The 57,671-nt window shown below is 66.1% G+C and carries 45 protein-coding genes and 1 pseudogene (2 of these 46 only partly in view); 31 read left to right on the top strand and 15 right to left on the bottom strand.

Going from position 1 to position 57,671, the window contains the following annotated elements; translation table 11 throughout:
• The 5 genes from FAS41_RS20675 to FAS41_RS20655 form a co-directional block, all read left to right on the top strand.
• Positions 1–712, top strand: the 3' portion of a protein-coding gene (locus tag FAS41_RS20675) for a BatD family protein (protein ID WP_138525312.1). Its footprint begins 620 nt before the window's first position; 712 of the gene's 1,332 nt are visible here — the last part of the coding sequence; the start codon falls outside the window, past its left edge; its stop codon occupies positions 710–712.
• A 14-nt stretch (positions 713–726) separates the two neighbouring features.
• Positions 727–1,725, top strand: a complete 999-nt coding sequence (locus FAS41_RS20670; protein WP_138525311.1) for an HAD family hydrolase — start codon at positions 727–729, stop codon at positions 1,723–1,725.
• Positions 1,726–1,833: 108 nt separating this feature from the next.
• Positions 1,834–3,411 carry an arylsulfatase gene (locus FAS41_RS20665; protein WP_138525310.1) on the top strand — a complete coding sequence of 526 codons (1,578 nt, stop codon included), beginning with the start codon at positions 1,834–1,836 and terminating at the stop codon, positions 3,409–3,411.
• A gap of 121 nt (positions 3,412–3,532) precedes the next feature.
• Positions 3,533–6,043 carry a fused MFS/spermidine synthase gene (locus FAS41_RS20660; RefSeq protein ID WP_425049015.1) on the top strand — a complete coding sequence of 837 codons (2,511 nt, stop codon included), beginning with the start codon at positions 3,533–3,535 and terminating at the stop codon, positions 6,041–6,043.
• Positions 6,044–6,158: 115 nt separating this feature from the next.
• A complete protein-coding gene (locus tag FAS41_RS20655) occupies positions 6,159–8,132 on the top strand; it encodes a BCCT family transporter (RefSeq protein WP_138525308.1) in 1,974 nt (657 codons plus the stop codon).
• Between the two features lie 11 nt (positions 8,133–8,143).
• Here FAS41_RS20655 and aspT read toward each other — a convergent pair whose 3' ends face one another.
• The 5 genes from aspT to FAS41_RS20630 all read right to left on the bottom strand — a co-directional run bounded on the left by aspT (position 8,144) and on the right by FAS41_RS20630 (position 16,434).
• Complete coding sequence (aspT, locus tag FAS41_RS20650; RefSeq protein ID WP_138525307.1) at positions 8,144–9,832, bottom strand: aspartate-alanine antiporter; 1,689 nt, start codon at positions 9,830–9,832, stop codon at positions 8,144–8,146.
• Positions 9,833–9,991: 159 nt separating this feature from the next.
• A complete protein-coding gene (locus FAS41_RS20645) occupies positions 9,992–10,681 on the bottom strand; it encodes a GNAT family N-acetyltransferase (protein ID WP_138525306.1) in 690 nt (229 codons plus the stop codon).
• A gap of 98 nt (positions 10,682–10,779) precedes the next feature.
• A complete protein-coding gene (locus FAS41_RS20640; RefSeq protein ID WP_138525305.1) occupies positions 10,780–12,162 on the bottom strand; it encodes an efflux transporter outer membrane subunit in 1,383 nt (460 codons plus the stop codon).
• Complete coding sequence (locus FAS41_RS20635) at positions 12,162–15,305, bottom strand: efflux RND transporter permease subunit (RefSeq protein ID WP_138525304.1); 3,144 nt, start codon at positions 15,303–15,305, stop codon at positions 12,162–12,164. The genes FAS41_RS20640 and FAS41_RS20635 overlap by 1 nt, the downstream gene beginning before the upstream one ends.
• A 10-nt stretch (positions 15,306–15,315) precedes the next feature.
• Entirely contained in the window at positions 15,316–16,434 is a 1,119-nt protein-coding gene (locus FAS41_RS20630) for an efflux RND transporter periplasmic adaptor subunit (protein ID WP_138525322.1), read from the bottom strand.
• 242 nt (positions 16,435–16,676) lie between these two features.
• Between FAS41_RS20630 and FAS41_RS20625 the strand changes: the two genes are divergently transcribed.
• From FAS41_RS20625 to FAS41_RS20590, 8 genes are all read left to right on the top strand, one after another.
• Complete coding sequence (locus FAS41_RS20625; protein ID WP_138525303.1) at positions 16,677–18,071, top strand: ATP-binding protein; 1,395 nt, start codon at positions 16,677–16,679, stop codon at positions 18,069–18,071.
• Complete coding sequence (locus FAS41_RS20620; protein WP_138525302.1) at positions 18,068–18,736, top strand: response regulator; 669 nt, start codon at positions 18,068–18,070, stop codon at positions 18,734–18,736. The genes FAS41_RS20625 and FAS41_RS20620 overlap by 4 nt, the downstream gene beginning before the upstream one ends.
• A gap of 226 nt (positions 18,737–18,962) precedes the next feature.
• Positions 18,963–20,057, top strand: coding sequence for an NAD(P)-dependent alcohol dehydrogenase (locus tag FAS41_RS20615; RefSeq protein ID WP_138525301.1), 1,095 nt, complete (start codon positions 18,963–18,965; stop codon positions 20,055–20,057).
• A gap of 126 nt (positions 20,058–20,183) precedes the next feature.
• The gene (locus FAS41_RS20610; RefSeq protein WP_138525300.1) at positions 20,184–20,693 is read left to right on the top strand and encodes a sigma-70 family RNA polymerase sigma factor; all 510 of its coding nucleotides are present in this window, start codon (positions 20,184–20,186) and stop codon (positions 20,691–20,693) included.
• A 5-nt stretch (positions 20,694–20,698) separates the two neighbouring features.
• Positions 20,699–21,685 carry a FecR domain-containing protein gene (locus FAS41_RS20605; protein ID WP_246084908.1) on the top strand — a complete coding sequence of 329 codons (987 nt, stop codon included), beginning with the start codon at positions 20,699–20,701 and terminating at the stop codon, positions 21,683–21,685.
• 203 nt (positions 21,686–21,888) lie between these two features.
• Entirely contained in the window at positions 21,889–24,387 is a 2,499-nt protein-coding gene (locus tag FAS41_RS20600) for a TonB-dependent siderophore receptor (RefSeq protein WP_138525298.1), read from the top strand.
• 147 nt (positions 24,388–24,534) lie between these two features.
• The gene (locus FAS41_RS20595) at positions 24,535–25,020 is read left to right on the top strand and encodes a DUF2165 family protein (protein WP_138525297.1); all 486 of its coding nucleotides are present in this window, start codon (positions 24,535–24,537) and stop codon (positions 25,018–25,020) included.
• Positions 25,021–25,047: 27 nt separating this feature from the next.
• Complete coding sequence (locus FAS41_RS20590; protein WP_138525296.1) at positions 25,048–25,764, top strand: SDR family NAD(P)-dependent oxidoreductase; 717 nt, start codon at positions 25,048–25,050, stop codon at positions 25,762–25,764.
• A gap of 93 nt (positions 25,765–25,857) precedes the next feature.
• Here FAS41_RS20590 and FAS41_RS20585 read toward each other — a convergent pair whose 3' ends face one another.
• Positions 25,858–27,018: a GGDEF domain-containing protein gene (locus tag FAS41_RS20585; RefSeq protein ID WP_138525295.1), complete on the bottom strand. Its 1,161-nt coding sequence runs from the start codon at positions 27,016–27,018 to the stop codon at positions 25,858–25,860.
• Positions 27,019–27,316: 298 nt separating this feature from the next.
• Here FAS41_RS20585 and FAS41_RS20580 point away from each other — a divergent pair.
• Positions 27,317–28,029, top strand: a pseudogene (locus FAS41_RS20580) (DUF2235 domain-containing protein); the annotation flags it as partial.
• A gap of 45 nt (positions 28,030–28,074) precedes the next feature.
• Entirely contained in the window at positions 28,075–28,368 is a 294-nt protein-coding gene (locus FAS41_RS31055) for a hypothetical protein (RefSeq protein ID WP_246084907.1), read from the top strand.
• A gap of 8 nt (positions 28,369–28,376) precedes the next feature.
• Here FAS41_RS31055 and FAS41_RS20575 read toward each other — a convergent pair whose 3' ends face one another.
• From FAS41_RS20575 to qhpR, 5 genes are all read right to left on the bottom strand, one after another.
• Entirely contained in the window at positions 28,377–28,943 is a 567-nt protein-coding gene (locus FAS41_RS20575; protein ID WP_138525294.1) for an HD domain-containing protein, read from the bottom strand.
• Positions 28,944–29,010: 67 nt separating this feature from the next.
• Positions 29,011–29,592 (bottom strand): helix-turn-helix domain-containing protein, encoded by a 582-nt coding sequence (locus tag FAS41_RS20570; protein ID WP_138525293.1) that lies wholly within the window; start codon positions 29,590–29,592, stop codon positions 29,011–29,013.
• 92 nt (positions 29,593–29,684) lie between these two features.
• A complete protein-coding gene (locus tag FAS41_RS20565; RefSeq protein WP_138525292.1) occupies positions 29,685–30,428 on the bottom strand; it encodes a class I SAM-dependent DNA methyltransferase in 744 nt (247 codons plus the stop codon).
• Positions 30,429–30,560: 132 nt separating this feature from the next.
• Complete coding sequence (locus tag FAS41_RS20560; RefSeq protein WP_138525291.1) at positions 30,561–31,925, bottom strand: NAD(P)/FAD-dependent oxidoreductase; 1,365 nt, start codon at positions 31,923–31,925, stop codon at positions 30,561–30,563.
• 189 nt (positions 31,926–32,114) lie between these two features.
• The gene (qhpR, locus tag FAS41_RS20555; protein WP_138525290.1) at positions 32,115–33,110 is read right to left on the bottom strand and encodes an AraC-like transcriptional regulator QhpR; all 996 of its coding nucleotides are present in this window, start codon (positions 33,108–33,110) and stop codon (positions 32,115–32,117) included.
• Positions 33,111–33,386: 276 nt separating this feature from the next.
• Here qhpR and FAS41_RS20550 point away from each other — a divergent pair, with 276 nt between their 5' ends.
• The 12 genes from FAS41_RS20550 to FAS41_RS20495 all read left to right on the top strand — a co-directional run bounded on the left by FAS41_RS20550 (position 33,387) and on the right by FAS41_RS20495 (position 45,693).
• Positions 33,387–34,658, top strand: coding sequence for an amine dehydrogenase large subunit (locus FAS41_RS20550; RefSeq protein ID WP_138525289.1), 1,272 nt, complete (start codon positions 33,387–33,389; stop codon positions 34,656–34,658).
• Positions 34,652–35,188, top strand: coding sequence for a MauE/DoxX family redox-associated membrane protein (locus FAS41_RS20545; protein ID WP_138525288.1), 537 nt, complete (start codon positions 34,652–34,654; stop codon positions 35,186–35,188). The genes FAS41_RS20550 and FAS41_RS20545 overlap by 7 nt, the downstream gene beginning before the upstream one ends.
• Positions 35,188–35,823, top strand: a complete 636-nt coding sequence (gene mauD / locus FAS41_RS20540; RefSeq protein ID WP_246084906.1) for a methylamine dehydrogenase accessory protein MauD — start codon at positions 35,188–35,190, stop codon at positions 35,821–35,823. The genes FAS41_RS20545 and mauD overlap by 1 nt, the downstream gene beginning before the upstream one ends.
• Positions 35,824–35,831: 8 nt before the next feature.
• Complete coding sequence (locus FAS41_RS20535; RefSeq protein WP_425049014.1) at positions 35,832–36,353, top strand: methylamine dehydrogenase light chain; 522 nt, start codon at positions 35,832–35,834, stop codon at positions 36,351–36,353.
• Positions 36,354–36,355: 2 nt separating this feature from the next.
• Complete coding sequence (locus FAS41_RS20530; protein ID WP_138525286.1) at positions 36,356–36,802, top strand: hypothetical protein; 447 nt, start codon at positions 36,356–36,358, stop codon at positions 36,800–36,802.
• Between the two features lie 2 nt (positions 36,803–36,804).
• Positions 36,805–37,443: a c-type cytochrome gene (locus FAS41_RS20525; protein ID WP_138525285.1), complete on the top strand. Its 639-nt coding sequence runs from the start codon at positions 36,805–36,807 to the stop codon at positions 37,441–37,443.
• A 266-nt stretch (positions 37,444–37,709) separates the two neighbouring features.
• Positions 37,710–39,062, top strand: coding sequence for a DUF1329 domain-containing protein (locus FAS41_RS20520; RefSeq protein ID WP_138525284.1), 1,353 nt, complete (start codon positions 37,710–37,712; stop codon positions 39,060–39,062).
• A 20-nt stretch (positions 39,063–39,082) separates the two neighbouring features.
• Positions 39,083–40,930 carry a DUF1302 domain-containing protein gene (locus FAS41_RS20515; protein WP_138525283.1) on the top strand — a complete coding sequence of 616 codons (1,848 nt, stop codon included), beginning with the start codon at positions 39,083–39,085 and terminating at the stop codon, positions 40,928–40,930.
• An 86-nt stretch (positions 40,931–41,016) separates the two neighbouring features.
• A complete protein-coding gene (locus tag FAS41_RS20510; RefSeq protein WP_138525282.1) occupies positions 41,017–43,377 on the top strand; it encodes an efflux RND transporter permease subunit in 2,361 nt (786 codons plus the stop codon).
• Between the two features lie 16 nt (positions 43,378–43,393).
• Positions 43,394–44,335, top strand: a complete 942-nt coding sequence (locus FAS41_RS20505; protein WP_138525281.1) for a WD40/YVTN/BNR-like repeat-containing protein — start codon at positions 43,394–43,396, stop codon at positions 44,333–44,335.
• A gap of 63 nt (positions 44,336–44,398) precedes the next feature.
• Positions 44,399–45,142 carry an NAD(P)H-dependent oxidoreductase gene (locus FAS41_RS20500; RefSeq protein WP_138525280.1) on the top strand — a complete coding sequence of 248 codons (744 nt, stop codon included), beginning with the start codon at positions 44,399–44,401 and terminating at the stop codon, positions 45,140–45,142.
• A 29-nt stretch (positions 45,143–45,171) separates the two neighbouring features.
• Positions 45,172–45,693 (top strand): hypothetical protein, encoded by a 522-nt coding sequence (locus tag FAS41_RS20495; RefSeq protein ID WP_138525279.1) that lies wholly within the window; start codon positions 45,172–45,174, stop codon positions 45,691–45,693.
• Positions 45,694–45,821: 128 nt separating this feature from the next.
• On the opposite strand, the gene FAS41_RS20490 is transcribed toward FAS41_RS20495, so the two are convergent.
• The 3 genes from FAS41_RS20490 to FAS41_RS20480 all read right to left on the bottom strand — a co-directional run bounded on the left by FAS41_RS20490 (position 45,822) and on the right by FAS41_RS20480 (position 48,686).
• Positions 45,822–46,745, bottom strand: a complete 924-nt coding sequence (locus tag FAS41_RS20490; protein ID WP_138525278.1) for an MBL fold metallo-hydrolase — start codon at positions 46,743–46,745, stop codon at positions 45,822–45,824.
• 79 nt (positions 46,746–46,824) lie between these two features.
• Positions 46,825–48,027 (bottom strand): NAD(P)/FAD-dependent oxidoreductase, encoded by a 1,203-nt coding sequence (locus tag FAS41_RS20485; RefSeq protein ID WP_138525277.1) that lies wholly within the window; start codon positions 48,025–48,027, stop codon positions 46,825–46,827.
• Between the two features lie 284 nt (positions 48,028–48,311).
• Positions 48,312–48,686 (bottom strand): response regulator transcription factor, encoded by a 375-nt coding sequence (locus FAS41_RS20480; RefSeq protein ID WP_138525276.1) that lies wholly within the window; start codon positions 48,684–48,686, stop codon positions 48,312–48,314.
• A gap of 341 nt (positions 48,687–49,027) precedes the next feature.
• Here FAS41_RS20480 and FAS41_RS20475 point away from each other — a divergent pair, with 341 nt between their 5' ends.
• Positions 49,028–49,963 (top strand): LysR family transcriptional regulator, encoded by a 936-nt coding sequence (locus FAS41_RS20475; protein ID WP_138525275.1) that lies wholly within the window; start codon positions 49,028–49,030, stop codon positions 49,961–49,963.
• Positions 49,964–49,978: 15 nt separating this feature from the next.
• On the opposite strand, the gene FAS41_RS20470 is transcribed toward FAS41_RS20475, so the two are convergent.
• Complete coding sequence (locus FAS41_RS20470; protein ID WP_138525274.1) at positions 49,979–50,950, bottom strand: GlxA family transcriptional regulator; 972 nt, start codon at positions 50,948–50,950, stop codon at positions 49,979–49,981.
• A gap of 324 nt (positions 50,951–51,274) precedes the next feature.
• Between FAS41_RS20470 and FAS41_RS20465 the strand changes: the two genes are divergently transcribed.
• The 3 genes from FAS41_RS20465 to FAS41_RS20455 all read left to right on the top strand — a co-directional run.
• Positions 51,275–51,937 carry a response regulator transcription factor gene (locus tag FAS41_RS20465; protein WP_138525273.1) on the top strand — a complete coding sequence of 221 codons (663 nt, stop codon included), beginning with the start codon at positions 51,275–51,277 and terminating at the stop codon, positions 51,935–51,937.
• Positions 51,938–52,005: 68 nt separating this feature from the next.
• Complete coding sequence (locus FAS41_RS20460) at positions 52,006–57,501, top strand: trifunctional serine/threonine-protein kinase/ATP-binding protein/sensor histidine kinase (RefSeq protein ID WP_138525272.1); 5,496 nt, start codon at positions 52,006–52,008, stop codon at positions 57,499–57,501.
• 67 nt (positions 57,502–57,568) lie between these two features.
• Positions 57,569–57,671: the start of a MerR family transcriptional regulator gene (locus tag FAS41_RS20455; RefSeq protein ID WP_138525271.1), read on the top strand. The gene runs 320 nt beyond the window's last position; 103 of the gene's 423 nt are visible here — the first part of the coding sequence; it begins with the start codon at positions 57,569–57,571; its stop codon lies off the right edge, out of view.

Raw genomic sequence — 57,671 nt, 5'->3', positions numbered from 1 at the left:
GTCGCCCACGGTGAAGCCGCTGAGTGACGGGCGCGGCGGCGTAACCGGCGGAATGCGCGAGGACGCGGTGACTTATGTGGTCACACGCGAGGGCGAGTTCGTGCTGCCCGCCATCGAGCTGCAATGGTGGCAGGCCGGCAGCGGCGCCCAACAGGCGTCCGCTGTTCCACTGCTGAAGGTCAGTGCCAGTGGCAATGCCAGCTACCAGGCGCCGTTCTCGATCAGTGACGACCTGCGCGAACTGGGCCGCCGGACACAGGTGCGCATCGCCGGTCACTGGCTGGCGCTGGCCGCCACGCTGGTGCTGCTGGCGGCCCTTGCCTACGCCGTCTATGCCTGGGGCGGCCCGTTGCGCGCTGCAGCCAGGGCGGCTTTCGAACGCCGCCGCCAGGCCTGGCGGGATTCGCCGGCTTTCGCCTGGCGACAGGTGCGCCAGCAGCTCAAGGGCGAACCGCCACAGGTGGGGGCGCTGTACCTCTGGCTCCGTCGGACGAACGGTTGTCGTGAAATGAGTGCGGCAATTCCTGAGCACGCCGTCAAAGCTGTCAATCCTTTGCTAGCGTTTCTCAAGGCCCGCTACGGGCGCCCCGGGGCGCAGCCCGGCACAGGGCCGGGGCCGCTGATCCAGGCCTTGCCGGCTATCCAGCGGGAGCTGGGCCAGGGCAAGCCGACGAGCTTGCCGGCCCATGCCCTCAAACCTTTGAATCCGTGATCCTGGGATGTGACATGCCGTCGAAACCCGCTCAACCGATAGCCCGCTGGATGCTCCTGCTGCTCCTGGGGGTGTCGTTCGTGGCCCGTGCAGCAGACGAACTGCCGTCCTGGAACGACGGGCCCTCCCGGCAAGCCATTGTCGACTTCGTTGGGGCAGTGACCCAGGAGGGCGGCAAGGACTTCGTGCCGCCAGCCGAGCGTATCGCCGTGTTCGACAACGACGGCACGCTGTGGAGTGAGCAGCCGATGTACTTCCAGGTGCTTTTCGCCCTGGACGAAGTGAGGCGGCAGGCGCCGCAGCATCCGGCATGGAAGGAGAAACAGCCGTTCAAGGCGGTGCTCGAGGGCGACCACAAGGCCCTGGCCGACAGCGGCATGCAAGGCATCCTGGCGATCGTCGCCGCCACCCATTCCGGCGTGAGCACCGATGAGTTCATCGCCAATGCGCGCCGCTGGCTGGCCAGCGCCCGGCATCCGCGCAGCCACAAGCCCTACACCGAGATGGTGTTCCAGCCGATGCTGGAACTGCTGGGCTATCTGCGCGCCAACGGCTTCAAGACCTACATCGTCTCTGGCGGTGAGGTGGCCTTCATGCGCGCGTTCGCCGAGGAGGTCTACGGTATCCCGCCCGAGCAGGTGATCGGTACGACACTGGGCAGCCGCTTCGAGGACCGCAATGGCCAGCTGTCGATCCTGCGCCTGCCCAAGCTGGTGCACAACGACGATGGCCCCGGCAAGCCGGAGAGCATCGACAGCATCATCGGCCGCCGGCCGATCCTGGCCTTCGGCAACTCCGACGGTGACCTGCAGATGCTGCAGTGGACCGCTGCGGGTAAAGGCCCTCACTTTGCCGGGCTGGTGCACCACACCGATGGCAAGCGCGAGTGGGCCTATGACCGCCAGAGCAAGGTCGGGCGCCTGGACAAGGCGCTCGACATGGCGAAAAGCAAGGATTGGGTAGTAGTGGACATGGCAACGGAGTGGAAGCGGATCTATCCGTTCGATCAGTGATACCAACAAGCAAAACCGCAGGGGCACGGGGATTTCCAGCCAGGCAGTCGGCATCTCCAGTAAACGCAGTCGTGGCACACGACCAGTAACTGGAATGGAGAGACAGCAATGAAGCGCACGGGAAGATGGATATCGCGGTTCGCCCTCGCGGCGACGGCGATAATGGGGTGCTCGGTCGCCAGTGCGGCGGACAAGCCGAACATCCTGGTGATCTTCGGCGACGATATCGGCCAGACCAATATCAGTGCCTACGCGTTCGGCGTAGTCGGCTACCAGACGCCGAACATCGATCGCATCGCCAAGGAAGGCATGATGTTCACCGACTACTATGCGGAGAACAGCTGTACCGCTGGACGGTCCACCTTTATCACCGGACAGGCGATCCTGCGTACCGGGTTATCCAAGGTGGGCATGCCGGGCGTACCAGTCGGCCTGCAGGACCGCGATGTCACCATCGCCCAGGCGCTCAAGGCGCATGGCTACGCCACCGGCCAGTTCGGCAAGAACCACCTGGGCGACCGCGACGAGTACCTGCCCACCAAGCACGGCTTCGACGAATTCTTCGGCAACCTTTACCACCTCAATGCCGAGGAAGAACCCGAGCGTCCGTACTGGCCCAAGGATGACGAAGCCTTCACCAAGGCCGCGACGCCTCGTGGCGTGCTCAAGGCCACTGCCGACGGCAAGATCGAGGACACCGGCGCGCTGAACAGCAAGCGCATGGAAACCATCGACGATGACACCACCCAGGCCGCGATCAACTTCATGGACAAGCAGGTCAAGGCCGACAAACCGTTCTTCGTCTGGATGAACACCACGCGCATGCATGCCTTCACCCACATCCGCGATTCGATGAAGGGCCAGAGCGGCATGGCGGGCAACGACTATGCCGACGGCATGATCGAGCATGACGGTGATGTCGGCAAACTGCTCAAGGCGGTGGACGACCTGAAGATCGCCGACAACACCATCGTCGTCTACACCACCGACAACGGGCCGAACCAGTGGTCCTGGCCGGACGCGGCGACCACGCCGTTCCGCAACGAGAAGAACTCCAACTGGGAGGGTGCCTACCGCGTGCCAGCGATGGTCCGCTGGCCGAACCACATCAAGCCGGGCAGCGTCTCCACCCAGATGTTCTCCGGGCTGGACTGGTTCCCGACGTTGCTGGCCGCCATCGGCGATACCGACATCAAGGATCGCCTGCTCAAGGGGGCGGACATCGGCGGCAAGAACTTCAAGGTACACCTGGATGGCTACAACCAGCTGGACTACCTGACTGGCAAGACCGACAAGGGTGCCCGTAACGAGTTCTACTACTTCAACGATGACGCCGAACTGGTGGGCATGCGCTTCGGCGACTGGAAGATCGTCTGGTGCGAACAGCGCGCACCGGGTGGCCTGAAGGTCTGGAGCGAGCCGTTCACCTGTCTGCGCGTACCCAAGCTGTTCAACCTGCGCATGGACCCCTACGAGCGGGCGGACGTGGTCTCCGACCAGTACTACGACTGGCTGACCAAGAACGACTACCTGCTCTTCCAGGGAACGCAGAAAGCAGCGAAGTTCCTGCAGACCTTCGTCGACTATCCGCCGAGCCAGCGCCCGGCGAGCTTCAGCATCGACCAGATCCGCAAGGATGTGGACGCGAAGATCGAAGCGAAGATGAAGCAGAGCGGCAAGCAGTGATGTACGCAACGGGCACTGCTTTCGCAGTGTCCACCTCAATCCCCGCGATGGCCGAGCCGTCGCGGGGATTCTTCTGTTCGACAAGGTTGTTCCGATGCCCTCGACTGCCAGTTCCTCGACCATGAGCGCGCGCCCCAGCCGACAGACCGCCGCCGACGCGCAACGCCGGCTTGCCCTGTGGGTGCCTGCGCTGCTGTTGTTCGCCTCGGGCGGCGCGGCGCTGGTGTTCCAGGTGTTGTGGGTCAAGCAGCTGTCGTTGGTGGTGGGGGTGGAGGTCTATGCCGTCACCACGGCAATCAGCGCCTTCTTCGCTGGCCTGGCCCTGGGCGGGCTGGCCTTCGGCCGCCTGGCGGACCGCCTGGAACGGCCGCTGCGGCTGTATGCCGGGCTGGAGCTGCTGGTGGCGTTGCTGGCGGTCGCTGCCACCGTCGCCCTGGCCAATGCCGCCGGCATCTTCGCCTTCCTGGAGGAAGGGCTCGGTGTTCTGGCCTGGACGCTGCCTTTCGTGCTGGTGGGTGTACCGGCATTCTTCATGGGCGGCACGCTGCCGGTGCTGGTGCGTGCCGTGGAACCCGCTGACGGGCAGATGGGGCGAGCGGGGGGAGGCCTGTATGCCGCCAACACCGCCGGCGCCATCGCCGGCACGCTGGTGGCGGCCTTCGTGTTCCTGCCTTTGTTCGGTGTGCTGGGCAGTGCCTGCGCGGCGGCTGTCTTCAACCTGATCGCCGCGGCGGGAGCCTTGCTGCTTCGCCGTGAGGCGATCCGGAAGCCGACCGCGACTGCATCGGTGACCACCTCGCGAAGCAAGGCGGCCCGCCTGGCCATCGCCCTGTACTGCGTGGCTGGTGGTGTCGCGCTGGGCTACGAGGTGGTCTGGACGCAATCCATCGTCCAGTTCATGAGCACCCGCACCTTTGCCTTCGCCGTGGTCCTGGCCACCTACCTCTGCGGCCTGGTGCTGGGCAGCGTCCTGTATGCCCGGCGCGCGGACCGCCTCCGCGATCCCTGGGGCCTGTTCGGCCTGCTCATCGCCGCGGCGGGGCTGCTGGCCATTGCGCAGATTGCCGGTCTCGGCACCTGGCTGATCGGCCTGCAGACCCGTGTCGAATGGCTGGTGCTGCAAGCCGGAGGCAGCGAGCTGGCGGGCATGTGTGCGCGTTTCGCGGTGGCGGCGCTGTGCGTGGTGTTCCTGCCGACGACCCTGCTGGGTGCGGCTTTCCCCATCGCCTTGCGGCTGTCGGTGGATCGCCACCACGTTGGCCGCGATGTTGGCGTGGTGGTAGCGCTCAACACCCTGGGCGGCATTGTTGGCGTCATGCTGACTGGCTTCGTTCTTGTCCCCGGCCTGGGCCTGGTGCGCACGCTGGCCGTGCTGGGGGGGCTGGCCGCCGTCATTGGCCTGCTGGCCGTCTGGCGCGGTGAAGGCGTGAGCAGGAAGCTGCGCATCAGCGTCGTCGCCGTGGCGGTGCTTGCCGTGGCTATTGGTGCCCTGACGCCGTCGCAACACCTGGCCGAGCTGATGCCCGGCGCCCGCAATGGACAGATCAGCTTCTATGCCGAAGGCCGTGGCGGCACCGTAGCGGTTATCGAGCAGGGCCGGGGGGACAACCGCTTCAGCCGCCTTTACATCCAGGGCGTCTCGAACACCGGCGATGCCATGCCGTCGTTGCGCTACATGCGCCTGCAAGCCCTGCTGCCACTGCTGATCCATAACGGCGAGCCACGCTCGGCGCTGGTGATTGGCTTCGGCACCGGTATCACGGCCGGCGCCATGCTGCGCTACCGCGACCTGCAACACCCGGTGGTGGCAGAGTTGCTGCCGGAGGTGCTGGCCGCTGCGCCGAACTTCAAGGGCAATTTCGACGCGATTCACGATCCTCGTCTGGATATCCGCCTACGCGACGGCCGGCGCGAGCTGCTGCGCAGCGCCGAGCGCTACGACATGATCACCCTGGAACCGCCGCCGCCTTCGGCCGCGGGGGTGGTCAACCTGTATTCCCGTGATTTCTACCAGCTCGCCGCCTCGCGCCTGGAGGAGGGCGGCGTGGTTGCCCAGTGGTTGCCGTTGCCGACGCAGAACGACGAGGAAAGCCGCTCGCTGGTGCGCAGCTTCATCGACGTCTTCCCCTACGCCACGCTGTGGACCACGGAGTTCCACGAGATGCTGCTGGTGGGCTCGCTGCAGCCGCTGCGCCTGGACGTGACGACCATTCGCCAGCGCTTCGAACAGCCGGAAGTCGCCGCCGCGCTGGGGGAGGTCGGGATCGACTCGGTCGAGGCCCTGCTGGCCACCTGGGTCACCGACCGGGCAGGGCTGGAGCGTTATGCCGGCGATGCGCTGCCGGTGACTGACGATCACCCACGCATCGAGTACGCGCCCTGGGTCCGCCCGAAGGAAATCGCCCGCGTGCTGCCAACCCTGCTGGCCCTGCGCACGGCGCCGCCGCTGGAAAACGCCTTGCCTTCGGTGCAGGCATCGGTCAACGACGGCTGGCTGAGGCTGCGCCGCTTCTACGACCTCAGCCTGCACGCCTACCGCGGCGACCGTCAGGCCTGGGCTCGCGATGCCCGACAGGTGGCCCTGGAAGATGGCGACAATCCCTATTACCGGTGGTTCCTGGGTGGCCCCTGAGTGACCGCCGGGGCGCACGGCCCGGCGAACCTGTTCGAGGCGAATTCCGGTTACCCTTGGCGTCGCCTGCACCCGTGAAGGGGGCAGGTCGATGCGTTACAGGAGATAACATCTGATGGAGACTTCCTCCCGCCCCCGCAGCACACTCAACCCACCCGTCTTCTATACCAGCGCCTTGCTGATCTTCCTCCTCGTACTCTACGCCGTGGTATTCCAGGCCCAGGCCCAGGCGCAGTTCGATCGCGTTCAGCAATGGATAGTCGCCAACGCCAGCTGGTTCTACATTCTGGCCGTGGCGCTGATCCTGATCAGCGTGGTGTTCCTCGCCATCAGCCGCTATGGCGACATCAAGCTCGGCCCCGACCATAGCGAGCCGGAATACCGCAGCAGCAGTTGGTTCGCCATGCTGTTCTCCGCCGGCATGGGCATCGGCCTGATGTTCTTTGGCGTCGCCGAGCCGGTCATGCACTTCACCAGCCCGCCAGTGGGCGAGGCCGGCACCGTGGCCGCCGCCCGCGAGGCGATGAAGATCACCTTCTTCCATTGGGGGCTGCACGCCTGGGCGATCTACGCCATCGTCGGGCTGATCCTGGCCTACTTCAGCTTCCGCAAGGGCCTGCCGCTGACGTTGCGCTCGGCGCTCTATCCACTGATCGGCGAGCGCATCTACGGGCCGATCGGCCATGCGGTGGATGTCTTCGCGATTATTGGCACGGTATTCGGTGTCGCCACTTCGCTGGGCTATGGCGTGCTGCAGATCAACAGCGGTTTCCATCACCTGTTCGGTCTGCCGGTGAATGCCACCGTGCAGATCGTCCTCATCACCGTCACCTGCGCCCTGGCGACCCTGTCGGTGGCCAGCGGCCTGGACAAGGGCATTCGCATTCTCTCGGAGCTGAACCTGGCGCTGGCCGTGATCCTCATGCTCTTCGTCCTGCTTCTCGGGCCGACCGTGTTCCTGCTGCAGACCTATGTGCAGAACACCGGCTCCTACCTCTCGGACATCGTCAACAAGACCTTCAACCTCTACGCCTACCAGCCGACCGACTGGATCGGCGGCTGGACGCTGCTCTACTGGGGCTGGTGGCTGTCCTGGTCGCCCTTTGTGGGGCTGTTCATCGCACGTATCTCGCGCGGTAGGACGATCCGCGAATTCGTCTGTGGCGTGCTCTTCGTGCCGGCCGGTTTCACCCTGCTGTGGATGACGGTGTTCGGCGATTCGGCGATCCACATGATCCTCAACGAGGGCGTGCGTGACCTGGCTGCCGTGGTCGACCAGGACAGTTCCCTGGCCCTGTTCGCCTTCCTCGAACACTTCCCGCTGTCGAGCGTGGTGTCGATGGTCGCGGTGCTGATGGTGGTGGTGTTCTTCGTGACGTCCGCCGACTCCGGCGCTCTGGTGGTCGACATGCTGGCTTCCTCCGGACACGCGCATTCGCCGCTCTGGCAGCGCATCTTCTGGTCGGTGAGCATCGGTGTGGTAGCGATAGCCCTGCTCCTGGCCAACGGCCTCAAGGCGTTGCAGACGGCGACTATCGCCAGTGCGCTGCCGTTCTCGGTAATCCTGCTGGCTTCGATCTGGGGCCTGTTCCGTGCCCTGCACCTGGACGCGACACGCCGCGGTCTGCGTAACCAGTCCATGCCGACTCCACGGCATGCACCCCACCATGAAGGGGGCTGGCAACGGCGCTTGCGCAGCATCGCCATGAAGCCGCGCCGTGCCCACGTCACCCGCTTCATTGCCGAAGTCGTGCGGCCGGCCTGCGAGGAGGTGGCGGCGGAGCTGCGCAAGCAGGGGCATGACGTGCAGGTCCTGGAGCGCGAGGATGGGCGCGTGGTGCTGGAACTGGCACAGCCGGGGGAGGGCCACTTCCTCTATGAAGTCCGCCCGCGCGCCTTCACCAGTCCCAGCTTCGTCCTGCTCGAAGAGGATGACGGCGCCGAAGCGCGCAAGTACTTCCGGGCGGAGGTTCATCTGCGTGAAGGTGGCCAGGACTACGACATCATGGGCTGGAGCCGGGACGATGTGATTGCCGATATCCTCGACCAGTACGAGCGCCACCTGCACTACCTGCATGTGGTGCGCTGAGGGAAGTGCCTTCAGGCGGCCGTCACCGCGACGATGATTGGCCCGCAGACGGCCAGCAGTACGTTGGAGATCGCATAGCAGACGGTGAAGCCGATCACCGGCGTGTTGCTGCCGGACTGCTCGATGATCTTGTTCATCGAGGCCGCCTCGGTCTGCGCACCGGCCAGGGCGCCGAACAGGATCATCGGGTGCAGTCCCAGCACATAGCGGCCGAAGTACAGCGTCACCAGGGGCGGCAGCAGCGTGACCAGCGCACCCGACAGCAACAGGGCCGCGCCCTGTTCCAGGATGGCGGAGAGCGCCGCCGGCCCGGCGAGCAGGCCGACCACGGCGCCGAAGGCGGTCAGGCCGAACTCGGAGAAGGCCCACTGCGCCGCGCGCGGCAGCGCACCCAGCTCCGGGTGCCGGGAGTTGTACCAGCCGATCAACAGGCCGACCAGGAGAATGCCGCCGCCGACCCCCAGCTCCACGGGAATCATGCCGATGTGGGTGGAGAGCAGGCCCAGCAGCGAGCCGACCACCATGCCCAGCGCGTGGATGGCGATGTCGCTGCGGTAGTCGCTGACGCGGATGCGCCCGATCTGCTCGGCCAGTGCCTCGACGCTGGCGCTGCGGCCGACCAGCGTGATGACGTCGCCGCGACGCAGGACGGTGTCAGGCAGCAAAGGCAGTTCCAGGCCCTGGCGCGTGATGGTGCGGATGAAGCAGCCCATGCGCTCGGACCCGATCAGTTGCTGCTTGATCTGGTGGATGGTCCGGCCGCTCAGGCGCTTGGACGTGAGCACGATGTCGGCGTCGCGAGTGGCGAACGACAGGCTCTCGGGGTTGTCGATCTCCGGACCTATCCACTGGGTGAGTTCCGCCACCGCCTCGCGCAGCGTGTAGACGCCCAGGATATCGTCCTGCCTCAGTACCAGCTCCGGGCTGCGCTCGAGAATCCGATCGCCGCGAATCACCCGCTCGATGCTCATCGAGGCATGCAGGGCCTCTACATCGGCGATGCGCTTGCCGATGGCCGCCGGCGCCGTCAGGCGGTGGGCGCGTACCACGATGCGGGTGTAGGGAATGCTGATGGCGTTCTCTTCGCGCTCGATGCCCAGTTCGCGCTCCAGCTCCCTGGCTGAACTGCGCAGGTCCACTCCCAGCAGCCGCGGCGCGATGCTGCCGACGAAGACGATCAGGCCGATGGTGCCGAACAGGTAGGTGACCGCGTAGGCAACTGCCATGTGGCTGTTGAGTTGGGACTTGCTTGCTTCGTCGACGGCCAGTTGGGCAATGGCGCTGCTGGCGGTGCCCATGATCGCCGTGTCGGTCAGCGCGCCGGCGCCGAGGCCGGCGGTGAAGCCCGCGTCGAAATGGAACAGGCCGTACATGGCGAGGATGGTGCCCAGCGCGGTGGCGCACAGCACGACCGAGAGCAGCACCAGCTTGAGGGTGCCGCGGTTGAGGCTGCCGAAGAACTCCGGGCCGCTCTTGAAACCCACCGCGTAGATGAACAGGGCGAAGAACACCGACTTCAGCTCGTGGGGAATCTGCAAGCCGACCTGGCCGATCAGCAGCCCCATCAACAGCGCGCCAGCCACAGAGCCGAGGTGGAAATCGCCGATCCGCACCCGACCGACCAATACGCCCAGGCCGATGGCCAGAAAGACCGCAATCTCGGGGTTGCTGCGCAAGGCATGCAGCGCAAAGTCGACCATCAACCGTTCTCCCTGTTCGGTGGGCCGCCGATGAACTCGGCCGGGCACAGGGGAGTATGGCCCGCGCGGCAGGCGGCGCCAGCGGCGGCGGACCCGGTTGGCCGACACGCCGCCCCGCAAACCACGGGAGCGCTCGACCACCGGCCGTGGCTGCGAACCTCAGTGAATCGTCGGGAAGCGCTCGCTGATCAGGGTCTGCGCCTGCCAGGCCATCTGGTCGAGCAGGCGATCGCGCTTTTTCTCCGCCTCGCGCATGGCCTTGCTGCCGTTCTGCTTGACCAGGTAGGTGTGGATCTGCCGCACCTCCTTGGACTGGTAGATGGGTGCCAGGTCCTGCACCGCAACCATGCCATTGGAGCGGTGGTCGCGGGTGTTCATCAGCACGTGCGGGCCATGCGCTGCCAGCGGTTTGAAGCCCATCGCCTCGAAGACCGGCACCTTGCTCGCCGCACAGGCCAGTTCGGCATGGGGGCGGTGCTCGAGCATCTTCTGCAGCATGGCACGGGCGATACCGCGCCGGCGGTGGCTGGCCTGGACGGCGAGGTACGCCAGGGTGCAGGCCTCGGCGTCATCCGCGCTCGGCAGGTAGAGGGCGAAGCCCAGCACCTGCGAGGGGTCTTCGTCGTCCAGGGCGAGGATCAGGCGGGCGGGGCTCGTCGCGGAGCCGTCCATGGCCTGCAGGTACAGGTGCACCTCGAAGCCGATCACGTACTGGTACAGCTGGAACAGCGGGTTGCTCGGCGTCAGCGGCACCGGGCTGATGTCGCTGAAGTCGTCCACCACCATTTGCAGCACCTGGCTTTTCAGGGATTCGGGGGGCGAGGTGTCGAGGGTGACGAGGGTGAACATCAGCAGCGGGCTCCGGGCGTGGCCGATCCGGGGGAATCGGGGTGGGCGCCATTGTAACCTCCCTGGGCGCCCACCGATTCATCCCGCGATCCCGGGGCTCAACCCTGCCAGCCGCCGCCAAGGGTCTTGTACAGGGTTACCCGGTTGACCTGCTCGGACAGCTCCAGGCTGATCAGCGACTGCTGTGCGGAGTACAGCGAACGCTGCGCGTCGAGTACCTCGAGGAAGCTCTGCGAGCCCTGCTTGTACAGCGCCAGCGACAGGTCGTAGCTCTGCTCGGTGGCCTGGGTCAGGCTGCGCTGCGCGTCGAGCTGTTCGGCGATGTGGCTGCGCACGGAAAGCGCGTCGGCGACTTCACTGAAAGCGGTCTGCAGTGTCTTCTCGTACTTGGCCACGTCGATGTCGCGGCTGACTTTCGCGGCGTCGAGGCTGGCGCGGTTGCTGCCGGCGTTGAAGATCGGCAGGTTGATCGAGGGTGCGAAGCTCCAGGCGCGGCTGCCGGACTTGAACAGCCCGGACAGCTCGCTGCTGGCACTGCCGCCGCTGGCGGTCAGGGTCACGCTGGGGAAGAAGGCCGCGCGCGCCGCGCCGATATCGGCGTTGGCGGCCTTGAGCGTGTGTTCGGCGGCCAGTACGTCCGGCCGGCGTTGCAGCAGGCTGGAAGGCAGGCCCGCCGGCACGTTCACCAGCAAGGCGGCATCGAGCTTGGCGTCGCCGGGTAGCAGGCTGTCGTCCAGGCGTTCGCCCACCAGCAGTTCCAGGGCATTGCGGTCCTGTTCCACCTGGCTGGCGTAGTTGGCGACGTCGGCACGGGCCGACTCCACGGTGCTGCGCGACTGCGCCAGGCTCAGGCCCGACTGGCCGCCCAGGCCATGGGCCTGCTGCACCAGGTCGTAGGTCTTCTGCTGGCTGGCATAGGTGTCCTTGGCCAGGGTCAGCAGTTGCTGGTCGGCGGCCAGGGTCATCCAGGCGCTGGCGACTTCGGCCACCAGGCTGATCTGCGTGCTGCGGCGGGTCTGTTCGAGCGACAGGTAGTCCTCCAGCGCAGCGTCCTTCAGGTTGCCCAGGCGGCCGAACAGGTCCAGCTCATAGTTGCTCACGCCCAGGCCGACGCTGTACTGACTGCTGACGGCGTTGCTGCTGCCCTCGGCTACGCCACGCTGGCGGGTGCCATCGGCGGTTGCAGAGACCGCCGGGAACAGCGCGGCCCGCTGGATGCGGTACTGCGCCTGCTGGTACTCGACGTTCAGTGCGGCGACGCGCAGGTCGCGGTTGTTGGCCAGGGCGCGGGCCACGGTGTCGCGCAGCCGCGCATCGACGAACAGCTCGCGCCAGGCGATATCGGCGCTGGCCTGGCCGGCCGGGGTCGTGGTGGTCCACTGGCTGGCGACCGGCGCCTCGGGGCGCTGGTAGTCGGGGGCAAGGTTCACGCAGCCACCGAGCATCAGCGCCAGGACAAGGGGAAGGGGGGACAGGCGCATCAGGCTTCTCCTTCAGCGGTGACGTCAGGCGCAACATTGGCGGCGGCGAGGCGCTCGGCCAGACGTTGCACCAGCACGTAGAACAGGGGAATGAAGAACAGGCCCAGCAGCGTGGCGGCGAGCATGCCGCCCAGCACGCCGGTACCGATGGCCTGGCGGCCGCCGGCGCCGGCGCCACTGGACAGGGCCAGCGGCAGCACGCCGAGGATGAACGCCAGGGAGGTCATCAGCACCGGGCGCAGGCGCACCCGCACGGCCTCCAGCGTCGCCGCGATCAGCTCCTGGCCGCGCTCGACGTTCTCCTTGGCGAACTCGACGATGAGGATCGCGTTCTTCGCCGCCAGGCCCACGGTGGTCAGCAGGCCGACCTGGAAGTACACATCGTTGGACAACCCGCGCACGCCGGTCAGCAGCAGCGCGCCGAGGATACCCAGCGGCACCACCAGCATCACCGCGAAGGGCACCGACCAGCTCTCGTACAACGCTGCGAGACACAGGAACACGAAGAGGATGGAGATGGCGTAGAGCAGCGGCGCCTGGTTGCCGGCCATGCGTTCCTGGTAGGACTGCCCGGTCCAGGCGTAGCCGATCCCTTCGGGCAGCTGCGCCATGATTTCCTCCACCGCGGCCATGGCCACGCCGGAGCTGACGCCCGCCGCCGGCTCGCCCACCAGTTCGTAGGAACCAAAGCCGTTGTAGCGTTCCAGAAGCGGCGAGGCGGTGCTCCAGCGAGTGCTGATGAAGGTCGACATCGGCACCATGGCGCTGTCCGAATTGCGCACGTACCAGTCACCGATGTCCTCGGCCTGCATGCGCTTGTCGACGTCGCCCTGCATGTACACCTTCTTCACCCGGCCGGCATCGAGGAAGTCGTTCACGTAGCTGCCGCCCAGGGCAACACTCAGGGTGTCATTGATGTCGCCAGAGGCGACGCCCATGGCACCGGCCTTGCGGTCGTCGATGTCGACGTTGAGCTGCGGGGTGTCTTCCAGGCCCTGGGCGCGCACGGAGGCCAGGCGCGGGTCCTGGTTCGCCAGTGCGAGGAACTGGTTGCGTGCCTTGAGCAGCTCGGCATGGCCGAGGCCGCCCAGGTCCTGCAGCTGCACGTCGAAGCCGGAGCTTTCGCCCAGGCCCATGATGGCCGGCGGCGACATGACGAACACCTGTGCGTCGAGAATCTTCATCAGCGCCATGTTGGCCCGGCGTGCCACCGAGGCGGCGCTGTGCTCCTCGCCCTGACGCTCGCTCCAGTCCTTGAGCTTGACGAAGGCGCGCCCGGAGTTCTGCGCGTTGCCGCCGTTGCCCAGGCCGCGCACGGCCATGATCGAGGCGACTTCCGGCTGCTGCAGCATGTAGTCCTGCACCTGGCGGGTGACTTCCTGCAGGCGCTCATCGGTGCCGCCCACGGGCAGGGTCATCTGCATCATCAGCATGCCCTGGTCCTCATCGGGGAGGAACGAGGTGGGCAGTTTGTGGAACAGCATCGTTACGCCGCCGAGCACCAGCGCATACACCACCAGGGCGCGCACTGGCCGAGCCAGCACCCCGCTGACGCCGCGCTGGTAGTCGTGGGCACCGCGGTCGAAGGTGCGGTTGAACCAGCCGAAGAAGCCGCGGCGGTCTTCACCGTGGCCCTGGCTCGGCTTGAGCAGGGTGGCGCACAGTGCCGGGGTGAGGGTCATGGCCACCAGCACGGAGAGCGCCATGGCGGCGACCATGGTCACCGAGAACTGCCGGTAGATCACCCCGGTGGAGCCGCCGAAGAAGGCCATCGGCACGAATACCGCCGAGAGCACCACGGCGATGCCGATCAGCGCACCGCTGATCTCGCCCATGGATTGGCGCGTGGCTTCACGCGGCGACAGGCCTTTCTCGACGATGATCCGCTCGACGTTCTCCACGACCACGATGGCGTCGTCCACCAGCAGGCCGATGGCCAGGACCATGCCGAACATGGTCAGCGTGTTGATCGAGTAACCCATCAGCGAGAGCACGCCGAAGGTGCCCAGCAGTACCACCGGTACGGCCACGGCGGGGATCAGCGTGGCGCGCCAGTTCTGCAGGAACAGGTACATGATCGCGACGACCAGGGCGATGGCCTCGAACAGCGTCATGACCACTTCCTGGATGGAAATCTTCACGAAGGGCGCGGTGTTGTAGGCCACTTCGGTGCGCAGTTGCAGCTTGCTGGGGAAGAATTTTTCCAGCTCGGCCATCTTGTCCTGTACGCCCTGGGACACGTCCAGCGCATTGGCGCCGGTGGCCAGGCTCACGGCCATGCCGCCGGAGGGCCGGTTGTTGTGCTCGGCGACCACGTCGTAGCTCTCGCTGCCCAGCTCTACGCGGGCCACGTCGGCCAGGGTGACCACGGCGCCGTTGCTGGAGTGCTTGAGCACCAGCTCGCGAAACTGCGCGGCGGTGGTCAGCTTGCTGCGTGCGCTGATGGTGGCGTTGAGCTGCTGACCAGGGCGCGCGGGCAGGGCGCCGAGCTGGCCGGCGGAGGTGTCGACGTTCTGCGCTTCCAGGGCGGTGGTGATGTCCGAGGGCATCAGCGCGTACTGCTTGAGCTTGTCCGGGTCGAGCCAGATGCGCATGGCGTAGCTGGAGCCCAGGGTGGTCACCTGGCCGACGCCATCCACGCGGCTGATCTGGTCGTACAGCGTGCTGGAGATGAAATCGCTGATGTCGGTGGCGCTGACGTTGGGGTTGTCCGAGACCAGCGAGAGGATGATCAGGAAGTCGCTGGACGAGTTGCGGATCTCGATGCCCTGTTGCTGCACAGTCTGCGGCAGTCGCGCCTTGGCCTGTTCGAGCTTGGTCTGCACCAGCATCTGCGCGGTGTTGACGTCAGTGCCAGCCTCGAAGGTCAGCGTGATGCTGGCGCTGCCCGCCGAGCTGCTGCTCGACGACATGTAGACCAGACCGTCGAGGCCGGTCATCTGCTGCTCGATGACCTGGGTCACCGAGTCTTCCATGGTCTTGGCGGAGGCGCCGGTATAAGTGGCGCTGAGGGTGATCTGCGGCGGCGCGATGTTGGGGTACTGCGCCAGCGGCAACTGGGTGATGGCCAGGCCGCCGCCGAGCATCACCAGGATGGCGATGACCCAGGCGAAGATCGGCCGGTCGATGAAGAAGCGTGCCATGGGTTCTGCCTCAGTCGTGGCTGTCGGTTTGCGCGGTCAGGCTGGTGCCGGCGCTGTCTTCGACGGCCTGGACTTCCTGGCCGACGCGCACCTTCTGCAGGCCCTGGACGATCAGTTGATCACCCTCGTTCAGGCCCTTGCTCACCCACCAGCGGTTGCCCACTGCACGGGCCAGGGTCAGCTCGCGCTGCTCGACCTTGCCGTCCACCACCACCAGCGCGGTAGCGTCACCGCGCTCATCGCGGCTCACGCCCTGCTGCGGCACGAGGATGGCGTCCTGTTGCACGCCTTCCTGCAACGTCGCCTTGATGTACATGCCCGGCAGCAGCAGGCCGTCCGGGTTGGGCACCAGGGCGCGCAGGGTGACGCTGCCGGTGCTTTCGTCGACGCTTACGCCGTTGAAGGTGAGGGTGCCTTCATGGCCGTAGGTGCTGCCGTCTTCCAGCTCCAGGCTGATGCGCGTGGCGTCCTTCTGCTCGGCGGGCGCGAGCTTGCCTTCGGCCAGCTCGCGCTTGAGGCGCAGCAGCGTGCTGCTGGGCTGGGTGAAGTCGACGTAGATCGGGTCCAGCTGCTGCACGGTGGTCAGTGCGGTGGTCTGCTCGGCGGTGACCAGGGCGCCCGGGGTGACGGAGGAGGTGGAGGTCTGGCCGTCGATAGGCGCGTTGATCCTGGTGTAGCCGAGGTTGATGCGCGCGGTACGCAGCGCAGCCTGGGCCGACTGCAGGCTGGCGCGGGCTTCGAGCAGGGAGGCCTGGGCGCTTTCGTTGTCCTCGGCGCTGATGGCGTCGATCTTCACCAGTTGCGCATCGCGCTTGGCCTTCAGTTCGGCGGCCTTGAGCGTCGCGCGGGAAGAGGTGACCGTCGCCTCGGCCTGGGCCAGCGCGGCTTCGTAGGGTTGCGGGTCGATCTGGTACAGCGGCTGGCCGGCCTTCACCGTGGCGCCTTCCTCGAACAGGCGCTTGAGCAGGATGCCACCCACCTGCGGGCGGATTTCCGCGACCAGATGCGCGCTGGCGCGGCCGGGCAGGGTCATGCTCAAGGCTTGTGGGCCACTGGTGACGTGATACACGCCGACCTGCTGGACCAGGGCAGGCGGTTGGGCGGGGCCTGAGTCGCGGCAGCCGGCCATGGCGAGCAGGCCGGCGCCCAGCAGCAGGGCGCGGGCCAATGGAGAGAGTGGGGAGAGGTTAAGCGCGAAGGAAGACATCCGTGGGGCTCCGGACCTAATGAATTTCAGGCTTTCAGGCTGCTCGGGAAATGTGCAGGGAATGTGCAGTCATCTGGGAGAAACCGCGGAGATTGCCTGCCCCGCCTTGCTGCGCGCGGGGCGGCGCGCTTCAATGTCGGCAGTTTCGATTGCCCGGCGGTGCCATGAAAATCAGCCTCTCCAGCAAGTTCTTCCTGGCCATGCTCACGGTCTGCGCCTTCGCCGTGCTCGGCATGGTCTTCGCCGCGTACCTGAGCCTGAAGTACGGCTTCCTCGGCTACCTCAACCAGCAGGGCGAGGAGCGCATGGACCTGGTGGTGCCGCGCATCGAACGGGCCTACGCCCAGCACCGCAGCTGGGATTTCATCCGCCAGGACAGGGAGCAGTGGTTTGAACTGCTGCGCCCGGACGACATCACCCCGGACAAGGCCTTCGACGCCAGCCTGCTGACGGTTTCGGACCTCACCGGTGCGTTCGTCCGTTTCGCGCTGCTGGACGAGCAGCGCCGCCCGATCATCGGCTACCAGGCGGCGCCCGAGGACATGCTGCTACGGCCCATTCGCTTCCAGGGGCGCACGGTCGGCTGGATGGCCCTGGCGCCGCTGCAGTCGGTCACCAGCGTCGGTGACCGGCGCTTCCAGCTCAACCAGCTGCGTTCCAGTTTGCTGGTCGGCCTGGCCTGCCTGCTGGGCACGGCGGTGATCGCCTGGTGGCTGAGCCGCGCGCTGCTGCGACCGATCCGCGAGGTGGCGCGCGGCACCCATCGGCTGGCTGCCGGCGACTATGAAATCCAGGTGCCGGTGCGCTCCGACGATGAGGCCGGGCAGTTGGCCGGGGACTTCAACCGCATGGCTTCCACCCTTGCCAGCAACGAACGCATGCGCCGTGATTTCATGGCCGATATCTCTCATGAACTGCGCACTCCGCTGGCGGTGATGCGCGCCGAGCTCGAAGCGCTGGAAGATGGCATCCGCCCGTTGGACGGTGCCGCGATCCGCTCGCTGCAGGCGGAAGTCGGCTCATTGGCCAAGCTGGTGGATGACCTGTTCGACCTGTCCCTGGCCGAAGTCGGCGGGCCGACCTATCGCCGCGAACGCATCGACCTGCGGGTCTTGCTGCCAGTAGTGGCCGAGGCCTTCGGTGCGAGCTTCGCCGAGCGTGGGCTGGCACTGAGTGTGGAATTGCCCGAGGAGCCCCTGTGGGTGCTGGGCGACGAGTCGCGCCTGGGCCAGTTGCTGCACAATCTGCTGGAGAACAGCCGGCGCTACACTGATCGCGGCGGTCGCACCGTGTTGCGCGCCCTGCGCGAAGGGGAGCGCGTGCTGGTGCAATGCGAGGACAGCGCGCCGGGCGTGGACGCGGCCTCGCTGGAGCGCCTGTTCGAGCGTTTCTACCGCGCCGAGCGCTCGCGCAACCGTGCCAGCGGCGGCACCGGCCTGGGCCTGGCGATCTGTCGGGGCATCGCCGAGGTACACGGCGGCAAATTGAGTGCGAAGGCCTCGTCACTGGGCGGCCTGTTGCTGACCCTGGAACTGCCGGTTGCTGGAGGTGAAGCGTGAGCCAGGGACAGATCCTGCTGGTGGAAGACGAACCCAAGCTGGCCGCACTGGTGGGGGATTACCTGCGTGCTGCCGGTTTCGCGGTGGAGCACCTCGCCGATGGCCTGGCAGTGGTTCCGGCGGCCCGCCAGAAGCACTACGACCTCATGCTGCTGGACCTCATGCTGCCCGGCCGCGATGGCCTGGATATCTGCCGCGAGCTGCGTGGTTTCAGCCGCCTGCCGATCATCATGATGACCGCCCGTGTCGACGAGATCGACCGCCTGCTCGGCCTGGAACTGGGTGCGGATGACTACATCTGCAAACCCTTCTCCCCGCGCGAACTGGTGGCGCGGGTGAAAGCCGTGCTGCGGCGCACCGGCACCCAGGCGTCGAGCTTCGGGCTGGAGCTGGACGCCAGCACCTTCCATGCGCGCTACCAGGGCATTGCACTGGACCTCACGCCAGTGGAGTTCCGCATGCTCGCCGCGCTGGCGGCGCGGCCGGGGCAGGTACTGTCGAGGGACCAGCTGATGAACCACATCTACCAGGACCACCGGGTAGTCGCCGACCGCACCGTGGACAGCCACGTGAAGAACCTGCGGCGCAAGCTGACCGCCATCACTCCGGAGGTCGATCCGATCCGCTCGGTGTACGGGGTGGGCTACAGTCTGGAGTGCGAATAGGCACCTGATCGGTCCATGCCTTGTTTTCTGGCGATTCCGATCAATGCTCTATCAGCCCGCCAGCGTTCCCGGCAGGCAGGCCGATGAGCGAGCTTTCCCCGTACTTGATATGCGTCAACGGGATTTCATTCCGGCCAAGCACACTGGGTCCGTTCGGCCTCGGAGCGCTCTGCGCGATCCCCGGCCCTGTGCATCCATGGCGCATTCCAAGCGAGGAGAAACAACGATGGCAATGATGAAAGCGGCGATCTTCGTGGAACCTGGGCGAATCGAACTGGCGGACAAGCCCATCCCCGAGGTCGGCCCCAACGACGCACTGATCCGCATCACCACGACCACCATCTGCGGCACCGACGTTCACATCCTCAAGGGTGAATACCCGGTAGCCAGGGGGCTGACCGTCGGCCACGAACCGGTCGGGATCATCGAGAAGCTCGGCAGTGCCGTCAAAGGCTACCGCGAAGGCCAGCGAGTGATTGCCGGCGCGATCTGCCCGAACTTCAACTCCTATGCCGCGCAGGACGGCGTGCCCTCGCAGGATGGCAGCTACCTGGTCGAGAGCGGCCGCTGCGCCTGCCATGGCTACAAGGCCACCGCCGGCTGGCGCTTCGGCAACCTGATCGATGGCACCCAGGCCGAATATGTGCTGGTGCCGGACGCCGAAGGCAACCTCGCACCGATCCCCGACAGTCTCACCGACGAACAGGTGCTGATGTGCCCCGACATCATGTCGACCGGCTTCAAGGGCGCCGAGAATGCGAACATCCGCATCGGTGACACCGTGGTCGTCTTCGCCCAGGGGCCTATCGGCCTGTGCGCCACGGCTGGCGCGCGCCTGCTGGGCGCCTCGACCATCATCGCGGTGGATGGCAACCAGCACCGACTGGACATCTCCCGCAGCATGGGCGCCGACGTCACCCTGGACTTCACGAAGTGCGACGTGGTGGAAGAGGTGATGAAGCTCACCGGTGGGCGCGGCGCCGATTCGTCGATCGAATGCCTGGGGCTGCCGAGCACGTTCGAGCAGGCGATGAAAGTGCTCAAGCCGGGCGGCACGCTGTCGAGCCTGGGGGTTTACTCCAGCGATGTGCACATCCCGCTCTCGGCCTTCGCCGCCGGCCTGGGCGACCATCGCATCAATACCGCCCTGTGCCCCGGCGGCAAGGAGCGCCTGCGCCGGCTGATGAGCATCATCGAGTCGAACCGGGCTGACTTCGGCTCGCTGGTCACGCACCACTATGCGCTCGACGACATCGTCAACGCCTACGACCTGTTCGCCCATCAGCGCGACGGTGTGCTGAAGATCGCCATCAAACCCTGACGTGGGGAGGGGAATGGCCGCCTCCGGCAGGCGGTCAAACCCAACAGCGTTCAGCTCGATTGCACGGGGCAGGGCAAATCCAGTATTGTTGAGAACGATTATCATGTTTAACAAAACTGGACGTTCATGGACAGCGAGCGGGCATTCGAACGGGATGTTGAGCGGCTCTACATTGCCCACCACGGCTGGCTGAAGGGCTGGCTGCGCCGCCGCCTGGGCGAGTACGCCGATGCCGAGGACCTGGCGCAGGATACCTTCGTGCGGGTGATGCGCTCGCGCAGCGCCATCGCTGATCTGCGCCAGCCACTGGCCTACCTGGCCACCATCGCCAACAGCCTGTTGATCAACCGCTGGCGCCGTCAGGCGGTCGAGCGTGCCTACCTGGAAGCCCTGGCGGCGCGGCCCGAAGCCTTCGCACCCTCCGAGGAAGAGCGCCTGCTGCTGATCGAAGCGCTGGTGGAGATCGACGAACTCCTGCAAGGCCTCGCGCCACGGGTACGGGAAATCTTCCTGCTGTCCCAGCTCGACGGCCTGACCTACCCGCAGATCGCGCTGCGTCTGGAGCTGAGCGTCAACCAGGTGCAGAAGGCGATGAACAAGGCGTTTGCGGCGTGCTACGCGAGCCGGTTCGAGTGACCACCATGTCCCGCGACAACGATTCCCGGCCCATCTCCGCTGTCATCCGCGACCAGGCGATTGCCTGGTTCACCCTGGCCCAGTCGGGCTGCATGAGCGAGGTCGAGCAGCACCAGTTGCTGGTCTGGCGCGAGGCGAGCAGCGAGCATGAGCGCGCCTGGCAGCGCCTGAGCAGCATCCCGCTCGGCCTGCAGCGTCATGCCGGCGCACTGGCCGACCCGATGGCGCGGCAGCTGGCCGGCCGCCGTCATTACAACGAGATGGACCGGCGCAAGGCGCTCAAGGTGCTGGTCGGTTTCGGTCTGCTCGGCGGGCTTGCCTGGCAGGGGCGCGACACGCAGTGGGTTCAGGGCGCCATGGCGGACTATCGCACCGGCACCGGTGAGCGAACGCAGCGCACGCTGCCCGATGGCACGCGCTTGTGGCTCAACACCGCGACTGCGGTCGACCTGCATTACACCGACCGGGTACGCGAACTGCGCCTGCGTTACGGCGAAATCGAGATTCTCACCGCTCATGAGGGCGCCGGGCGGCCGTTCCAGGTTGTCAGCGGCGATGCGGTGCTGCAACCGTTGGGCACGCGCTTCCGCGTCCGCCGCGACGAAGACGGACGCAGCACTCTGCTGGCCGTCACTCAGGGGCGTGTTGCTGCCAGCTCGCTGGCCGGCGGCGAGGCCAGGGTGATCGAGGCGGGTTCCCAGGCTCGTATCAGCATGGCTGGCGTCAGCGCTCCGCAGGCGCTGGAAGCGAATGGCGGCGCCTGGGTCGATGGCTACCTGGTGGCCGAGCGCATGCGCCTGGGCGATTTCCTCGCCGAGCTGGACCGCTATCGTCCCGGCCTGCTGCGCTGCGATTCCGCCGTTGCAGGCATCCGCCTGAGCGGCTCCTATCCGCTGGCCGATACCGACCGGGTGCTGGCCATGCTGCAGGACAGCCTGCCGGTGACGGTCCAGCGGCGCACCCGTTATTGGGTAACAGTGGGGCCGCGCTAAGGAGCCGAGCGCCGCGGAAATAGGCAGGCGAGGACAGCAGAAGAAAGGTTGCTGATCGCGCTGAAACAGGCCGCTGGGCGCTGCAAAAAAACACCAATGAAAATAATTCTCGAAAAGTCGGCAGGTTTTCGTTTCTCGCTTGGCCTAGGGATAAATCCCTGCTCGCTACTGCGGGCCAACAACGAGAAACGGACCCTCTGCCCATGACGCTTCACCCCATCACCCGCGCCCTGCGCCAGTCGCTTGGCCTCGCCCTGCTGTCCTGTTCCGCGCTCACCGTGCTTCCCGCCATGCCGGTGCAGGCAGAAACTGCGGCCACCCGCACCCAGCGGTACGCTATCCCTGCCGGCCCCCTGGACCAGGTGCTCGGCGAATTCGGCCGGCGCGCCGGCATCCCGATCTCGGTCAATGCGGGGCTGACCGAAGGCAAACGTAGTGGCGGGCTGAACGGTGAGTACGGTATCGAGGACGGCTTCGCTCGTATTCTTTCGGGCACCCGCCTCACGGTGCGCCGCCTGGAAAACGGTGGCTACGGCCTGGTGCCGACACCTTCGGATGCGGTGCTGGAAATGGATTCCACCACCGTTTCCAGCCAGCGGCTGGACCCGACTACCGAAGGCACCAACGCCTACAGCGCCCGTGCGGTCACCATCGGCAAGGGCGCGCACAGCCTGCGTGAGACACCCCAATCGGTGACGGTGCTGACCCGTCGCTATATGGACGACCAGAACATCAACACCATCGAGCAGGCGATGGAGAAGACACCGGGTATCGCCGTCTACGAGTCGCCCATGGGCGGCAAGTACTTCTACTCCCGCGGCTTCATGATGCAGGGCCAGTACCAGTACGATGGCGTGCCGCTGGACGTGGGCGGCGAGTATGTGCAGGCCAACAGCTTTTCCGGCGACATGGCGTTCTACGACCGGGTCGAGGTGCTCAAGGGCGCAGCGGGCATGCTCAAGGGCTCGGGTAGCTCAACCGGTGGCGTCAACTTCGTCCGCAAGCGCGGCCAGAGCGTGCCGGAGACCAAGCTGTCGCTCTCCGCGGGCTCCTGGGACAACTACCGTGGCCAGGTGGACACCGGTGGCCCGCTCAACGAGTCCGGCACGCTGCGCGGGCGGACTGTCGTGGCGCTGCAGGATCGTCAGTATTTCTACGATGTCGGCAAGCGCAATGACCAGATTCTCTACGGTGCGCTGGACTACGACGTGACCCCGGACACCACCGTGGGCCTGGGCGTTGCCTACGAGAAGCTGGATGCGACGCCCTGCTGGCATGGCCTGCCGCGCTACAGCAACGGCAAGGACCTGAAACTCAGCCGCTCGACCTGCCTGGGCGCTTCCTGGAACAACTGGGAAAGCGAGCGCACCACGCTGTTCGCCGACCTGTCCCACCAGTTGAACGAGGACTGGGCCTTCAAGTTCGCCGGCGTCTGGACCCACAACGACCAGGACATCAAGTACGCCCTGTCCGAGACGTCGGGTGGCGTTACACCGGGTGCGACCTCGGCGCCTTCCTCGGTGTACTCCGGGCTGTTCGACTACGACCAGACCGACTACGGCTTCGATGCCTACCTGGACGGCAAATTCGAAGCCTTCGGCCTGCAGCACGAGCTGACCGTCGGCGCCAACGCCAGCCGCGCCAAGACCCACGATCACTACGCGCTGATCAACATGACCAGCCTGCTGGGTACCTCGCAGGACCCGTTCCATCCCAACTCGCACATTCCCGAGCCGGCGGATGATTTCTATGCGCCCAACTCCTACCGGGGCGGGCCGCAACCCACCGAGTCGGATACCCGCCAATTCGGCACCTACGCCACCCTTCGCCTGAAGCTGGCCGAGCCATTGACCGCGGTGCTGGGGTCGCGCGTCAGCTGGTACCGCAACAGCCGCGACTCCTACACCCAGGCCTGGGATTACTGGCAGCACGACCGCAGCCAGGAGAACGGCCAGGTCACGCCGTTCGCGGCGCTGATCTACGACCTCAACGATGAGTGGTCCGTCTACACCAGCTACGCGGACATCTTCCAGCCGCAGAGCACCTACACCGACGAGTCCGGCAGCCCGCTGCAACCCAAGACCGGCGCCAGCTACGAGCTGGGCATCAAGGGCGAGCTGCTGGATGGCCGGGTCAACACCGCCTTCAACCTCTTCCGCACCATCGAGGAACACCGCGCCGAAGCCAACTACGACGCCACTTGCCTCGGCTCTTCCGATGGTTACTGCTACACCGACGTGGGCAAGGTCCGCGCCCAGGGCTTCGAGGCGGAAGTCAGTGGCGAAGTCATCGAGCGCCTGCAATTGCTGGCCGGTTACACCTATACCCAGACCAAATACCTCAACAGCGCGGAAGAGAACCCGCAGGAACCCACCTTCACCACCCGCTATTTCCCGCGCCACCTGTTCCGTGCCTGGGCCGACTACCAGTTGGCCGGCGAACTGGACCGCTGGAGCGTGGGGGCGGGCGTGACGGCGCAGAGCGACACCTCCGTACGCAGCGGCAACGTGAAGTCGGTGCAGTCCGACTACGCCATCTACAGCGGCCGCCTGGGCTACCGCCTCGACGATCACTGGACCGTCGCGCTCAACGGCAACAACCTGTTCGACAAGAAGTACTACCAGAGCGTCGGTGCCGTTTCCTGGGGCAACTTCTACGGTGAGCCGCGCAACTTCATGGTCACCCTGCAGGGTTCGTTCTGACGCGAGCACGTGCCGATGCCAGGTTTCGCTCTTGAGGTGTGTTGACCTCAACCTAGGTTGAGGTCCTAGAGTCCGTCCGGGCCTGCCTGCCGCTGTTCGCCAGCGGTGGGCCGGCACCTTCGGAACATGACCGCACAAGGACCCGGTATGGACACCCACGCTTCACTGATGATTTTCCAGGCTACCTGCTTCCTGGGTTTCAGCCTCTGGCTGAGCATCGCGCTGATCAACAACCTGCACGCCTTTTCCAGCTCGGTCGCGGCGGTCGGCGCGACCATGGCGATGGCGCCGCTGCACCAGCCCCCCGCGATTGACTTTCCCCTGCTACGGCGTGCTCTGACGTCACCGGCGCTGCATCGGCTGGCCATGATCGTCGTCGTCCTGCTGCAGACCCTGGCGGTGCTTGCGGCCTGGACGGGCTGCTACCACTGGTTGCTGGGTGGTGAACTCGAAGCCGCCAGGCCCTGGCTGAACCTTGCCCTGAGCGCGGCACTGGCCTTCCTCTTCGCCATGCTGCTGGGCGGGCTGTGGTTCGGCTACTGGATTCGCCAGGAGGCTCTGCAACTGACGCACCTGGTGCTGGTCGTCTGGGTGCTGCTGAACTTCCTCGTCCTCAACCTTCGCTGGAGTTGACGCGCCATGGGGACAGGGAGAATGCCGATGAACATACTGATCGTGGGAGCGGGCAGGGGGCTGGGGCGCGCCTTGCTCGAAGGGATTGCTCAGCCGGGGGATTCGCTGATCGGCGTGTCGCGCCGGCGGCCGGATGCCCTGGCGATGGCGCCGGGCATCGACCTGCAGTGGATCGAAGCGGACCTCGCCATGCCGGCGGAAGCGGTCGCGCAGATCGAGGCGCAGACGCCGGCCGAACTCGACGTGCTGATCTGCAATGTCGGCATCTGGGAGGAGCACGCCTTCAGCGAGCAGTACTCGTTCCTCGGCGACAGCGACGCCTCCATCGGGACGCTGGTCGACGTGAACATCACCGCCACCTTGCTGCTGCTCAAACGCCTGGTGCCGCGGTTGCTCGGTTCCGCCCGGCCGCAACTGATCCTCACCGGCTCGACTTCCGCGCTGCGCCAGAGCGGCCGCCCGGAAGTGGCGTTCGGCGCCACCAAGTTCGCCCTCAACGGCATGGCCGATGCACTGCGCGAGAGCTTCCGCGACCAGCGCCTGGCAGTGACCGTGCTGCAACTGGGCAACCTGAATACCGACGATCCGCTCGCCACGCCGCTGACCGAGGCTGCCACGCGCGGGGAAGGGCAGCTGATACCCGTGCACGATGTGCTCACCCTGGTCGATGCGCTGCTGCGCTTGTCCACTTCCTCGTTCGTGCGCGAGCTGACCTTGCCGGCTATGGGCGACGAGCGTTTCTGACCGTCTCTACAGGGACGCTGATGTCATCCGGATCGTCCCAGCCTGGAGTTCCATGGTGTTCGGCTTGGCTGGGCACGTCTGATTTCGGGACTGCTACGCCAGTGCACTCTCGACGCGATTGCGCCCGGAAGTCTTGCCGCGGTACAGCGCGCTATCAGCCTGCTGCATGTATTCATCGAGCGCCTGCGCGCTGGTGAAGGCTTCCGAGACACCGATGGTGGCCGTGCAACGGATCGGTTGATTGGGCGTCGTGCCCGGCACTTCACTCTGTTCGATCGCCGCGCGGGCGCGCTCTGCCAGTTGCAGGGCGCCGGTCCTGTCCGTGTTGAGGCCCACGAGCACGAATTCCTCACCGCCCAGCCGGCAAGCCAGGTCGCCTTTGCGAGCGGTGGCCTTGAGGACCTGGGCGACATGACACAGCACCAGATCGCCCACCTGGTGGCCATGGCTGTCGTTGATCTGCTTGAAGTGGTCGATGTCCACGATCAGCAGGTAGGCCGGGCCCGCGTTGCGCGAGCGGAAGTGCGCATCCAGCCCTTCGACCAGTCCGCGGCGGTTCAGCAGTTGGGTGAGCGGGTCATGGGCGGCCATGGTGCGCAGTTCATCCGTCAGGCGGCGCAGTACCAGCCAGACGGCACAGGGCGGCAGCACGGTGCCCAGGAACGACATGTAGAGGTAGAAGACTTTCTGGAAGCCGCTGCCCATGTCGAGTGCCGCCAGCCCACCCTGGAGGATCATCACGAACTTCACGGCGTTCAGCGCGCAGATGCCGCCAATCAGGATGGCGAACACGACCATTTCGACGCGCAGATCCCTGGCGACGTTCTGCCGGGCATAGAGCACCCCCACGGCCATGCCCAGGAACAGCAGCGTGCACGAGGCTGCCAGCAGCGCATGGCGCGCTTCACTTCCAAGGGTGAATTGCACCGTAACCTGCAGCGCCGTGTAGAGGACCGCCAGCATGAGCAATGGCCGCCATACGGCGGTCGGTCGATCAAAGAAGCGCAGGGCGCCAAGGACATAGGCGACGGGGGCGCAGAGGGTCATCGTGTGGTTGACGATGCTCATCATCCCCCAGTTCGCCGGGCCGCCGAGCAGTTGCAGGATGTAGGCGAGCCCCAGCAGGAGATTGCCCAGGGCGAAGACTTCCATGCCCATTTTCTTGCCGTTCAGCCGGGTGCTGATCAGCAGGAACATGACGCTGAAACAGAGCAGGTGCACGCAGAGCATGCTGAGGATGACAGTGGTGACCATGGGTTCGCGTCAGTGAAGGCATAGCAAAGGGCGCCGGGTGCCGGAGGTGTGGCGGGTGCGAGCCTGGCGCTGCAGGCCGCATCTGGCGTACTCGGCGGAGTCGCTTAGGGCCACAGCACCTAACCATATGTGCTGCGGGAAGGCAATCTGCCAGCAGGTCGTGCTCCTGGAGGGTTCTCCCGATTCTGTCGGCAGCCCAGGCCTGGGGCTACAGTTCACTGTCGAGGACGATACCGGGGGCGGGGTCAGGGACCGGGACGTTTCGAGCAGTCAGAGCCACTGACGTTGGAGACAGGACATGCCCAAGAAAATCATCATTTCCTTTGACGGGACCTGGAATACGCCGGACGCGAAGTCCGAGATCAAAGGCAGCAAAAGCACCAATGTCTGGAAGCTGCATGCTGCCATTCTCCCTGCCGACAAGAACGGTACGAAGCAGGACAAGTGGTACGACCAGGGCGTCGGCACGGCGTGGTACGACCGTCTGGCCGGCGGTGCCTTCGGCGTGGGGCTCTCGGAGAAGATCCTCGATGGCTATCGGCAGCTGGTCAGCACCTACGAGGTCGGTGACCAGATCTACCTCTTCGGATTCAGCCGTGGGGCGTACACGGCTCGCAGCCTGGTCGGGCTGATCCGCAACGCCGGGCTGCTCAAACCCGAGCACATCGACCTGACGAACGAAGCGTACGGCCTCTATCGCACCCGCAACGAGGGCGCCGATTCCGATAGCGCCAAGCTCTTTCGCGACAGTTTCTCGCGGGAGATCACCATCCACATGCTGGGTATCTGGGACACCGTGGGTGCCCTGGGCGTGCCGCTGGAGTCGTTCGACTGGTTCAACAAGTCCTACTACGAATTCCACGACACCGAACTCAGCTCGATTGTCCACAACGCCTTCCACGCCGTGGCCATCGACGAGTGGCGCAAGAACTACCAGTGCACCCCTGGGACCCGAAAAGCAAGCCCAACCAGCGCGTGGAGCAGGTCTGGTTTTCCGGTGCGCACGCCAACGTTGGTGGTGGCTACGCGAACAACAGTCTGTCGGACATCGCGCTGGTGTGGATGATCAACAAGGCGAGCGAGTGCGGCCTGGCGGTGGATACCGGCAAGACCCCGAGCCTTCCCACCACGACCCCTTCCATCACCAATTCCTACAAGGAGTTCCTGGGGGGCGCCTACAGCCAGCTCACCCCGCCGTATTACCGGGATATCGGCAACACCGCTTTCGGCCAGGAAGCCATCGACCCCAGCGTGGAGGAGCGCCTCAAGCACGATCCCCAGTACAAGCCGAAGAACACGGTGGGAGGCAATCTCACCGGCAATTTCACCCCGGTGGGCAAGATCCGGTAATCGAATCGCTAGCGGGCGGCGCGCTTGCGTGTTTCTTCGTCGAGCACTTCGCGCAGTGAGGCGAGGAAGGGCGTGGCGTCGGTATAGCGGCGGCCGTAGCCGAGATTGAAGGCGTAGTCGAAGTCCGGCGGGTTCAGCCCCTGGGTGTGTTGCAGGATGGTTTCCAGCTTGTCGAGTGCCTTGACTGCCTGAGCTTCGGCGGTCGCAGCGGCATCGTACTCGTCGTACAGGGCCATGAGCTGCGCACGCAGCGGCGGCGCCAGCGTGGAGGTCATGTGCAGCAGGTCCTGCCGTTCGCTGTCGCCCTTGCTGCCGTGGGCCAGCACGTCGACTGCGGGTACGTCGCCGCCCAGTGCTTCGCCCAGGTCGTGGATGATGCACAACTGCAGCACCTTGCCGAGGTCGATCTCGCCCAGGTCCTCGGCGAACACCATCGCCAGCAGGGCCAGGCGCCAGCTGTGCTCGGCGGTGCTTTCGCGGCGACCACTGGAGGTGTGGGCGCTGCGCAGCACGCTCTTGAGTCGTTCGGCCTCGCGGAGGAAGGCGAGTTTGCCCTGGATGTTCTGCTCGCTCATCGGTGATGCCCCCTTGTGAGTCGTCTGGGCAATCATCCTGTCGCCGGGGCCGCCGGCTGTCCACGCATCAAATATGCGCGAAGCTATCTGCCCGGAGCGTTTCGACCAGGCGTGCGGTGGAGCCATCGGACAGCGTGAGGCGCGTCCAGCGGCACTGGCTCTGGCGAATGGGCACCAGCAACGAATCATTGGTGCCGGTGGCGAACTCCAGCGCTGGCGCGGCGATGCCTTCGCGCCAGCCGAGCCCATCCAGCTTCGCTTCCTGGGTGGCGATGGCCTCGGTCACGAACGGCCAGAGCGAGCGACCCAGCAGTTCGGTGTGCGGCACGCTGAACTCCGCTGCTCGCGCGGCGGAGCAGGCAAGCAGGCGGTGGGTCAGGTCGCAGACCAGGTGGACGGGTTGCGAATTGCTGGCGACCAGGCGGGCCAGGGCGTGGTCCGCTGCGCTGTCCAGGCGCGCCCGGAGCAGCGCTTCGATCTGCGCGCGTTGTTCCGGCTCGGCTTCCTGCATGCCGGCTTCCCAGCGCGAGATGGTGGACTGGCTGACGCCGAACATTCCGGCCGCGTGGCTCTGCTTGACGCGATGCAGCAGGCGCCAGCGCCTGAGCATGGGGCCGAGCGGGGCATTGTGCAGCGAAGGTGATGTCATGGCGGGGTATCGGGTCCGGTTCCGCGCCAGCATAGCCCGGATTGCGTGAATATCATTGCCTTGGGTCGATGCTCCCGCGCTTGGTGCTGAGCTCAGCGCTTCACGCAGACGAACAGGGCATTGCCCGAACTGCCGGCCCAGGGCGTGATCCGCTCGTAGTCGTGCTCGAAGACCTGCACCTCGAAGAGCGGCTCCAGCAGGTGTTGCAGCTCAGCGAAGGTCAGCGCGACCATTGCGTGTTCATCCTGCCAGGCCTGGGTCTCACCGGCCGTGGTCTTCTCGATGCTCAGGCGCAACGCCTGGCGCTCGCCCGCGCCGCTGTAGTACCAGCCCGAGCCGAAGGTGAACTGGCTGCCGTCATGCTCCACCGAATGGCGGACGAAGGAGTCGTTGTCGATCAGCGCCTTGTCCACGCTGTTGAAGCAGAACACCCCGCCCTCCGCGAGTGCGTCGTGCACGCTCGCCAGGCACGCCTGCAACTGCTCGACGCCGGGGTTGTAGTGGATCGAGTAGAGGAAGCAGGTAATCAGGTCCAGCGGCTCTTCGATGCGGAAGCTGGCCATGTCCTGCCGGCTGAAATGTGCCTCGGGGCAGCGCTGCCGGGCGATGTCCAGCATCGGCTGGTTGATGTCCAGGCCGGCGCTGCGGTAGCCGAAGTCGAGGAAGTGGCGTACGTGCGGACCGGTCCCGCAGGCGAGGTCCAGGTGCCGGCGCCCCTGGTTGCCGAACAACTGGTGCAGGCGGCGCACGCAGTGGCTCTGCGCCTGATAGTCGATGTCGGCGCACATCAGGTCGTAGTAGGAGGACAGGTCGGTGTACAGCGCGTTGGAGGACATAGGCAGCCAGACAAAGGGTTCGCCGGAGGTTTCGGCGCGGCATGGTACATCAGCCGTGGGCGTTCTCCGCTGAAATCGGACTGGCGCGCCTGCGCTGGCGGCGCTCATCGACCGCCAGTGCAGGCCGGGGCGTCAGCGGCCCCGCAAGTGACGCTCCTCCCACCAGTCCCAGGCCTTGAGCGCCTGGCGGGCGGTCCGGCCAGCCAGGTAGGAGAGGGTATCGCTGGTCATGCCGATGGACTGGCGGTTGACGATCCAGAAGTCGGTCAGCTCGGTCTTGCGGCCGTTGAGCAGGTCGGCGATGGTCCGCCCGTTGAGGTGCGTCAGCGCCACGCCGTGGCCGAAGCAGCCGCCGGAATAGATGATGCGCTCGTCGCCGACGAAACCGATCTCGGGAACCATGTCGGCGTTCACTGAAACCGGCCCTCCCCAGCGGTAGTCGATGCGCACGTCCCTGAGCTGTGGGTAGATCCACTTCAGGTGCGCCTCACAGTGCTCCCAGCTCATCGGCGAGGGTTGCTCGTCCGTTGGCGCTTGGCGATAGACGATGGCATCGCCGCCGCCCATGACGATGCGCCCGTCCACCGTGGGGCGGAAGTAATGCAGCATCTGGCGGTTGTCGCCGAAGGACTGGCGTTCTCTCCAGCCGATGCTCTCCCACTGCGGTTCGCTCAGGCGCTCGGTGACGACCTGATAAGTCCAGAGCGGGAACTGCCGGGTCTGTAACCTGCGGGTATCGGGGACTTGCCGCGAATAGGCATTGGTCGCCACCACGAGCTTGTCGGCGCTGACCTTGCCGGCGGGGGTGGTGAGCAGGAGCGCGGCCGCCGTCCGCTCGATGTGGGTCACCGGCGTCATTTCGAAGATCATCGCCCCGGCCGACTGTGCCAGGCCCTTGAGCGCGCGGACCTGCTTGCACGGGTTGAGGTAGCCGGTGCCGGCCTCATAGATGGCGCTGTTGAAGCGCTCGGAGTGGAAGTCCTGGCGCACCCGCGCGGGTTCCTGCCAACTCATGCCGCTGTCGATGCCCAGGTCCTGGAACAGCTGGTAGGTTTTCTTCAGTCGATTGGCCTGTTGCGCCGAGTAGCTGATGCGGACCAGGCCGTTGTGCCGGTAATCGGCGTCGAGACCGTTGTCCTCGATCAGGCTGCGGGTATGGGCGACGGCCTTTTCCAGGTACTGGTGCGCCTCGATCAGCTTCTGCCGGCCCCAGCGCAGCAGCACCAGCTCCGGCTCCAGGCCGAACATGCGTGTGCTGAATCCGGCGTTGCGGCCACTGGCGCCGAAGCCGACGACATCGGCTTCGAGCACCGCCACGCGGGCACTGGGGTTGTCCTTGAGGAACTGCCAGGCGGTGTTCAGGCCGGTGAAGCCGGCACCGATGATGGCCACGTCCACCTTGAGGTTCTGTGTCAGGGCCGGATTGGGCACGTAGTGCCCGTAGTCGTGCTGCCAGAAGGATTTGCTCCCCGGCAGCGGTGTGCTGTGGCTGGTCATGCTTTCAATCTCTTCTTGTCGGTCTGCTGATTGGCAAAGCAAGGTCGTCGGGGTACCTGGCGCAAGGCACGGCGCCGGGCAGGGCCCCTCGGATTGGTCCAAGGGTAGTGGTCGCGGGGTGGCGCTGGATTGTCAGCGCGCGCCAGCCTTTTGGGCCGCACGCGCCAACTTTCGGCGCCAGGGCAGGGGTCAGGAGCGGGGCAGGGTGGTGGAGCGGTATTGCTGCGGCGAGTGGCCGGTCCAGCGACGGAAGGCGCGGGTGAAGGAGCCGGACTCGGCATAGCCGACCAGCAGGGAAATCTCCGTCATCGAGTAGTCCGAGTCCTTGATGTAGGCCAGGGCCAGCTCCCGGCGCACATCCTCGACCAGCGACGAATACTCGATGCCGTGCTCCTTGAGGCGCCGCTGCAGCGTGCGCCGGCTGAGGTTCAGCTGCTCGCTGATTTCGTCGAGCGAGGGCGCGCCGCTGCTCATCTCGGCGGCGATCATGCGGGTGACCTGGGACAGCAGCTCGTCCGAGACGGCGCGTTGCTGGCGCTCCCGCTCGAGGTAGGGCTCCAGCGCACGGTATAGCCGCTCGTTGCCGCGCACCACCGGCAGCTGCAGGGTTTCCAGCGGGAAGTGGATGCGGTTGCTCGGCTGGTTGAAGTACAGCGGGCACTGGAAAACCTGCTTGTGCACCGAGGTGTCGGCAGGGCGCTCGTGCTCGAAATCCATGCGGGTCGGCCGCAGGTTGCTGCTGGTGATCAGGTTCAGCATGCGCAGCACCGAGGTGATGGCGAATTCCGCGTCCTGCCGGCGCTGCACGACGGTGGGAATGGTGACCTGGTATTCGACGATCAGCTCGCGCCCGTCGAGTTCATAGTCGAACATCGATTCCTGGGCGAAGACCACGATGAACTGCTGCAGGGTCTTCAGCGCCTTCTCCACACTGGGTGCGCAGTACAGGGCATGGCCGAGGGCGCCGAAGTCGTCGGCCTCGGTCTGGATGCCGAGTTCGATCCCGACACTGGGGCTGGATTGCGCTGCCGCCTCCCAGAGCGCGACGTACTGCTCGCCGGGGATTTCCACATCGGCCCGCTCCAGCACCTGCGGATCGATGCCCAGCGGCCCGAGGTAGGGCTCGAAGCAACTCCTGAATCGACGGAAGAAGTTCTCGGACAACACCGTACGTGCCGATCTCATATGTGCCACAGCCTTATCTTTCTTGTCGTTCTTCTGTCCGTTCCCAAACTCCCGCAGCCGAACGAGTCGGCCGGGGCTTCCACGCCCTGTTTACGATAATCGCTTCGGGCACTGGCTGGTAACCCCGCCCTGGGCGAAGAAGCTGCCCGTCGTCGCATCGGCTGGCGTGAGATGCCAAGGACTCTGTCACCTGCTGGCAAGCCGCGGACCATCGCCCTGGCGGATTCTCCTGGTCGCCGAAACGAGCGATTCCGCATCCCAGGAGAACAACAACAGATGCCAATCAGCCTGCCGTGGCGGGGCAAGCCCGAGTCACGCCCATTGCTTCCATCATTCCCTGGCGCCCATCGCCTGATCGGCGGTCTGTTGCTGGCCGCGCTGGCGCTGCCGGCGCTCGCGGAGTTCGTTCCCGAGCAGGCCAGGGTCGAAACCCTGGGCGACCACCGGGGGCGGAACTGGTTCTGGATCTGGGGCAGCAACGCCCCGAACATGGTCGACGGCCGCGCCTACCTGTTCGCTGACGACGGCCGCAACCTTGGCCAGGTAAGCACCGGCATGTGGTCCAACGGCCTGGTGCTGTCGCACAAGCGCGACGAGTTCTACGCCAGCGAGATCTACTTCAGCCGTGGCGTGCGCGGCACCCGTTCGGACGTGGTGACTGTCTATGACGCCCGCACCCTGAGCCCGAAGCGCGAAATCGCCATCCCGCCCAAGCGCATGACCGCGCTGATCTCCACGGGCCTGAGCGTGCTCTCGGACGATGAGCGCTTCCTGCTGGTGCTCAACTTCACCCCGGCGCAGTCCATTTCGGTGGTCGATCTGGAGCACGATCGCTTTGTCGGCGAGGTCGCCGTCCCCGGCTGCGCGTCCCTCTACCCGGCCGGTCCAAGGGACTTCTACTCGATCTGCGGCAACGGCGGATTCTTCCACCTGCGCCTGGACGACAGCGGCCAGGTGGCCCTGCAGGAGCGCACCGCGCCGGCCTTCGATCCGCTCAGGGACGCGCTGCTGACCACCGCTTCGAGGCAGGGCGACACCTGGTATTTCGTTTCCCAGCACAACGAAGCCTATGGCTTGCGCATGACTGCCGACGGCGTCGAAGCGAAACAGCACTGGTCGCTGCTCAGCGACTCCGAGCGCGCTGACGGCTGGGGCGTGGCCGGCAACCACGGCACGGCGTTGCATGAGCGCAGCGGCCGGCTGTTCGTGCTGATGCACCAGGACAAGCCGGAGAACTACCAGAAGCCCGGTACCGAAGTCTGGGTGTTCGATACCCGCAGCCAGAAACGCCTCGCCCGCATCGAGCTGAACGAGCAGAGCACCGCCATCGGCGTCAGCCAGGGTGAGCAGCCGCGTCTCTACAGCCTCGACTGGATGGTGCCGATGCCCGGCCTGTTCACCGCCTGGATCTACCTGACCGAAGGGGAGAAGGGCCTCACACCGCTGTTGCGCCAGGGCATCAATCTCTATGAAGCGGACAGCGGCAAGCACCTGCGCAGCATCGGCGACATTCCCCTGGGCTTCCTCAATGCGGTGGCGCCATGGTGATCGACGAACCTCTGCTGCACCTGGCCAGCGCGGCCGCGCTCGGCCTGCTGCTGGGCAGTGCCGGTCTGCACAAGCGGCGTGATCCACAGGGTTTCGCCCTGATCTTCGCCGACTACCGCGCGGCCCTGGGCGACCTGCTGCCGGTCCGGCTCGCCAGCCTGCTGCCGGGAATGGAACTGCTGGCCGCCGCCGCCGTGTTGGCCAGCCCCTGGCAATCCTTCGCAGCGCTGCCTGCCGTGGCCCTGCTGGCGCTCTACGCGCTGGTGCTGGCCATCGTGGCGTGGCGCGGCACGCCCATCGCCGACTGCGGTTGCCACTTCGGCGGCCGCCCGCAGCCGCCGGGCAGGGCGCTGGTACTGCGCAACCTGTTGTTGCTGCTGCCGGCGCTGACCCTGCTGGTGCCGATGGGCGACCGCGCGCTGGTGTGGTTCGACGCCATCACCCTGGCCTTCGTTCTGGCGGGCAGCTGGGTGCTTTACCGGCTGGGCCACCTGCTGATTTCCAACCGAGTATCCCTGAGGGAGCTGTGATGGACATGACTTACGCACTGATCGTCTCCAGCGGCTTCTCCTGGCTGCTGAACCTTGCCCTGATCCTCACCGTCTTCGCCCTGGCGCGGCAGGTCGGGTTGCTGCACGAGCGCATCCGCCCGGTGGGCGCACTGTCCCTCGGCAAGGCCATCAAGGCCGGCGAGGTGGCGCCTGCATTCACCCTGCCAAGCCTTACCGGCGGCTCGGTCAGTCTCGGTGGTGGCAATGCCCAGGGCCAGTCGACCCTGCTGTTCTTTCTCTCCGAGACCTGTCCGGTCTGCAAGACCCTGCTGCCGGTGCTCAAGGCCATCCGTCAGCAGGAACGCTCGCGCCTGCGGGTGGTGCTGGCCAGTGATGGCGAACCGGCGGCGCACCAGGAGTTCATCCAGGCGCAGCGACTGCAGGAGTTCCCCTACCTGCTGTCGCGGGAGGTGGGCCTGGCTTACCAGATCAGCAAGCTGCCCTACGGCGTGCTGATCGACGCCAGCGGCAGCGTGGTCACCCATGGCCTGATCAATACCCGCGAGCACCTGGAGAGCCTGTTCGAGGCCCGCGACCTGGGTTTCGCCACGATCCAGGCCTTCGAGGCCGTACAGCGCGCAACCGAGCAACCCCTCCACAAGCAGGTGCACTGAGCATGGCCATTCGATGGTTCGATGAAGCTGCCGAACTCCTGACCCGCAAGGTCGCCCGTGGCACTTCGCGACGGGGCTTCCTCGGCGGGCTGGGTACGCTGCTGGCGGGCGCCGGCGCCGCCACGCTGCTGCCGGTGTTGCGCAGCAGCGCTTTTGCGCAACCAGGCTCATCCGCACTGGTGGAGAACGGCGATCCGAGCAGTTGCGACTACTGGCGCTACTGCGCCATCGACGGCTTTCTCTGCAGTTGCTGCGGCGGCACGGTGAACAGCTGCCCGCCGGGCACGGTGCGTTCGGACATCACCTGGATCGGCACTTGCCGCAATCCATCAGACGGCAAGGACTACGTGATCTCGTACAACGACTGCTGCGGCAAGAGCAACTGCGGACGCTGCGTTTGCCAGCGTGACGAAGGTGACCGCCCGCTCTACCGCCCGCAGAGCTCCAACGACCTCAACTGGTGCTCCGGCAGCCAGGCCGATATGCCATACCACTGCTCGCTGTCGGTGGTGATCGGGGTGAAGGAGTAGCCATGGCCGTTCGTGCCTCCCTGCTGGCCGGCACCGTCGCGCTGCTGCTGGGCGCACAGGGCGTCTCGGCGACCGAGCAGCGGCAGCTGGACTACATGCTCAACTGCCAGGGCTGCCACCTGCCCGACGGCAGCGGCAACCAGCAACGCCAGGTGCCGGCGTTTCCCGGCCAGCTCGGCAGGTTCCTCAGCGTGCCGGGCGGGCGCGAGTACCTGGTGCAGGTACCCGGCGCAGCGCTCTCGGGGCTCTCCGACGAAGCGCTGGCCGGTGTCCTCAACTGGATGCTCGAGCGCTTCGACCCAGAGCAGTTGCCCGCCGACTTCAAACCCTACAGCGGGGCTGAGCTGCACCAATGGCGGCAGCATGTCCCGGCCGATGTCGCCCAGGTCCGCCGCGACCTGATCGAACGCATCGTCCAGCCAGCGCAACAGACACGCGAAGGATACTGACCATGAAGCCATGCCTATCAGTCGGCCTGCTCCTGCTGGCCGCCACTTTCCACCTGCGTGCGGAAAACCTGACCGAAACCTGCGCGGCCTGCCACGGCGACCAGGGGCAGGGCAACGCCGCCCTTGGGGCGCCACGCCTGGCCGGCCAGCAGGCGGACTACCTGCTCCGCCAGCTGCAGGCCTTCAAGGCTGGCCAGCGCGGCTACGACCCGCAGGACAGCCAGGGTGCGCAGATGCGCGCCGTGGCGACCGGGCTGGTGGAGACCGATCTCGAACCGCTGGCACGACATTACGCGCAGCAGCCCGCACCTGTTTCCAGCGCCACCCCAGGCGCCGGCAGCGCCCAGGGCGAGGCCCTCTACCAGGGCAGCTGCGCGGCCTGCCACGGGCCGCAGGCGCAAGGCTTCGCCCACCTGAAGACGCCCAGCCTGCGCATCCTCGATGCCCGTTACATCGAACGCCAGCTCACGCATTACACGCGGGGGTTGCGCGGCGGCGAGGCGCACGCAGACGAACTGGGTATCTGGATGCGCGGCATTGCCCTGCAGATCCGCAGCGCAGAGGACCGCCGCGCCATCGTCGACTACCTCGCCGGTCTTTCCACTCCCGCTACGCCCGCCGCGCAACAGGTCGGGCATTGAGCGGCAGTTGCCGGGGCGATTGGCACCAGATGGCAAAGCCCCTGGCATCTGCTGGCAATTCCGCTCACGGCGCATTCGATAGCTTTGCCTGCAGGCGGGCCGAAGGGTTGGAGCCGGCTTTCCACCGGCTCCGGGGCGGTCGCCTGCACGAACAGAAGAACTCGATGAAGAGACGGAGCTGGCCCGGTCCCTTGAGCGGGCGGCTCCACCAGAGACACCTCGAACTGCTTCCCGATAACCACAAAAAGCTCCTCCAGGAGAAGTTCATGAGATACCTCCCGCTTTCGCTGTTGGGTGGTGCGCTGTTTGCGCTCCTTGCTACTGGCCCCGTGCAGGCCGCCTCCGCGGCGGACCTGGGCAACACATTGACCGCGGTGGGCGCCGAGAGGGCGGGCAACGCCGATGGCAGCATCCCCGCCTGGAATGGCGGCCTGATCCAGGCGCCGGCTGGCTGGTCGCCGGGCCATGGCGACCCCTTCGCCGGCGACAAGCCGCTGTACAGCGTCGATGCCGGCAACCTGGCCCGGTACCAGGCGCTGCTGCCGGCAGGGCAGGCAGCGCTGATCAAGACCTATCCGGGCTACCGCCTGGATGTGTACCCGACCCACCGCAGCTGCGCGATCCCGGCGGAAGTGGCCGAGCGCAGCAAGTCCTTCGCCGGGCAGGCGCGCATCGGCAGCGATGGCTGGAGCCTGGAACAGGCTGCCGGCGCGACGGTTCCCTTCCCCGTGCCGAAAAGCGGCGTGGAGGTGATGTGGAACTACAAGCTGCGCTACATGGCCAAGGGGCGTCGGGCGCAGATTTCCTTCCTGTTGAGAGAGAAGGGCGGTGCGCTGAGCGAGGTCAGGCAGTGGGCGTACGAGTGGTATCCGTACAACGACGCGGCGGTGCGTGACCCCAACGACGTGGAGGGCTTCGAGGCCAAGCAGCTGTACGAGGTGCTGTCGCCGTCGTCGCGTGCCGGCGAGATGTACCTGGTGCATTCGTTCCTGGGCAAGGTGCAGAGCTCCTGGATCTACTTCCCCGGCCAGCGCCGTGTGCGTCTCGCGCCTTCTTTCGCCTACGACAACCCCATCGCCGGCTCCGACAACCTGTACTTCGTCGACCAGATCAACATGTTCACCGGTGCGCTGGATCGCTATGACTTCAAGTTGGTGGGCAAGAAGGAAATGCTGGTGCCGTACAACTCCTTCCGCCTGGTCGACAAGTCCAACAAGTACGAGCAGCTGATCGGCAACGACTACCTCAACCGCGACGTGCAGCGCTATGAAAAGCACCGTGTGTGGGTGGTCGACGCCACGGTGAAGGCCGACAAGCGCCATTCCTTCGCCCGGCGCACCTTCTACTTCGACGAGGACAGCTGGAACCTGCTGCACGTCGACATGTATGACGCCAAGGGCAACCTGTGGCGCGTGCAGGAAGGCAGCCTGTGGGCCGACCCGAACATCCAGGCCTGCTCCTGCTCCGAGTACGTCAGCTACGACCTGATCGCCCGCCGCTACATCGCCGACGGCTTCACCCAGGAAGGGCAGATCCTCGATGACACCGCCGGCCTGCAGGGGCGGGTCAACGACAAGATGTTCAACTCCAACGAGCTGCGCCGTCGCGGCGAGCGTTGATCAGGCCCGGAGAACAGCACATGCAGATCGACAAACCGTGCGGCGCCCCGGCGCTGCAGGCGGCCCCGTGCCCGCGCAAGACCCTGGCGCTGGCCGTCGCCATCGCCTCCGGCCTGACCTGGGCGCCACCGAGCTTCGCCGTCCTGTTCGGCAGCGCCGACGGCATTTCCGGCAGCTTCGACTCCACGCTGTCCTATGGCTTCGCCTCGCGCTTGCAGTCACCCGACTGCCACCTGCTGGGCAGCGACAATGGCGGCTGCAACACCGGTTCCAATACCGAACTCGGGCGCTACTACAACCCGGCGCGCGGTAATGGCTACGCCAACGCGGACATCAACTACAGCAACTCCGATGACGGCGACCTGAACTACGCCAAGCACGACGTGTTCTCCAGCGTCATCAAGGGCACCCACGAGCTGAGCCTGAAGTTCGGCGATGGCTGGAGCGCCCTCGGCCGCGTTGCCTGGGCCAAGGACTTCAGGATGGACAACACCCGGCGCACCGACCTGGACGATGAGGCCGAACGCGACGCCACCGAACGCTTCGACCTGCTCGATCTCTGGGTGGCGAAAAGCTTCGACCTGGGCGAGATGCCGGCCAAGGTGAAGGTAGGCAACCAGGTCATCAGCTGGGGCGCGGAAATCTTCGTGCCCGGCGGGATCAACCAGATCAACGCCCTCAGCCTGCCGAAGTACCACACACCGGGTACCCAGCTGAAGGAGGTGTTCATTCCGGCGCCGATGGCCTCGTTCAACGTCGGCCTCACCGACACCGTGAGCCTGGAGGCCTACTACCAGTTCAAGTGGAACGCCTATGCCCTGGATCCGGTGGGCACCTACTACTCGACCAGCGATGTAGTGGGCGAGGGCCGGCGGGCGATCTACTACCCCACGAACTACGTCGAGGGCCTGATGCCGGGCACTTGCGCCGCGACCCCGACCGGTCATTGCGGCGACCCGCTGAACACCGGCGTCAGCCACGCCGATCTGGTCGGTGCCGGCCTCGCCGTGCCCTATGCCGGCGAGCGCGAGGCGAAGAACAGCGGCCAGTACGGCGTCGCGCTGCGCTGGAGCGCCGAGAGTATCGGCACCGAGTTCGGCTTCTTCTACCAGCGCTACCACGACAAGGTGCCCTTCGTGGGCTACACGGCGCTGACCGATCCGAACAACCTGGTAGTGGACAACTACTTCATCAACTATGGCGAGGACAAGGATCTCTACGGCCTGTCCATGAGCACCATGGTCGGCCCGGTGGCGGTGGCCGGCGAGCTGTCCTACCGCCCCGAGGACAGCGTCGGCATCGACCCGACCGTCCCCTTCGGCCAAGGCCTGACCGGCGTCTACAACCCATACAGCGTGTTCGATACCGGCGTGAACCGGGGCTTCGTCAACGAGCGCAAGTGGCAGGCGGACCTGAACGCCATCTACACCTTCTCCGGCAACGATCCGCTGGGCTTCATCCCCGAGGCCCTCGGGGCCTCGGATGCCTTCCTGCTGGCCGAAGCAGTGGTCACCCATTACCCCGGCCTGGATACCTCCGGCAAGGTGCCCTATGCCATGCCGGATTATTCGCTGCCGGACAGGACCTCCTGGGGCTACGTCACCGAGATGGGCGTCAACTATCCCAACCTGTTCGGCAGCGGGGTGACGGTCACCCCGCAGCTCGACTTCAGCCACGACGTGAACGGCACCACGCCCAACGCCATGCCGTTCGTGGAAGGGCGCAAGTCGCTGAGCACCTCGCTGCTGTTCAACTACCGCGACCGCTGGAAGGGCGGCCTGCAGTGGGTGCAGTTCTGGGGGGGCGGCGACACCAATCTCATGGCCGACCGTGACTTCATCAGCGGCAATCTCTCCTACTCGTTCTAGTCCAGCCCTGGTTCGTCGGCGGCGGGTCAGCCGCGTTGCTCCCGCGTGACCCGCCGCCTGCGACACCCGCCGTATCGAGGCATTCCATGTTGGCTTTTCTGGTGTCGGCGCTCGAGCGCCTGTTCTTCCGCCACCGGCTGGCGACCCTCGGCCTGCTGGCCGTCATCACCCTGTTCATGGGCGCCTTCGCATCGCGCCTGGAAATGTCCGCCGGCTTCGACAAGCAATTGCCGCAGCAGCACGCGTTCATCAAGACTTTCAACCAGTACCGCGACGTGCTGTTCGGCGCCAATCGCATCATCGTCGTGCTGCACGCGAAACACGGCGACATCTGGAACAGGCAGGCCATGACCCGCCTGTACGACCTGACGCAGACGCTGTTCTTCATGCCCGGCGTCGACCGGCGCAGCGTGACCTCGCTGTGGACGCCCAACACCCGCGCCGTGCAGATCACCGAAGAGGGCATGAAGGCCGAGGACGTGGTTGGCGGCGACGTCACCGTAGGCACGCTGGATGACCGCGCGATATCCGCTATCCGCGAGCGCACGCTGATCGGTGGCTTCGTCGGCAGCCTGGTGGCCAACGACCATTCCGGCGCCATGGTGGTGGCCGAGCTGGCGGACCCGGATCCGCAGACCGGCAAGCCGCTGAACTACCTGGAGTTCAGCCAGCGCCTGGAAAAGGAAGTACGTGCCCAGTATTCCGACGCCGACTATGACGTGCAGATCATCGGTTTCGCCAAGCAGATGGGCGATATCGGCGCCGGGGCGAAGAGCGTGGTGGAGTTCTTCGGCCTGGCCTTCGTGCTCACCGCGCTGGCGGTGTTCTGGTACACCCGCTCGTGGAAGCTGACCTTCCTGCCGCTGTTCTGCTCGCTGGTATCGGTGGTCTGGCAGTTCGGCACCATCACGCTGCTGGGCTACGGGCTCGATCCGCTGGCGATCCTGGTGCCCTTCCTGGTCTTCGCCATCGGCGTTTCCCACGGTGTGCAGCAGGTCAACTTCATCTCCAAGGAGGTCTGCGCCGGCGCCGACGGCATGACGGCGGCGCGGCGCAGTTTCAGCGGGCTGTTCATCCCCGGCACCCTGGCCTTGATCACCGCCTTCGTCGGCTTTGCCACCCTGGCGCTGGTGCCGATCCCGATGATCCACGAGCTGGCTGTCACCGCCTCGGTGGGGGTGGCGTACAAGATCGTTACCAACCTGATCATGCTGCCGGTGCTGGCCAGCTTCTTCCGCTACGACGCCGCGTACGTGGCGCGCATCGAACGGCTGCGGGCCGGGCGCGACGGTCTGATGGTCCGCCTCGGGCGCATCGCCGAGCCGCGCAATGCCACCCTTGGCGCGCTGCTGTGCCTGGGGCTGATGGTGCTGGCGGTCTGGCAGAGCCAGGGCCGTCACGTCGGCCACGTGCTGCCGGGCGCGCCGGAGCTGCATGCGGACTCGCGCTACAACCAGGACGTGCAGAGCGTGGTCAGCCATTTCGCGCTCGGCCTGGACCTGTTCACCGTGGCCGTGGAGACCCCGTCCGGCGGCTGCTACCGGCATGACGTGATGACCTATGTGGACCGCTTGACCTGGTACCTGGGCAACGTGCCGGGCGTGCTGTCGGCGCAGTCGCTGCCGGCGCTGACCAAGCTGTCGGCCTCCGGGGTGAACGAGGGCAACCCGAAGTGGGCGGCGCTGCCGCAGGACGAACTGTCCCTCGGCGAAGCCGTGCGCCAGGTACCCGAAGCCCTGCGGCTGTACAACGCCGACTGCACCTTGCTGCCGGTCAACCTGTACCTGACCGACCACAAGGCGAGCACCCTCAAACGGGTGGTTCTGGCTGTCGAACAGTACCGTGCAGGCCACGCGATGAATGCTGTGAACGTGCGCCTGGCCAGCGGCAATGCCGGTGTGCAGGCGGCCACCAACGAGGTGGTGGAATCCTCCGAGCTGCCAATGATGCTCTACGTCTACCTGACCATCGTCCTGCTGGTGTTCCTCGTCTACCGCGACTGGCGGGCGATGGTCGCCTGCTGCGTACCGCTGACCCTGGCAACCTTCCTCGGTTACTGGTTCATGAAGGCGCTGGACATCGGCCTGACCGTGGCGACCCTGCCGGTGATGGTGCTCGCCGTGGGCATCGGCGTGGACTACGCGTTCTACATCTACAACCGCCTGCAGATGCACCTGGCGCAGGGGCGCGACATCACCGAGGCGTTCCAGCGGGCGCTGCGCGAAGTGGGCGTGGCCACGGTGTTCACTGCACTGACGCTCTCGGTCGGCGTCGCCACCTGGTCCTTCTCCGCGTTGAAATTCCAGGCCGACATGGGGCTGCTGCTGACCTTCATGTTCATGGCCAACATGCTCATGGCCATCACCCTGCTGCCAGCCCTGGCGGTAGTCCTGGAAATCCTGATTCCGCGTCGGGGGCCAGTCCGTGCGCCCCTGATCGCGCACTGAGAGAGGAGGGCAGCCGATGACCCGAATTCGATTCCCCCGCCTGTTCCTGGCCGCCCTGGCCGTGACGGTTTCCTGCGGCCTCAGCGCGGCCGAGGACGAGATGCCCGCCATCGCATTGGCCAGCGCCGAGCACGCGCCCCTGGTGGCGGTCGCCCGAGCCGGGCAACGGTTGGTGGCGGCCGGTGACCAGGGCGTGGTCGTGCTGTCGGAGGATGGCGAGCACTGGCGCCAGGCCCGCAGCGTTCCGGTCGATAGTCTGCTGACAGCGCTGAGCTTCGTCGACGAGCGCCAGGGCTGGGCGGTGGGCCATGGCGGCGTGGTGCTGCATACCGAGGATGGCGGCGAGAGCTGGTCCGTGCTGGCACGGCTGGAAAGCCGACCGGTGCTGCTCTCGGTGCTGTTCGAGAACGCGCAGCATGGCATTGCCGTGGGCGCCTACGGCTACGCTGCGCAAACCCGTGATGGCGGCAGAACCTGGCAGCCGCTGGTGGTCAGCGCCGAAGGCGATGACTTCCACCTCAACCATATCTTTGCCGGGCGCAGTGGCGGCCTCTTCATCGCGGGGGAGGCAGGCCATGCGTACCGCTCCCTCGATCACGGCGAGAGCTGGCAGGCGCTGGACACCGGGGCGAGCGGGTCACTGTGGAGTGGCGCCGGGTTGCGCGACGGGCGCTTGCTGATGGCCGGCATGAGTGGCCGGGTGCTGCTCGGTGATCGCCAGGGAGAACGCTGGCAGAGCCTGGACAGCGGCAGCCACGAGGCGATCACCGCCGTCGCTCAGCTGGCCGACGGGCGTGTCGCGCTGGTTGGCAACGGCGGCCTGCTGGCGCTTTCCGACAGCCGCCTGGAGCGCTTCAGCGCCGTCCAGCGCGAAGACCGCCTGAACCTCTCAGCCCTGGCGCCGCGCACGGACGGACACCTGCTGCTGTTCGGCCCCGCCGGGGTCATTGCCCAATGAATCCGCCGGCCTCGGGGCCGGTTTCCACCCTCCTGATCCAACGTCGAAAGTCTGGAAGCCACCATGAACGTCCTGATTGTGCATGCCCATAACGAGCCCGGCTCATTCACTGCCGCGATGAAGAACCTGGCGGTCGTCGTGCTGAGCGAGGAGGGGCACGAGGTACGGGTGTCCGACCTCTACGCCCAGCGCTTCAACCCCGTCGCCAGCGCCGCGGATTTCGGCAGCCGAGCCAACCAGGAGTACCTGGTGTACGCCCTCGAACAGCGCCACAACCTGCAGAACGCCACGCTGGCCGAGGACATCCAGGCAGAGCTGGAGAAGCTGCAATGGGCCGACCTGGTCATCTTCAGCTTCCCGATCTACTGGTTCGGCATGCCGGCCATTCTCAAGGGCTGGATCGATCGGGTGTTTGTCTCCGGCCTCTGCTACGGCGGGCGGCGCATCTATGACCGCGGCGGCCTGAAGGGCAAGCGCGCGATGCTGGCCTTCACCCTCGGCGGCCAGAGCCACATGTTCGGCAAGGGCTGCGTGCATGGCGAGATCGAAACCCTGCTGAGGCCGATCCAGCAGGGCATGCTGGCCTACGTCGGCCTCGAAGTGCTGCCGCCCTTCATCGCCTATCACGTCCCCTACATCAGCGAGACGGAGCGCTGGGACTACCTCACCTCCTATGGCGAGCACCTGCTGACCCTGGATGCACGCGAGCCGCTGGTGTTCCCCTCGCTGGATGATTTCGACACGGCTCTTCGCCCGCGGAGCGACGGCGCGCGCGGCGCCAGCGAATCCCCCGAGTGCCTGCCCTGACCCTTCACCGTCGATACTGGAGATGCACCATGCCGAGCAAAGCGTTTCTCAAGGGGTTCAGGCACGAGCTGGCCAACCGATCCTTCGCCCTCATCACGGTCCGGCGGATGGCCGGGCGCCTGGAGGGGGATGCGTGGTTCGCCTTCTGGAAAACCTACTGGGACCTGGAGGTCCTCAACGCCCGGCGCTATGAGGCGGCGGCCCTGATCTGGGGGCTGGACCCTGCACCGGGGATCGCCACCCGGCTCAAGGCCCGGCTGGTGTCCTCCGTACCGCGCTTCCTCATGCGGTCGCTGGTGGCTTACGTCCACCGGGAAACCATCGCCTACGCCGGCTGGCTGCGCGATCTGCGGAAGGTCGGACCAACCGGAGCGTCCACGTTCCTGGACTACATGGTGGAGCAGGAAGACCTGCAGATCGAGCTGATGCGCCTGGCCCTGGAAGGGCGGCATGGGGAGATAGCCGCGCGGGCCGAGGACTTCTTCCTCCGATACGGTCGGGCCGTACCCAGGGTTGGCTTTGGCGAACGTGCCGTCGCCAGCGGCAACTGAACGCTCGCCGAAGAGGCCGGTTTCCTGCTCGCTCCAGGGCAGGGGCTGTCGAAGGGACGATGGCAGGCCCCGGATAACGCAAAGACCCCGTCCCACGCGAGCGGAACGGGGTTGTCGGACACTGGCGATCAGTAATCCCAGAAACCGGCGATCCAGCGGAAGGCATCACCATCGATGGCGACGCGGCCAATCGAGGGGAAGGGCAGGTGGGTGGCGACGAACAGCTCGCCGCTGGCCGCCGCTTCGCGCAGCAGGCGCACGCGTACGTGGACCGATTCTTCCGGGTCGTGCTCGAAGCCGTTGTGCCATTCCGGGTGGTCGAAGGCCACCGGGAACAGCGCGTCGCCGGCGAAGGTCAGGCGTTCGCCGGCGGAATCGACATAGACGATGCAATGGCCGGGGGTGTGGCCACCGGTGAGCTTCGCCACCACGCCCGGTGCCACCGGGTACTCGTCTTCGAAGATGTGCAGCCGGCTTTCGTAATGCGCCATGAATTCGTTGGCAGTGCGCCGCAGGACATCCGGTACCGGCTGCGGCATTTCAGTCAGGCTGAAGTCCGGGATTTTCCAGAAGTCGACTTCGGTGGCCGTGACGTGAATGCGCACCTCAGGGCTCAGGCCGTTCTTAACGGTGTCGGTCAGCAGCCCGCCGATATGGTCCATGTGCATGTGAGTGATCACGATATCGGTGATCGACGACAGCTCGATGCCGGCATCCTTCAGGCGCTTGGGGAACTGTCCGGCGCGGGGAAAGCCGGGGAACTGGTTGCCCAGGCCGGCGTCGACCAGGATGGTCTGCTCGCCGCTGCGCACCACCAGCACGTTCAATGCCCAGTCGAACATGTCCGGGCCCAGGTACATTTCCTTGAACCACGCCGCGCGTTCTTCCGGGGTGGCGTTGGTCGACATGGTTTCGGTCGGCAGCGGCAGCACGCCGTCGCTGACCACCAGCACATCGATCTCGCCCACACGCAGCGCGTAGCGCGAAGGCACCAGCTCCTGGGCCGGGGAGCTGGCATCAGGCTGGGCGAAGGTATTCAGGTGCATGGTCATGGTGGTTCTCCTGTTGCTTTTAGGTCGAGTCCATCAGGCAGTAGCACTCCCACGGGGCGAGAGAGTGCAGGTGGGGAGATCAGGCCACGGGGATCAGCGGGTCGGCAGCGGCCAGGGCGGAGCGGCGGTCGGCGGCCGGCGGGTAGATCCAAACAGTGTTGATCTGCGTCTTGAGCTCCTTGGCCTCGGCTTTCACCAGCTTCAGCTGGCGGTCCCAGCCCTCGGTGTACACGGCGCCCCAGGCGCCCAGGTCGAGGCAGGTGACGTACTTGGGCTGGCGGTACTGGGTTGGCGCGACGCCGAGAAGGTCGGCGGCGGCGTTGTTGCCGGCGTGGCGTCCGAGGCTGATGGCGTGCTGGCAGGACATCGCGGCGAAGTTGCCGATGTCGTCGGTGGCGGCGTAGGCAACGTCGCCGGCGGCGAAGACGTTCTGCAGTCCGCGCACCTTGAGGTTGCCGTCTACGTGCAGGCGACCCTGGCCGTCGCGCTGGGCAGTCAGTTGCTCGGTCAGCGCGCTGGCGCGGAAGCCCACGGTCCAGATCACCGTTTTGCTCTCGATGTGGCGGCCGTCGGCGAGGGTGACGCCGTTGGCGTCCACGGCGGAGACCGTGGCGCCGGTGATCCATTCGATCCCCAGGCTGTCGGAGGCCTCGATAATCGATGGACGGATGCCGTCGCCCATCACCGCACCGATACGCTCTCCACGATCGACGATGACCACGCGTACGTCCTGGTCTTCACCCAGCACGGCACGCAAGCGCGCCGGCATTTCGGTGGCGGTCTCGATGCCGGTGAAACCGCCGCCAGCAATCACCACGGTGTTGCGTGCGCGGCTGGCCGGCTGGTTGCGCAGCGACATCAGGTGGCTTTCCAGGTGCGCCGCCGATTCGATCTGGTCAACGTCGAAGGCATATTCCTTCAGGCCTGGCACCGGCGGGCGGGACAGCTGGCTGCCGCTGGCCAGTACCAGGCGGTCGTAGCTCAGCTCGCCGGCGCGGCCGGTTTCGTCACGGTAGCCGACCTTGCGGGACTGCTCGTCAATGCTCTCGGCGGTGCCCTTGACGAAGCGCACGCCCACGGCTTCGAACAGTTCGGTCAGCGGAGCGAACATGCTGTGCACATCGGGTTCGTAGAAGCGCGGGCGGATGCGCAGTTCGGCCTGCGGCGCCAGCAGGGTGATTTCCACATCGTTGCGGCTGTGCATGTCCAGCAGACGGGCAGCGCTCAGTGCGCTCCACAGTCCACCGAAGCCCGCGCCAATAACCAGAAGTTGCTGTTTCATCATGTGCTCCTGACTCGAATGGATGATTTTCCTTGAAGTAACTGCTTCAAGTTCGGCGTGACGCTGACGGGGTATGGAAAACTGTGGTTCGCGTTGTTCTGTCGGCAGTCGTCCGCTGTAAATCCATGCTAGGGAGGAGAACTTCCGGATGCACTTCTACATCGGTGTGCGGGAATTACGCATGTGTGGAAGGGGACTATACGAAGGTATCGAGTGAGGCTGCGGGCAGTACTCTTTTGGGTGGTAATGCGTGGGCGCAGTAACTTGCCCGGGAATTCTGAAATTCAGAGTTTGGGCAGCAGGGCGGTCTCGATGCAGTCCAGCAACTGGTCGGCTTCGAACGGCTTGGGCAGGCAGGCGATGACGCCGGGCATTGCGGTGTTGATGCGCGGTTTTTCGCCGGGGTAGGCGGTCATGAAGATCACGGGGAGTTCCAGGCCACGGCTGCGCAACGCCTGGTAGAGTTCGACGCCGCACATGCCTGGCATCTGGATGTCGGAGATCAGGCAGCCGGCCAGTTCGGGGCCGTCGGAGTCGAGGAACTCGCGGGCACCGCCATAGGTGCGAGCCAGGTACCCGGTAGCACGCAGCAGGCCTTCCAGCGCGGTGCGCAGGGATTCGTCGTCGTCGACTACTGCAATGACAGCCTTATTGCGCATTTGCGTCTTTTGCATCCTCTGGGGCGCTCGTGGCGGCGCCTGCCGTACTTGCAAGATACGCCGTCGAACAAGTCGGAGAAGTATACCTAGGTATAGTCGGACAACACCTGAGTATGGATATTCCGGCTTGCAGTCTGATCTCGATGATAGTTGCGTCGACAAGTCTGCTGGAACAATACCCAGGTATCGGTTCAGATAACCAACGGGTGGCTGTATAGCACCCATGTACAACTGACTAGAAGGTTTCGCCTGAATAATCTGCAATCACATCGCAAGCCTGGAGAAGTGAGCGGGCCCAGCGAAAGGCTGTTCGGATGCAACTTCACCAGGCGGGCGAAACCATGAACAGAAATGACCTGCGACATGCTGACATCAACTTGCTGGTGGTCTTCGAAACCATGATGCGCGAGCGCAACGTGACCCGGGCGGGCGAACGCCTGTTCCTCTGTCAGACCACCGTGAGCAGTGCGTTGAACCGTCTGCGGACGATGTTCGACGACCCGCTGTTCATCCGCAGCGGGAGAGCGATGGAGCCCACTGCGCGGGCCGAGGAAATCCACGTGCGCCTGGGGCCAGCCCTGGAAGGCATCGCCCTGGCCCTGAGCTGCGCGCGGGAGTTCGATCCGCGCACCAGCGAAGAAACCTTCCACGTCGGGCTGTGCGACGAAGTCGAATACGCACTGCTGCCACGGCTGATGCAGCAACTGCGCGCCGAAGCGCCAAACATCACCCTGGTGGTGCGCCGGGTCGATACCTGGCAAATGCCGCAGCTGCTGGTCGCTGGGGATATTTCCCTGGGCATCGGCCAGGCGCAGGAGCTGCCGGCCAGCGCCCATTGCCGCAGCCTGCGTCCGGTGCAGCCGATGCTGCTGCGCGCGGATTCGGCGGCGGGGCCAGTGAGCCTCGATGAGTTCTGCCGGCGGCCCCATGTGGCGGTGTCCGCATTGGGCAAGGTGACCGACGATGTCGACCGCGCCTTGGCGCATCATGACCGGCAGCGCCGGGTGGTGCTGGCGGTGCCGCAGTTCAGCGCCTTGCCGGTGCTGCTGGCCGGCAGCGACATGCTCGCCATCGTGCCCGACTACGTGGCGCAGGCAATGGCGCGGGTGGAAGGCCTGCGCGCCGAATACGCGCCGCTGCCGTTGTCGAGTCCCGACCTGTCCATGGCCTGGCGCGGCACCAGCCATGCCGACCCGCGTGAGCGCTGGCTGCGCGGCTGTTTCGCCCGTCACCTGGAGCCGCAGCCGGAGCGTTCGCTGGCGCTGGCCGTGGCCTGAGCGCGGCTGCAACGCTCAGCGGGTGAAACGGCTGCGGTAGTCGCGCGGCGAGATCGACAGGTGGCGCTGGAAGGTGCTGCGCAGCCGTTCCTCGTCGGCGAAACCGCAGGCGCGGGCGATCTGCTCTATGTTGCGCGAGGAGTTTTCCAACAGGCGTTTCGCCGCTTCCAGCCGGAACAGCTCGATGGCCTTGGCCGGCGTGCGCCCGGTGCGTTCCTTGTACACGCGGGAGAAGTTGCGCAGGCTCATCTTCGCCTGCTCGGCCAGGCGTTCCACGGTGAGCTCTGCATCGCCCAGATTCTCCGCCAGCCACAGGTGCAGTTCGTCGAAGGCCGGGCTGTCCTGGGTCTGCAATTGCAGCAGGGTGCTGTACTGCGCCTGCCCGCCAGGGCGCTTGAGGTAGACCACCAGCTCCCGCGCCGCCTGCATGCTGACTTCACGGCCGCAGTCGGCTTCCACCAGCGCCAGTGCGAGGTCGATGCCGGCGGTGACGCCCGCCGAGGTCCAGACCGCTCCCTGCTGGATGAAGATCGCGTCGGCGTCTACTTCCAGGGCCGGGAAGCACTGTTGCAGGGTGTCGCACATGGCCCAGTGGGTCGCGGCTCGGCAGCCGTCGAGCAAGCCAGCCTTGGCCAGCAGGAAGGCGCCGCTGCACACCGATGCAACCCGGCGCACTCTGGGCGCCGCGTGGTTCAGCCAGGCCGCCAGTTCACCGTGACTGTCGAGGGTTTCGCAGATGTCCGGGGCGCCGGGGACAACCAGAGTGTCGACTTCGGCGAGGTCGAGTTCAGCCAGGCCGCTGGTGTCCACCGATAATCCTTCGACGGTGCTCACCAGGCCGCCGCACAGGCTTGCCGTCAGCAGTCGGTAGCCTGGCAGGCCGCGTTGTACCAGGGCCTTGCTGGCGGCCCAGAACACAGTCTGGGCACCGCTCAGGTCGAGCAGGCCCATCCGCGGGTAGGCGACGAAGGCGACGGTGATCGGCATCGTCGCCGGGAGCGGGATAGGAGGAGTAAAGGCGCTTGCCATCGGGGTTCTGCCTGTTCGGGTGGCCGGGTGGAAGAAAGACAGTGGCCGGGCGCTTCAAGGGCCACAGGTGTGGCCGATATTCAGGGTTTTCTGGCCTGGCGGCGCTTCGCTTCGCCAGGCTAGCCTTGCTCGCAGCAGCGGTGTGGTGCGCGCCATGGACGAATCCGCAGGCATCGCCCCGGCCCCCATGACCATTGGGCTGGCATTTTGCCGCGAGCCCCATCATGGACTAGATTTTTTGACCTGCACACCGCGAGTGTCGCGGTCCCGAAAGGAGGCAAGATGAGCTCGTCGTCGCATTTCAATCCGCCGCAAGGCCCGAAGGAGCCGGTGGTCTATGTGGTCGATGACGACGAGTCCATGCGCCTCGCCCTCGATGGCTTGCTGCGCTCCATCGGCCTGCAGGTGCAGACCTTCGATTCCACCCAGGCCTTTCTGTCTTTTGTCCGGCATGAAGTGCCCAGTTGCCTGGTTCTCGACGTGCGCCTGCGCGGCGAGAGCGGCCTGGCCTTCCAGGAGCAGATGGAGAAGAGCGGGGTGCGCATGCCCATCGTGTTCATGACCGGCCACGGCGATATCGCCATGACGGTCAAGGCCATGAAGGCCGGTGCGGTGGACTTCCTGGCCAAGCCCTTCCGCGACCAGGACATGCTGGACGCGGTAGCCAGCGCCTTGGTCCGAGACGGCGAGCGCTTGCAGGCCGAACAGTCCGTTGCGGCGTTGCGCCAGGCGTTCGAGGCACTGACTCTGCGCGAGCGTGAAGTGCTGCGCTTCGTCGTGGCGGGATTGATGAACAAGCAGATCGCCGCCGAGCTCAATCTCAGCGAAGTGACCGTGAAGGTTCACCGCGGCCAGGTGATGAAGAAGCTGGCCGCGCGCTCCGTCGCCGATCTGGTGCGTATGGCCGAGGCGTTGGGCGTCGAGCCGTTACAGCGGACGACCTGAACCGATTGCAAGACCGTCGCTGACCGCCACTCGGGGGCAGCAGAAACCCCTGAGAGGTTGCCGAGCCGATGGCCAGCAAACAGAAGATCCTGTGGGACGACGGCGAGCGGGTGTTCTGCCGCGCCCGCCCATCCGGTGATGGCGGTGCCAGCGTGCTGCTGGTGCGCCCGGCCGCCGAACATCCCTTGCCTGCCACGCTGGATCGGCTGGCCCACGAGTACAGCCTGCGTGACGAACTGCACAGCGCCTGGGCGCTGCGCCCGCAGGCGCTGCATCGCGAAGGCGGCAAGACCCGCCTGCTGCTAGACGACCCCGGCGGCGAGCCGCTGTCAGGCTTGCTGCGCCAGGCCCTGGACATTGGAACCTGTCTGCGCCTGGCCGTGGACATCGCCGTGGCGCTGCGCCACCTGCACCAGCGCGGCCTGGTGCACAAGGACCTCAAGCCCAACCACATCCAGGTCAACTGCACCGATGGCCAGGCGCGCCTGACCGGCTTCGGCCTGGCCTCGAAGTTGCCGCGCGAGCGCCAGGCGCCCGAACCGCCGGAGACCATTGCCGGCACGCTGGCCTACATGGCGCCGGAACAGACCGGGCGGATGAACCGCTCCATCGACTCGCGCAGCGACCTTTATGCCTTTGGCGTGGTCCTCTACCAGATGCTCACGGGAGCGCTGCCGTTCACCGCCAGCGACCCGATGGAATGGGTGCACTGCCACATCGCACGCAAGCCCCTGCCGCCCGGCGAACGGGTTGCTGGCGTGCCACCGATGCTCTCGCTGATCGTTCTCAAGCTGCTCGCCAAGACCGCCGAGGAGCGTTACCAGAGTGCTGCCGGCGTCGAGCACGACCTGCGTCGCTGTCTGGACGACTGGCAGCGGGAAGGGCGCATCGAAGCCTTCACGCTGGACGAACAGGGCACACCGGATCGCCTGCTGGTCCCCGAGAAGCTCTACGGCCGCGAACATGAGGTCGAGGTGCTGGTCGAGGCCTTCGCGCGCATCGTCGCCAGCAGCACACCCGAATTGGTGCTGGTGTCAGGCTATTCCGGGATCGGCAAGTCCTCGGTGGTCAACGAGTTGCACAAGGTGCTGGTGCCGCCGCGCGGATTGTTCGCTTCCGGCAAGTTCGACCAGTACAAGCGCGACATTCCCTACTCGACGCTGGTGCAGGCCTTCCAGGGGCTGGTGCGCACGCTGCTGGGCAAGAGCGGCGACGTGCTGGAGGGCTGGCGCAGTGCACTGCTGGAGGCGCTGGAGCCCAACGCCCGGTTGATTACCGATCTGATTCCCGAGCTGCGGCTGATCATCGGCGATCAGCCACCGGTGCCGGAACTGGAGCCGCAGCAGGCTCAGCGTCGCTTCCTGCTGGTGTTCCGCCGCTTCATCGGGGTGTTCGCCCGCGCCGACCACCCGCTGGCGCTGTTCCTCGACGACCTGCAATGGCTGGATGCGGCGACCCTCGACCTGCTGGAAGACCTGCTCACCCATTCGGAGCTGCGCCACCTGATGCTGGTGGGCGCCTACCGCGACAACGAGGTGGATGCCACTCATCCGCTGACGCGCAAGCTCCAAGCTATCCGCCAGGCCGGCGTGCGCATCGACGAGATCCGCCTGGCGCCGCTCGCGCGCGCGCACATCGAGCAGTTGATCGCTGAGGCCCTCCGCTGTCCGCCGCCGAGCATCGTGGCGCTGGCCCGACTGGTGCAGGACAAGACCGCCGGCAACCCGTTCTTCGTCATCCAGTTCCTCCAGGCGCTGGCCGAGGAAGAGTTGCTGACCTACGACCACGACGCCCGGCGCTGGCGCTGGGAGCCGGAGCGCATCCACGCCAAGGGCTTCACCGACAATGTCGTCGACCTCATGGTCGGCAAGCTTGCGCGCCTGCCGCTGGAAACCCGCGAGGCCCTGCAGCAGTTGGCCTGCCTGGGCAACATGGCTCAGATCGATACCTTGGCGACCGTGCTCGACCTGCCGTCGGCCAAGGTCCACTCGATACTCTGGTCGGCGGTGCGCCAGGAACTGGTGGAGCGCGTGGAGGGCGCCTGCGCGTTTGCCCACGACCGCATTCACGAGGCAGCGTATTCACTGATCGCTGAAACCGCCCGTGCCGAGGCGCACCTGCGCATTGGCCGCCTGCTGGCCGAGCAGACGCCTGCGGAGCGGCGCGAAGAGGCCATCTTCGAGATCGTCGGCCAGCTCAATCGCGGCGCCAGGCTGATCGAGGCCCGCGCCGAGCGTGAACAACTGGCCGAATACAACCTGCTGGCTGGGCAACGCGCCAAGGCTTCCAGTGCCTATGGCTCGGCGCTGGCCTACCTGGGTACCGGGGCGGAGCTGCTCGACGGTGATTGCTGGGAGCGCCGCCACGACCTGTGCTTCGCCCTGGAGCTCAATCGTGCCGAGTGTGAATTCCTTACTGGCCAGCTGGCGCTGGCTGACGAGCGCCTGACCGCGCTGACGCCACGCGCTGCCACCACGGTGGAGCAGGCGGCGGTGGCCTGCCTGCAGATGGACGTGTGCCTGTTGCAGGACCACAGCGACAGGGCCGTCGCCGTGTGCCTGGCGTACCTGCAGGCGGTCGGCATCCACTGGTCGGCACACCCGGGCGACAAGCAGGTGCGCGAGGAATACCAGCAGATCTGGACGCAACTGGGCGAGCGCAGTATCGAACAACTGATCGACCTGCCGCTGATGGAGGATGCCGCCTCCCTGGCGACCCTCGATGCCCTCGGCAAACTGTTCGCTCCGGCCCTGCAGAGCGACGCCAACCTGGCCTGCCTGACCATCTGCAAGGCCGTCAGCCTGAGCCTGGAGCGGGGCAACTGCGACGCCTCCTGCATGCTCTACGCGAATGTCGGGCGGATCGCTGGCCGCCGTTTCGGTGATTTCGAGGCCGGCTACCGCTTTGGTCGCCTGGGCTGCGAGCTGGTCGACCGGCGCGGCCTGAATCGCCATGAAGCGCGAACCTATCTGTGCTTCTCGATGTTCGTGGCGCGCTGGATGCGCCCGGTAGGCGAGTGTCGGGAGCTACTGCGCCGTGCTTTCGTCGCGGCCAACCGCGTCGGCGACCTGGCTTACGCCGCCTATGCCGGCAACGGCCACATCTCCGATGTGCTGTTCCTCGGCGAGCCGCTGGCGCAGGTCCATGAAGAGGCGGAGCAGGGACTGGCTTATGCGCAGAAGGTGCGCTTCGGCCTGGTGGTGGATTTCATCAGCACGCAGCTGGCGCTGATCCGTACGCTTCGCGGGCAGACCTCGACCTTTGGCTGTTTCGACGACCCGCAGTTCGACGAGGCGCGTTTCGAAGCGCACTTGGAGAGCACGCCGGGCCTGGCGCTGGCAGCGGCCAAGTACTGGACGCGCAAGCTGCAGGCGCGCTGCATGGCGGGGGACTGCGCCGTGGCCATGGACTGCGTGGGGCGGGCGAAGGCGCTGCTGTGGGTGGTGGAGTCCTTCACCGAGGAGGCCGAGTTTCACTTCCACGCGGCGTTGACCCTGGCCGCCAGCTTCGATGCCATTGAGGCCGGCGAGCGGCCCGGCCTTTTGCAGCAGCTGACTGGCCATCACGTGCAGTTGCAGGTGTGGGCGCAGCAGTGCGCCGAATCCTTCGCCTGCCGCGTGGCACTGGTGGGCGCGGAAATCGCCCGCGTCGAAGGGCAGCTGGTTGACGCCGAGCTGCTCTATGAAGAGGCCATCCGCCAAGCGCAGGGCAACGGCTTCGTGCAGATCGAGGCGCTGGCCAACGAGCTGGCGGGGCGCTTCTACGGCGCACGCGGGCTGACCAGGATCGCCCGCGTCTATCTGCAGGACGCGCGTTACGGCTATCTGCGCTGGGGCGCCGACGGCAAGGTGCGTCAACTGGAGGGACGCTATCGCTACCTGCGCAACGAGGAGCCCGCGCCTGGCCCGACCTCGACCATCGCCACCCCGGTGGAACACCTGGATCTGGCCACCGTGCTCAAGGTGTCTCAGGCCGCCTCCGGGGAAATCGTTCTGGAGAAGCTGATCGACATGGTGATGCGCACCGCCATCGAACAGGCCGGCGCCGAACGCGGCGTGCTGGTCCTCGCCGAAACGGGGGAGCCGCGCATCGCGGCGCTGGCGACTGTCGGCGATGGGGCGATGCTGTTGTGCAACGAACCGATCAGCGCGGTCGCGCTGGCTGAAACGGTGCTCTACCAGGTGCTGCGCACCGGCGAGAGTCTGTGCCTGGAAGACGCCATGGTCGATCCGGGATTCACCACCGACCCCTATGTCCGCCAGCACGGCGTGCGTTCGATCCTCTGCATGCCACTGATGAACCAGGCCAGGCTCACCGGCGCGCTGTACCTGGAGAACAACCTTTCGGCCGGCGTGTTCAGCCCGGCGCGGATCGCCGTGCTGCGGCTGCTGGCCTTACAGGCGGCGATCTCCCTGGAGAACGCGCGTCTGTACCGCGATGCGGCGGAGCGCGAAGCGAAGATCCGTCGGCTGGTGGACGCCAACATCATCGGCATCATCGTCTGGAGTGCCGGCGGCGAGATAGCCGAAGCCAACGACGCCTTCCTGCGCATGGTCGGCTACGAGCGCGACGACCTGCTGTCCGGCCGCGTGCGCTGGCACGACATGACCCCACCCGAATCGTTGGCACTGAGCCAGGCGCATCTGGCCACGGCCATTCGGACCGGGCATGCGCACCCCTTCGAGAAGGAGTACATCCGCAAGGATGGCAGCCGCGTGCCGGTGATCGTCGGCCTGGCGGCTTTCGAGGCCAACCAGCAGGAGGGCGTGGCCTTCGTGCTCGATCTCACCGAGCGCAAGCGGGCCGAGGAGCGCGTGCGCGAGGGCGAGCGCCGCTATCGCGAGGTGCAGACGGAACTGGCCCACGCCAACCGCGTGGCGACCATGGGGCAACTGGCGGCGTCCATCGCCCACGAGGTGAACCAGCCGATTGCCGCCACCGTTACCAATGCCAATGCCGCCTTGCGCTGGCTGGGTGCGCAGCCGCCGGAGCTGGGTGAGGTCAGCCAGGTGCTGGGACGCATCATCAAGGACGCCAATCGAGCGGCCGAGGTGCTGGGGCGCATCCGCCAGCTGATCCGCAAGACCCCGCCGCAGAGGCAGCCCGTGGACGTCAGCGCGGCGCTGCGCGAGATGGTCGAGTTCACCCGGGGCGAGGCAGCCAAGTGCGGCGCGGTGGTGCGTGTCGAACTCGCCGACGGCCTGCCGGAAGTGGAGGGCGACCGGGTCGAGTTACAGCAGGTGATGCTCAACCTGATCGTCAATGCCCTGGAAGCCATGGGCGGTGAGCCTGCCGGCGAGCGCCAACTGCTGGTCAGCTCCGAGTTCGACGAGGAAGGCGTGCGGGTAAGGGTACGCGACAGCGGGCCAGGCTTCGCCCAGAGCAATGCGGACCTGCTCTTCGCCCCGTTCTACACCACCAAGGCCACCGGCATGGGCATGGGCCTGTCGATCTGCCGCTCGATCATCGACAGCCATGGCGGCCGTCTCTGGGCCAGCGTCAACCAGCCTCGCGGCGCGGTGGTGCAGTTCACCCTGCCGGCGCATCCCGCGAAAGGCGCCTGAAAAAGCCGGAGGGGCTTGACCTTGACACTAGCGTCAAGCCCCCAGAGTTCTCCCATCGGAGGTAGACATGCAAATCGGAGAGCTGGCCTCGCGGGCCGGCGTCAGTACACGTGCGCTGCGCCATTACGAGTCGCGGCAGTTGATCGAGTCGTCGCGGCTGGACAATGGCT

This window comes from Pseudomonas nicosulfuronedens (genome assembly GCF_005877905.1).
GTDB lineage: Bacteria > Pseudomonadota > Gammaproteobacteria > Pseudomonadales > Pseudomonadaceae > Pseudomonas > Pseudomonas nicosulfuronedens.
This window is presented reverse-complemented; position numbering and strand designations above follow the sequence as displayed.

What these genes read in the sequence shown, in the direction of transcription:
- FAS41_RS20590 (WP_138525296.1), top strand. Translation starts at nt 25,048, where the DNA reads ATGAACATACTGATCGTGGGAGCGGGCAGGGGGCTGGGGCGCGCCTTG.
- FAS41_RS20615 (WP_138525301.1), top strand. Translation starts at nt 18,963, where the DNA reads ATGGCAATGATGAAAGCGGCGATCTTCGTGGAACCTGGGCGAATCGAA.
- FAS41_RS20560 (WP_138525291.1), bottom strand. Translation starts at nt 31,925, where the DNA reads ATGACCAGCCACAGCACACCGCTGCCGGGGAGCAAATCCTTCTGGCAG.
- FAS41_RS20585 (WP_138525295.1), bottom strand. Translation starts at nt 27,018, where the DNA reads ATGGTCACCACTGTCATCCTCAGCATGCTCTGCGTGCACCTGCTCTGT.
- FAS41_RS20475 (WP_138525275.1), top strand. Translation starts at nt 49,028, where the DNA reads ATGAACAGAAATGACCTGCGACATGCTGACATCAACTTGCTGGTGGTC.
- qhpR (WP_138525290.1), bottom strand. Translation starts at nt 33,110, where the DNA reads ATGAGATCGGCACGTACGGTGTTGTCCGAGAACTTCTTCCGTCGATTC.
- mauD (WP_246084906.1), top strand. Translation starts at nt 35,188, where the DNA reads ATGGACATGACTTACGCACTGATCGTCTCCAGCGGCTTCTCCTGGCTG.
- FAS41_RS20665 (WP_138525310.1), top strand. Translation starts at nt 1,834, where the DNA reads ATGAAGCGCACGGGAAGATGGATATCGCGGTTCGCCCTCGCGGCGACG.
- FAS41_RS20515 (WP_138525283.1), top strand. Translation starts at nt 39,083, where the DNA reads ATGCAGATCGACAAACCGTGCGGCGCCCCGGCGCTGCAGGCGGCCCCG.
- FAS41_RS20550 (WP_138525289.1), top strand. Translation starts at nt 33,387, where the DNA reads ATGCCAATCAGCCTGCCGTGGCGGGGCAAGCCCGAGTCACGCCCATTG.
- FAS41_RS20470 (WP_138525274.1), bottom strand. Translation starts at nt 50,950, where the DNA reads ATGCCGATCACCGTCGCCTTCGTCGCCTACCCGCGGATGGGCCTGCTC.
- FAS41_RS20465 (WP_138525273.1), top strand. Translation starts at nt 51,275, where the DNA reads ATGAGCTCGTCGTCGCATTTCAATCCGCCGCAAGGCCCGAAGGAGCCG.
- FAS41_RS20525 (WP_138525285.1), top strand. Translation starts at nt 36,805, where the DNA reads ATGAAGCCATGCCTATCAGTCGGCCTGCTCCTGCTGGCCGCCACTTTC.
- FAS41_RS20520 (WP_138525284.1), top strand. Translation starts at nt 37,710, where the DNA reads ATGAGATACCTCCCGCTTTCGCTGTTGGGTGGTGCGCTGTTTGCGCTC.
- FAS41_RS20640 (WP_138525305.1), bottom strand. Translation starts at nt 12,162, where the DNA reads ATGCGCCTGTCCCCCCTTCCCCTTGTCCTGGCGCTGATGCTCGGTGGC.
- FAS41_RS20610 (WP_138525300.1), top strand. Translation starts at nt 20,184, where the DNA reads ATGGACAGCGAGCGGGCATTCGAACGGGATGTTGAGCGGCTCTACATT.
- FAS41_RS20485 (WP_138525277.1), bottom strand. Translation starts at nt 48,027, where the DNA reads ATGAAACAGCAACTTCTGGTTATTGGCGCGGGCTTCGGTGGACTGTGG.
- FAS41_RS20600 (WP_138525298.1), top strand. Translation starts at nt 21,889, where the DNA reads ATGACGCTTCACCCCATCACCCGCGCCCTGCGCCAGTCGCTTGGCCTC.
- FAS41_RS20460 (WP_138525272.1), top strand. Translation starts at nt 52,006, where the DNA reads ATGGCCAGCAAACAGAAGATCCTGTGGGACGACGGCGAGCGGGTGTTC.
- FAS41_RS20575 (WP_138525294.1), bottom strand. Translation starts at nt 28,943, where the DNA reads ATGAGCGAGCAGAACATCCAGGGCAAACTCGCCTTCCTCCGCGAGGCC.
- FAS41_RS20625 (WP_138525303.1), top strand. Translation starts at nt 16,677, where the DNA reads ATGAAAATCAGCCTCTCCAGCAAGTTCTTCCTGGCCATGCTCACGGTC.
- FAS41_RS20645 (WP_138525306.1), bottom strand. Translation starts at nt 10,681, where the DNA reads ATGTTCACCCTCGTCACCCTCGACACCTCGCCCCCCGAATCCCTGAAA.
- FAS41_RS20605 (WP_246084908.1), top strand. Translation starts at nt 20,699, where the DNA reads ATGTCCCGCGACAACGATTCCCGGCCCATCTCCGCTGTCATCCGCGAC.
- FAS41_RS20480 (WP_138525276.1), bottom strand. Translation starts at nt 48,686, where the DNA reads ATGCGCAATAAGGCTGTCATTGCAGTAGTCGACGACGACGAATCCCTG.
- FAS41_RS20660 (WP_425049015.1), top strand. Translation starts at nt 3,533, where the DNA reads ATGAGCGCGCGCCCCAGCCGACAGACCGCCGCCGACGCGCAACGCCGG.
- FAS41_RS20495 (WP_138525279.1), top strand. Translation starts at nt 45,172, where the DNA reads ATGCCGAGCAAAGCGTTTCTCAAGGGGTTCAGGCACGAGCTGGCCAAC.
- FAS41_RS20655 (WP_138525308.1), top strand. Translation starts at nt 6,159, where the DNA reads ATGGAGACTTCCTCCCGCCCCCGCAGCACACTCAACCCACCCGTCTTC.
- FAS41_RS20630 (WP_138525322.1), bottom strand. Translation starts at nt 16,434, where the DNA reads ATGGCCGGCTGCCGCGACTCAGGCCCCGCCCAACCGCCTGCCCTGGTC.
- FAS41_RS20635 (WP_138525304.1), bottom strand. Translation starts at nt 15,305, where the DNA reads ATGGCACGCTTCTTCATCGACCGGCCGATCTTCGCCTGGGTCATCGCC.
- FAS41_RS20670 (WP_138525311.1), top strand. Translation starts at nt 727, where the DNA reads ATGCCGTCGAAACCCGCTCAACCGATAGCCCGCTGGATGCTCCTGCTG.
- FAS41_RS20490 (WP_138525278.1), bottom strand. Translation starts at nt 46,745, where the DNA reads ATGACCATGCACCTGAATACCTTCGCCCAGCCTGATGCCAGCTCCCCG.
- FAS41_RS20545 (WP_138525288.1), top strand. Translation starts at nt 34,652, where the DNA reads ATGGTGATCGACGAACCTCTGCTGCACCTGGCCAGCGCGGCCGCGCTC.
- aspT (WP_138525307.1), bottom strand. Translation starts at nt 9,832, where the DNA reads ATGGTCGACTTTGCGCTGCATGCCTTGCGCAGCAACCCCGAGATTGCG.
- FAS41_RS20505 (WP_138525281.1), top strand. Translation starts at nt 43,394, where the DNA reads ATGACCCGAATTCGATTCCCCCGCCTGTTCCTGGCCGCCCTGGCCGTG.
- FAS41_RS20565 (WP_138525292.1), bottom strand. Translation starts at nt 30,428, where the DNA reads ATGTCCTCCAACGCGCTGTACACCGACCTGTCCTCCTACTACGACCTG.
- FAS41_RS20595 (WP_138525297.1), top strand. Translation starts at nt 24,535, where the DNA reads ATGGACACCCACGCTTCACTGATGATTTTCCAGGCTACCTGCTTCCTG.
- FAS41_RS20500 (WP_138525280.1), top strand. Translation starts at nt 44,399, where the DNA reads ATGAACGTCCTGATTGTGCATGCCCATAACGAGCCCGGCTCATTCACT.
- FAS41_RS20530 (WP_138525286.1), top strand. Translation starts at nt 36,356, where the DNA reads ATGGCCGTTCGTGCCTCCCTGCTGGCCGGCACCGTCGCGCTGCTGCTG.
- FAS41_RS20510 (WP_138525282.1), top strand. Translation starts at nt 41,017, where the DNA reads ATGTTGGCTTTTCTGGTGTCGGCGCTCGAGCGCCTGTTCTTCCGCCAC.
- FAS41_RS20570 (WP_138525293.1), bottom strand. Translation starts at nt 29,592, where the DNA reads ATGACATCACCTTCGCTGCACAATGCCCCGCTCGGCCCCATGCTCAGG.